At 73.4% G+C, this 57,050-nt stretch carries 48 protein-coding genes and 1 pseudogene; 22 read left to right on the forward strand and 27 right to left on the reverse strand.

Annotated features, from left to right (window positions below):
- Window positions 1-195 precede the first annotated feature (195 nt).
- From AB0I88_RS03940 to AB0I88_RS03985, 10 genes are all read right to left on the reverse strand, one after another.
- Entirely contained in the window at window positions 196-4,371 is a 4,176-nt protein-coding gene (locus AB0I88_RS03940; protein WP_361017988.1) for a beta-ketoacyl synthase N-terminal-like domain-containing protein, read from the reverse strand.
- A gap of 2 nt (window positions 4,372-4,373) precedes the next feature.
- The gene (locus AB0I88_RS03945) at window positions 4,374-10,652 is read right to left on the reverse strand and encodes an SDR family oxidoreductase (protein ID WP_361017990.1); all 6,279 of its coding nucleotides are present in this window, start codon (window positions 10,650-10,652) and stop codon (window positions 4,374-4,376) included.
- Window positions 10,653-10,883: 231 nt separating this feature from the next.
- A complete protein-coding gene (locus AB0I88_RS03950; protein ID WP_361017992.1) occupies window positions 10,884-12,065 on the reverse strand; it encodes an endonuclease in 1,182 nt (393 codons plus the stop codon).
- 206 nt (window positions 12,066-12,271) lie between these two features.
- Window positions 12,272-13,288 carry a HAMP domain-containing sensor histidine kinase gene (locus tag AB0I88_RS03955; RefSeq protein ID WP_361017994.1) on the reverse strand — a complete coding sequence of 339 codons (1,017 nt, stop codon included), beginning with the start codon at window positions 13,286-13,288 and terminating at the stop codon, window positions 12,272-12,274.
- Complete coding sequence (locus AB0I88_RS03960; protein ID WP_361017996.1) at window positions 13,281-13,976, reverse strand: response regulator transcription factor; 696 nt, start codon at window positions 13,974-13,976, stop codon at window positions 13,281-13,283. Before AB0I88_RS03960 ends, AB0I88_RS03955 begins: the two co-directional genes overlap by 8 nt.
- 97 nt (window positions 13,977-14,073) lie before the next feature.
- Complete coding sequence (locus AB0I88_RS03965) at window positions 14,074-14,508, reverse strand: hypothetical protein (protein WP_361017998.1); 435 nt, start codon at window positions 14,506-14,508, stop codon at window positions 14,074-14,076.
- Complete coding sequence (locus AB0I88_RS03970; RefSeq protein WP_361018000.1) at window positions 14,505-15,827, reverse strand: molybdopterin-dependent oxidoreductase; 1,323 nt, start codon at window positions 15,825-15,827, stop codon at window positions 14,505-14,507. Before AB0I88_RS03970 ends, AB0I88_RS03965 begins: the two co-directional genes overlap by 4 nt.
- On the reverse strand, window positions 15,800-16,477 hold the full coding sequence (locus AB0I88_RS03975; RefSeq protein WP_361018002.1) for a class I SAM-dependent methyltransferase: 678 nt from the start codon (window positions 16,475-16,477) through the stop codon (window positions 15,800-15,802). Before AB0I88_RS03975 ends, AB0I88_RS03970 begins: the two co-directional genes overlap by 28 nt.
- Window positions 16,474-17,151, reverse strand: coding sequence for a DUF2064 domain-containing protein (locus AB0I88_RS03980; RefSeq protein ID WP_361018004.1), 678 nt, complete (start codon window positions 17,149-17,151; stop codon window positions 16,474-16,476). Before AB0I88_RS03980 ends, AB0I88_RS03975 begins: the two co-directional genes overlap by 4 nt.
- The gene (locus tag AB0I88_RS03985; RefSeq protein ID WP_361018006.1) at window positions 17,148-17,807 is read right to left on the reverse strand and encodes a glycosyltransferase family 2 protein; all 660 of its coding nucleotides are present in this window, start codon (window positions 17,805-17,807) and stop codon (window positions 17,148-17,150) included. Before AB0I88_RS03985 ends, AB0I88_RS03980 begins: the two co-directional genes overlap by 4 nt.
- Before the next feature lie 132 nt (window positions 17,808-17,939).
- Between AB0I88_RS03985 and AB0I88_RS03990 the strand changes: the two genes are divergently transcribed.
- Window positions 17,940-18,977: an NAD-dependent epimerase/dehydratase family protein gene (locus tag AB0I88_RS03990; RefSeq protein WP_361018008.1), complete on the forward strand. Its 1,038-nt coding sequence runs from the start codon at window positions 17,940-17,942 to the stop codon at window positions 18,975-18,977.
- Window positions 18,956-20,410 (forward strand): hypothetical protein, encoded by a 1,455-nt coding sequence (locus AB0I88_RS03995; protein WP_361018010.1) that lies wholly within the window; start codon window positions 18,956-18,958, stop codon window positions 20,408-20,410. Before AB0I88_RS03990 ends, AB0I88_RS03995 begins: the two co-directional genes overlap by 22 nt.
- A gap of 292 nt (window positions 20,411-20,702) precedes the next feature.
- Here the strand turns inward: AB0I88_RS03995 and AB0I88_RS04000 are convergent, their stop codons facing one another.
- Window positions 20,703-21,368, reverse strand: coding sequence for a hypothetical protein (locus AB0I88_RS04000; RefSeq protein ID WP_361018012.1), 666 nt, complete (start codon window positions 21,366-21,368; stop codon window positions 20,703-20,705).
- Between the two features lie 198 nt (window positions 21,369-21,566).
- On the opposite strand from AB0I88_RS04000, the gene AB0I88_RS04005 reads away from it, so the two are divergent.
- From AB0I88_RS04005 to AB0I88_RS04040, 8 genes are all read left to right on the forward strand, one after another.
- Window positions 21,567-22,679 (forward strand): histidine kinase, encoded by a 1,113-nt coding sequence (locus tag AB0I88_RS04005; protein ID WP_361018015.1) that lies wholly within the window; start codon window positions 21,567-21,569, stop codon window positions 22,677-22,679.
- On the forward strand, window positions 22,670-23,314 hold the full coding sequence (locus AB0I88_RS04010) for a response regulator transcription factor (protein ID WP_361018017.1): 645 nt from the start codon (window positions 22,670-22,672) through the stop codon (window positions 23,312-23,314). Before AB0I88_RS04005 ends, AB0I88_RS04010 begins: the two co-directional genes overlap by 10 nt.
- A gap of 98 nt (window positions 23,315-23,412) precedes the next feature.
- Window positions 23,413-24,552 carry a histidine kinase gene (locus AB0I88_RS04015; protein WP_361018019.1) on the forward strand — a complete coding sequence of 380 codons (1,140 nt, stop codon included), beginning with the start codon at window positions 23,413-23,415 and terminating at the stop codon, window positions 24,550-24,552.
- Between the two features lie 20 nt (window positions 24,553-24,572).
- The gene (locus AB0I88_RS04020; RefSeq protein ID WP_361018021.1) at window positions 24,573-25,229 is read left to right on the forward strand and encodes a response regulator transcription factor; all 657 of its coding nucleotides are present in this window, start codon (window positions 24,573-24,575) and stop codon (window positions 25,227-25,229) included.
- Window positions 25,230-25,345: 116 nt separating this feature from the next.
- Window positions 25,346-25,906, forward strand: coding sequence for a hypothetical protein (locus AB0I88_RS04025; protein ID WP_361018023.1), 561 nt, complete (start codon window positions 25,346-25,348; stop codon window positions 25,904-25,906).
- A gap of 122 nt (window positions 25,907-26,028) precedes the next feature.
- On the forward strand, window positions 26,029-27,174 hold the full coding sequence (locus tag AB0I88_RS04030) for a TIGR04053 family radical SAM/SPASM domain-containing protein (protein ID WP_361018025.1): 1,146 nt from the start codon (window positions 26,029-26,031) through the stop codon (window positions 27,172-27,174).
- A 9-nt stretch (window positions 27,175-27,183) separates the two neighbouring features.
- A complete protein-coding gene (locus AB0I88_RS04035) occupies window positions 27,184-27,987 on the forward strand; it encodes an SAM-dependent methyltransferase (RefSeq protein WP_361018027.1) in 804 nt (267 codons plus the stop codon).
- A 221-nt stretch (window positions 27,988-28,208) separates the two neighbouring features.
- A complete protein-coding gene (locus AB0I88_RS04040; protein ID WP_361018029.1) occupies window positions 28,209-29,273 on the forward strand; it encodes a hypothetical protein in 1,065 nt (354 codons plus the stop codon).
- A 42-nt stretch (window positions 29,274-29,315) separates the two neighbouring features.
- On the opposite strand, the gene AB0I88_RS04045 is transcribed toward AB0I88_RS04040, so the two are convergent.
- The gene (locus AB0I88_RS04045) at window positions 29,316-29,918 is read right to left on the reverse strand and encodes a DivIVA domain-containing protein (protein WP_361018031.1); all 603 of its coding nucleotides are present in this window, start codon (window positions 29,916-29,918) and stop codon (window positions 29,316-29,318) included.
- 325 nt (window positions 29,919-30,243) lie between these two features.
- The gene (locus AB0I88_RS04050) at window positions 30,244-31,803 is read right to left on the reverse strand and encodes a methyl-accepting chemotaxis protein (RefSeq protein WP_361018033.1); all 1,560 of its coding nucleotides are present in this window, start codon (window positions 31,801-31,803) and stop codon (window positions 30,244-30,246) included.
- 424 nt (window positions 31,804-32,227) lie between these two features.
- Between AB0I88_RS04050 and AB0I88_RS04055 the strand changes: the two are divergent.
- From AB0I88_RS04055 to AB0I88_RS04070, 4 genes and pseudogenes are all read left to right on the forward strand, one after another.
- Window positions 32,228-32,737 (forward strand): annotated as a pseudogene (locus AB0I88_RS04055) (PAS domain S-box protein); the annotation flags it as partial.
- A 274-nt stretch (window positions 32,738-33,011) separates the two neighbouring features.
- Window positions 33,012-33,332: an ATP-binding protein gene (locus AB0I88_RS04060; RefSeq protein WP_361018398.1), complete on the forward strand. Its 321-nt coding sequence runs from the start codon at window positions 33,012-33,014 to the stop codon at window positions 33,330-33,332.
- Between the two features lie 22 nt (window positions 33,333-33,354).
- Window positions 33,355-33,780, forward strand: coding sequence for a phage holin family protein (locus tag AB0I88_RS04065; protein ID WP_361018035.1), 426 nt, complete (start codon window positions 33,355-33,357; stop codon window positions 33,778-33,780).
- Window positions 33,777-34,007: a DUF3618 domain-containing protein gene (locus AB0I88_RS04070; protein WP_361018037.1), complete on the forward strand. Its 231-nt coding sequence runs from the start codon at window positions 33,777-33,779 to the stop codon at window positions 34,005-34,007. The genes AB0I88_RS04065 and AB0I88_RS04070 overlap by 4 nt, the downstream gene beginning before the upstream one ends.
- 4 nt (window positions 34,008-34,011) lie before the next feature.
- Here the strand turns inward: AB0I88_RS04070 and AB0I88_RS04075 are convergent, their stop codons facing one another.
- Window positions 34,012-34,947 (reverse strand): LLM class F420-dependent oxidoreductase, encoded by a 936-nt coding sequence (locus tag AB0I88_RS04075; RefSeq protein WP_361018038.1) that lies wholly within the window; start codon window positions 34,945-34,947, stop codon window positions 34,012-34,014.
- A 64-nt stretch (window positions 34,948-35,011) separates the two neighbouring features.
- Between AB0I88_RS04075 and AB0I88_RS04080 the strand changes: the two genes are divergently transcribed.
- Both AB0I88_RS04080 and AB0I88_RS04085 read left to right on the forward strand, forming a co-directional pair.
- On the forward strand, window positions 35,012-35,641 hold the full coding sequence (locus tag AB0I88_RS04080; RefSeq protein ID WP_361018040.1) for a helix-turn-helix domain-containing protein: 630 nt from the start codon (window positions 35,012-35,014) through the stop codon (window positions 35,639-35,641).
- A 24-nt stretch (window positions 35,642-35,665) separates the two neighbouring features.
- Entirely contained in the window at window positions 35,666-38,863 is a 3,198-nt protein-coding gene (locus AB0I88_RS04085; protein ID WP_361018042.1) for a hypothetical protein, read from the forward strand.
- A gap of 25 nt (window positions 38,864-38,888) precedes the next feature.
- On the opposite strand, the gene AB0I88_RS04090 is transcribed toward AB0I88_RS04085, so the two are convergent.
- Window positions 38,889-39,317, reverse strand: a complete 429-nt coding sequence (locus AB0I88_RS04090; RefSeq protein WP_361018044.1) for a PPOX class F420-dependent oxidoreductase — start codon at window positions 39,315-39,317, stop codon at window positions 38,889-38,891.
- Window positions 39,318-39,377: 60 nt separating this feature from the next.
- The gene (locus tag AB0I88_RS04095; RefSeq protein ID WP_361018046.1) at window positions 39,378-40,568 is read right to left on the reverse strand and encodes an amidohydrolase family protein; all 1,191 of its coding nucleotides are present in this window, start codon (window positions 40,566-40,568) and stop codon (window positions 39,378-39,380) included.
- A 67-nt stretch (window positions 40,569-40,635) separates the two neighbouring features.
- Between AB0I88_RS04095 and AB0I88_RS04100 the strand changes: the two genes are divergently transcribed.
- Window positions 40,636-41,136, forward strand: coding sequence for a MarR family transcriptional regulator (locus tag AB0I88_RS04100; RefSeq protein WP_361018048.1), 501 nt, complete (start codon window positions 40,636-40,638; stop codon window positions 41,134-41,136).
- Between the two features lie 62 nt (window positions 41,137-41,198).
- Here the strand turns inward: AB0I88_RS04100 and AB0I88_RS04105 are convergent, their stop codons facing one another.
- Entirely contained in the window at window positions 41,199-42,095 is an 897-nt protein-coding gene (locus tag AB0I88_RS04105) for an LLM class flavin-dependent oxidoreductase (protein WP_361018050.1), read from the reverse strand.
- The gene (locus AB0I88_RS04110; RefSeq protein ID WP_361018052.1) at window positions 42,092-44,326 is read right to left on the reverse strand and encodes an FAD-binding protein; all 2,235 of its coding nucleotides are present in this window, start codon (window positions 44,324-44,326) and stop codon (window positions 42,092-42,094) included. The genes AB0I88_RS04105 and AB0I88_RS04110 overlap by 4 nt, the downstream gene beginning before the upstream one ends.
- 87 nt (window positions 44,327-44,413) lie before the next feature.
- Here AB0I88_RS04110 and AB0I88_RS04115 point away from each other — a divergent pair, with 87 nt between their 5' ends.
- Window positions 44,414-44,866 (forward strand): MarR family winged helix-turn-helix transcriptional regulator, encoded by a 453-nt coding sequence (locus tag AB0I88_RS04115; RefSeq protein ID WP_361018054.1) that lies wholly within the window; start codon window positions 44,414-44,416, stop codon window positions 44,864-44,866.
- A gap of 261 nt (window positions 44,867-45,127) precedes the next feature.
- Here AB0I88_RS04115 and AB0I88_RS04120 read toward each other — a convergent pair whose 3' ends face one another.
- The 8 genes from AB0I88_RS04120 to AB0I88_RS04155 are packed head-to-tail and all read right to left on the reverse strand — an operon-like array spanning window position 45,128 to window position 50,332.
- The gene (locus AB0I88_RS04120; protein ID WP_361018056.1) at window positions 45,128-45,613 is read right to left on the reverse strand and encodes an N-acetyltransferase family protein; all 486 of its coding nucleotides are present in this window, start codon (window positions 45,611-45,613) and stop codon (window positions 45,128-45,130) included.
- Window positions 45,614-45,625: 12 nt separating this feature from the next.
- Window positions 45,626-46,291 carry a cation transporter gene (locus AB0I88_RS04125; RefSeq protein WP_361018058.1) on the reverse strand — a complete coding sequence of 222 codons (666 nt, stop codon included), beginning with the start codon at window positions 46,289-46,291 and terminating at the stop codon, window positions 45,626-45,628.
- The gene (locus AB0I88_RS04130; RefSeq protein WP_361018059.1) at window positions 46,279-46,611 is read right to left on the reverse strand and encodes a metalloregulator ArsR/SmtB family transcription factor; all 333 of its coding nucleotides are present in this window, start codon (window positions 46,609-46,611) and stop codon (window positions 46,279-46,281) included. The genes AB0I88_RS04125 and AB0I88_RS04130 overlap by 13 nt, the downstream gene beginning before the upstream one ends.
- A gap of 36 nt (window positions 46,612-46,647) precedes the next feature.
- On the reverse strand, window positions 46,648-47,007 hold the full coding sequence (locus tag AB0I88_RS04135) for a hypothetical protein (RefSeq protein ID WP_361018061.1): 360 nt from the start codon (window positions 47,005-47,007) through the stop codon (window positions 46,648-46,650).
- Between the two features lie 26 nt (window positions 47,008-47,033).
- Window positions 47,034-47,207, reverse strand: coding sequence for a hypothetical protein (locus AB0I88_RS04140; RefSeq protein ID WP_361018063.1), 174 nt, complete (start codon window positions 47,205-47,207; stop codon window positions 47,034-47,036).
- Between the two features lie 42 nt (window positions 47,208-47,249).
- Window positions 47,250-49,073 carry an FtsX-like permease family protein gene (locus tag AB0I88_RS04145; RefSeq protein ID WP_361018065.1) on the reverse strand — a complete coding sequence of 608 codons (1,824 nt, stop codon included), beginning with the start codon at window positions 49,071-49,073 and terminating at the stop codon, window positions 47,250-47,252.
- A 3-nt stretch (window positions 49,074-49,076) separates the two neighbouring features.
- Entirely contained in the window at window positions 49,077-49,808 is a 732-nt protein-coding gene (locus AB0I88_RS04150; RefSeq protein WP_361018066.1) for an ABC transporter ATP-binding protein, read from the reverse strand.
- Window positions 49,805-50,332, reverse strand: a complete 528-nt coding sequence (locus tag AB0I88_RS04155) for a PadR family transcriptional regulator (protein WP_361018068.1) — start codon at window positions 50,330-50,332, stop codon at window positions 49,805-49,807. The genes AB0I88_RS04150 and AB0I88_RS04155 overlap by 4 nt, the downstream gene beginning before the upstream one ends.
- Before the next feature lie 78 nt (window positions 50,333-50,410).
- On the opposite strand from AB0I88_RS04155, the gene AB0I88_RS04160 reads away from it, so the two are divergent.
- The 3 genes from AB0I88_RS04160 to AB0I88_RS04170 all read left to right on the forward strand — a co-directional run bounded on the left by AB0I88_RS04160 (window position 50,411) and on the right by AB0I88_RS04170 (window position 54,928).
- A complete protein-coding gene (locus tag AB0I88_RS04160) occupies window positions 50,411-51,379 on the forward strand; it encodes a hypothetical protein (RefSeq protein ID WP_361018069.1) in 969 nt (322 codons plus the stop codon).
- A 47-nt stretch (window positions 51,380-51,426) separates the two neighbouring features.
- Window positions 51,427-52,518 carry an IS630 family transposase gene (locus tag AB0I88_RS04165; RefSeq protein ID WP_361018071.1) on the forward strand — a complete coding sequence of 364 codons (1,092 nt, stop codon included), beginning with the start codon at window positions 51,427-51,429 and terminating at the stop codon, window positions 52,516-52,518.
- A 151-nt stretch (window positions 52,519-52,669) separates the two neighbouring features.
- Window positions 52,670-54,928, forward strand: coding sequence for a hypothetical protein (locus AB0I88_RS04170; protein WP_361018073.1), 2,259 nt, complete (start codon window positions 52,670-52,672; stop codon window positions 54,926-54,928).
- Window positions 54,929-55,004: 76 nt separating this feature from the next.
- Here the strand turns inward: AB0I88_RS04170 and AB0I88_RS04175 are convergent, their stop codons facing one another.
- Window positions 55,005-56,027, reverse strand: a complete 1,023-nt coding sequence (locus tag AB0I88_RS04175; RefSeq protein WP_361018075.1) for a saccharopine dehydrogenase NADP-binding domain-containing protein — start codon at window positions 56,025-56,027, stop codon at window positions 55,005-55,007.
- Between the two features lie 71 nt (window positions 56,028-56,098).
- Here AB0I88_RS04175 and AB0I88_RS04180 point away from each other — a divergent pair, with 71 nt between their 5' ends.
- Window positions 56,099-57,046 carry a helix-turn-helix domain-containing protein gene (locus AB0I88_RS04180; protein ID WP_361018077.1) on the forward strand — a complete coding sequence of 316 codons (948 nt, stop codon included), beginning with the start codon at window positions 56,099-56,101 and terminating at the stop codon, window positions 57,044-57,046.
- Window positions 57,047-57,050: the final 4 nt, after the last annotated feature.

Here is a 57,050-nt window from a genome sequence, read left to right on the forward strand (position 1 = left end):
AAGAACATCCTTGCGGCTGGACGAGCCGTAGCCGGGCACAACCCCGGCGAAGCCTGTGGAGCTGATATGAGACAGCAAGGGTCCTCCCTTCTGCGATCGGCTGTGAAGCAGGAACCCCACACCGCGAGGCGCCCGGCGTAAACCGGTTCGGCCGCAAGGCCGAAGGGAATCCCGTCCTTCAGGGCGGGGAAGAAGTCAAGGCAACACCTCTCGGTCGGTGGTCCAGGCGACGACGTGCCGCCGCCCTTCGTGATGCAGATCGGTCAGGCGTACGCGGAAGTCGCCGGCCGTGGTCGCGACGGTGATCGCGGTGTCGCTCGCGGCGGTGACGCGCAGCGTGCGCGGGTCGCCGCCGAGGCCGGTGCCGAGCGCTTTGCCGGCGGCCTCCTTCGCGGCGAAGAACCGGGTGAACCAGGTGGCGCGGTCGGCGCCGAGCAGGTCGCGTTCGGCCGGGGCGAGTGCTGCGGCCACGGTGGCGTCGTCCCGGTCGGCGACCTCGAGGACGTCGATGCCGACCGGTCCGGCCGGCCGGGCCAGGGCGACACCGAGGGCGCCGTGGTGGGCGATCGACACGGCCAGCGGAGGCAGGTGGCGGCCGTGCCGTCCGGTGATCCACGGCCGTCCGGCGGTGTCGTTGCCGGTGTCGAGTTCGATCGGGAACACCTCGGGGTCGGGCAGCATGGTGCGGACCGCGTCCTTGAGGGCGATCCGGCCGAGCAGCCACGCGTCCCGGCCACGCGCGGGCCGGCGCTGGTAGAGGGCCCATTCGGCGGGGGTGAGGTAGGTGCGGGCCAGCAGGTCGCGGCTGGCCTGGTCGGTCCAGTGGGTGGTGACCCAGTGCCAGCCGGCTTCGTGGCGGCGGGCCAGCCGGGCGGTCCCGGGGGTCCGGTCCACGGCCCGGACCGCGTCGTCGCCGGCGAACCGGCGCAGCCGCCAGCCGCGCATCTCGGCTCGGACCGTGCCGTCGTGGACGAGCTGGAGGTCGGCGGTGACGGCGCCGGCGGTGACGTCACCGATCCGGACGTGGCAGGTGAGCCTCTCGCCGGGCGCCGGGTCGGGGCCGTAGAGGCGCAGTGCGGTCAGCGCGACCGGGAAGGCCCGGTTGTCGCCGTCCAGTTGTTCCGTCATCCAGTAGCCGACCAGTTGGGCGGCGCTGTCGAGCAGGGCGCCACCACCGGCCGGGGTGGTGAGGGTGCCGCGCACGTGCCGGGCGCCGATCTCGTCGATGCCGGTCACGCCCTGGTAGGCGGGTCCGTGGAACATCCAGCGGGCGGCGTACATCTGGGCGGCGGTCAGGCGCGGCGCCCAGCCGGTGTCGGTGGGCCGCGGCCACACCGGCGGCGCCGGCGGGTAGGCGCCGCCGAACTCGACGGTGGCTCGGGCGTACCCCCGTGCGGTGACGCGGCGCCGGGCGGGGGTGTCTGCGGCGATCTCGAAGGTGACGGTGACCGGCGGCGCGACGGCCAGCCAGCGGTCGAAACCGGCGTCGTGCACGGCGGTCACCACGCCGCTCGCGGTGGGCCGGGCCGCGTCGCAGAGCTGCCGGATCAGATCGGTGGCGGGGACCACCGGGAAGCCGTCGCCCGGTTCCGGCCAGCCGGCCGGCAGCTGCGCGAACGTGTGATCCCGCAGGTAGGGCAGCCGGTCCAGGGACAGATGGCGGCGCACGGTGGTGGTGGCGGGCGCGGCACGCCGCCGGCAGGCGGCGACGACCTCCTCCGCGGCCCGGGCGGTCTCCGCACCCAGCGCGCCGGTCAGGCTTTCCGAGACAGGCCCCGTCTCCGGTACGCCGGAGCGAGGCAGCAGCCCCGCCCCCGCCTCGCCGAGGGTGACCAGCGGCGCCCCGAGGTCCAGTCGCACCCGCCCGGCGGACGGCGGCCGTGGGTTGCGTGCGGGCAGCAGGTCCCCGCCGATCGCGGCGCCCTCCGCCCACAGCGCGGCGAGCACCCGGGTGAGCTGGCCGAGCCCGGTCTGCCGGGGGGTGGTGGCGGCGATCGCCAGGTGGTCGTGCCCGCGCAGGATGTCGTGCACGAGCGAGCCGAGCCCGCCCGGCCCGACCTGGACGAAGGCGCGGACCCCGGCGGCGTGCAGCCGTTCGATCAGCCCGCGGAAGCGGACCGGTTCGAGCAGGTGGCGGACGAACAGGTCCCGGATCCGGCCGTCGTCGTCCGGGTACGGCGCCAGGGTGGTGGCCGACCACAGCGGCGTCCGCCAGGGCCTGGTGTCGAGCAGTCCGGCGGCGGCGGTCAGGCGGTGCACGTACGGCCTCAGCAGTGGGGTGTGGAACCCGGACCGGAACGGCAGCGGCTGCCCGACGACACCGTTCTCGGCCAGCCCGGCGAGCAGCTTCTCGATCTCGCCGGACGGTCCGCAGACGACGCTCTGGTGTGGCGCGTTGTCGTGCGAGACGGTGACGGCGGTCCCGGTCAGGAACGGCGCGACGGTCTCGGCGGCGGCACCGACCGCGGCGAACACCACGTCGGGAACCTGCCGGACGGCGTCGGCGAACGCCTCCAGCACCCGCTCCAGTTCCTCGTCGTGGTAGCCGGCGGCCACCGCCATGGCGGTCCACTCCCCCAGTGAGTGCCCGGCCAGCACGTCGGGGCGTACTCCCTGGTCGCGGAGGGCGGTGTCGAGCAGCCGGCTGGTGCGGTAGACGGTGACGCCCTGCCGGTGCAGGCCGTCGGCGCCGGGCAGCGTCACGTCGCGGCCGATGCGGGCGGCGACGTCACCGGCGCGCGGCTCGCACTCGGCCTCCAGCCCCGGGTAGAGGAACGCGATCCGGCCGTCTCCGCCGGCCAGCAGCGGGCGCGGGCTGAACCAGATGTCCTGCCGGCCCCGCCACGGCCGGCCGGCGGCGACGACGCGGCGGGCGGCGGCCAGGGTGCGTTCGGTGGGCGCGACGACGGCGAGCCGCATCCGGCCGTGCCCGGACGGCACGGCCGGCGGCCGGTCCAGCAGCTCGGCGAGTTCGCCGGTGGTGTCGGCGGCCAGCCGCAGCACCGCGACCGGCTCCCGCACCCGGGCCGGCCGTCCGGCGGCGGGCGCCTGTTCGAGGACGGCGTGGGCGTTGACGCCGCCGAAGCCGAACGCGTTGACCGCGGCCCGCCGGGTCGCGCCGAACCAGGCGCGGGCCACCGGGATCGGCCGGAACCGGGTGGCGGCCAGGCCGGGGTGCGGGTCGTCGCAGGCGGGCATCGGCGGCAGCACGCCGTGGTGGACGGCGAGGGCGGCCTTGATGAGGCCGGCGATCCCGGCGGCCGGCATGGTGTGGCCGATCAGCGCCTTCACCGACCCCAGGACGGCCTGGCCTCCGGTGCCGAAGACGTCGTGCAGGGTGGCCAGCTCGCAGGCGTCGCCGGCCGCGGTGGCGGTGCCGTGCGCCTCGATCAGGCCGACCGCGTCCGGTGCGGTGGGGTCGAGCCCGGCCGACGACCAGGCCTGGCGCAGCGCGGCCGCCTGCCCGGCGGAGACCGGGTTCATCAGGCTGGCGGCGCCCGCGTCACCGGAGACGCCGGTGCCGCGGATCACGGCGTAGACGCGGTCGCCGTCGCGGCGGGCGTCGGTCAGGCGCTTGAGGACCACGATGCCGCTGCCCTCGCCGATGACCAGGCCGTCGGCGCCGCCGGTGAACGGGCGGCTGCGGCCGGTCGGGCTGACCGCGCCCAGCCCGGCGAAGACGCTCCACAGGGTGACGTCGTGGGCGTGGTGGACGCCGCCGGCCAGCACCACGTCGCAGCGGCCCCGGGCCAGTTCGGCGACGGCCTGGTCGACGGCGAGCAGCGACGAGGCGCAGGCCCCGTCGACGGTGTACGCGGGGCCGCCGAACCCGTGCCGGTGGGCGATCCGGGCCGCGGCCAGGTTCGGGACCAGGCCGATCTCGGCGCCGGGCGACACCGGGCCGAGACGGTCGGCGAACGCTTCCCGGATCCGGTCGGTGGCGGCCGCGCCGAGTTCGGGCAGCAGCTCGGTGAGGGTGTGGGTTAGCTGGTCGGCGCCGCGTACCCGCTGGCCGAAACGGGACAGGGCGGGCGTCAGGTAGCCGCCGCGGCCGAGGATCACCCCGACCCGCCCGGGGTCGGCCGTCCCGGCGCCGATGCCGGCGTCGGCGAGCGCGGCGGCGGCCACGTGCAGGGCGATCAGCTGGTCGGGTTCGGTCAGCGGCAGCGCGGCGGGCATCACCCCAAGCGCGGCCGGGTCGACGGTGGCCAGGTCGCCGAGGAAGCCGCCGCGGCTCTCGGGCGGCAGGCCGTACCCGGGTGGTGGGCCGGTGATGCTGTCGGCGCCGGTGACGATGTTGTGCCAGTAGGTGTCCAGGTCGGGGGCGCCGGGGAACAGCACCGCCATCCCGACGACGGCGACCGGTTCCATGCTCACCAGCCCGGGGCCGCGTAGACGACGCTGGTCAGCGCCGGGTCGCCGTGGGTCAGCTCGTCCAGCAGGGCGGCCGCACCGGCGGCCGGGTCGATCAGCTGGACGCCCTGTGCGGCGTACCGGCCGGCGAGTTCGGCGGTCACCATGCCGCCGTGCCGGCGGTCCGGCGCCCACGGCCCCCAGTGGACGGTGAGGCAGCGGCTTGCGGTGCGGGCGGCCCAGCGGCGGCCGATGCTGTCCACGGCGTCGTTGGCGGCGGCGTAGTCGCACTGGCCGCGGCTGCCGCGGATCGCCGCGATGCTGCCGAACAGGGTGACGAAGGCGGGCGGCGCGGGCAGGCCCTCGAGGGCGTCCAGGACGTTGCGGGCGCCCTCGGCCTTGGTGGCGAACACGGTCCGGAACGACTCGGCGGTCTTGTCGGCGAGCAGCCGGTCCTCGATCACCCCGGCCGCGAACACCACCCCGTCGAGACGCCCGTACGTGGTGTGGACGGTCTTCACGAGCCGGTGCACGGCGACGGCGTCGGTCACGTCGGCGGTGTGGTACTCGACGGACCGGGCGACCGACCGCAGCTCGGCGAGGGTGGCGGCGACCTCCCGGCGGGCGAGCACCGCCCTGGCCCGCCGGTCGACGCCGGCCGGATCGCGGCCCGCCAACAGCCGGCGCAGCGCGTTCAGGTCGGTGGCGGCGGCCAGTTCGGCGTCCTCCGGTTCGCCGTCCGGCGCGGTCCGCCCGGCCAGCACGATCCGGCAGCCGGTACGGGCGGCGAACTCGCCGGCCACCGTCGCGGTGATCCCGCGGGCGCCGCCGGCCAGCAGCACCACGGAGTCCCGGTTCAGTCCGGTGGACCGCCCGGCCGTCCGGGGCAGCGGTGCGGGCCGTAACGCCGGAACCAGCCGGGCCTCGCCGTGCCGGGTGACCGGCTCGTCGCCGCGGTCGCCGAGTTCGGCCGTCAGCAGCGCGGCGACCGTCGCCGGGGACGCCTGCGCGGGCACGGTGACCAGGCGGGTCAGCAGGCCGGGACGCTCCCGTCGCAGCGAGCGGACGAAGCCGGGCAGGCCGTCGGCGCGGGGATCGCCGGCGACGGCGGCGACCAGCAGCCCGGCGCCGGTGCCGGCGGCCGCCCGCAGCCTGTCGAACAGCAGCGGCAGCCACGGCTGCTCGTCGTCGCCGGCGGCCAGCGCGCCGAGCAGGACGAGATCGTCCGCGCCGTCCGGCACGACCGTGATGCCCCGCTCGCGCAGCGCCCGGACCAGCTCGTCCGGGCCGTCCACGGTCACCGTGCGGTCGGCCGGCACGACGTCGGCGCGGGCCGGCGCGGGCACCCAGTCGGCGGTGAACCGGTGCGGGGCGGTGGCCGGGGTGCCGCCGTCGAGCAGTCTCGCCATCTCGCCCGCGGTCCGGGCCCGGCCCAGCCGCTCCAGGGCCGGGCCGGCGCCGCCGGTGAGCTCGCCGACGATCTCGGTGCGTTTGATCGAGTCGATGGAGAGGTCGGCTTCCAGGTCGACGTCCGGGCCGATCAGGTCGACCGGGTAACCGGTGCGGGAACTGATCACCGCCCGTACCCGGTCCAGGGCGCCGGCCGGCTGCCGCGCCGTCTCGGTGGCCGGCTCGGCGAGCGGCGCGGCGACGGCGGGCGCCGGTGCCCGGGCCGGCTCGGTCGCGGCCGGTGGCGGCGCGCCCAGATAGGCGAGCATGACGTCGCGCTGGGTGGCGACGAACTCGCGGGTGGTGCGCAGATAGTCCTCGATGAGCCGGTCGGCGTCGGCGCCCGGCGTCCCGGCGGCCACCGGCACCGGCCGGGCGGCGGCGATGCCACCGGTCAGGTAGGCGCCGTCGGCGGTACGCACCGCGTGCCCGTCGACGGTCCAGCGGGGCGCGGGCGCCGGTGTGGCGCCGGTGAGATCGACGGCGTCCCGGCCGCGGAAGAGCGGGTCGAGGTGCACCGGCACGCCGGCCAGGGCCAGGTCGGCGACCGCGGTGAGGGCGCCGGGCAGGCCACCGCCGGACGCCTCGAAGCCGACCGTCCGGTGCGGCCGGCCGGCCAGGATCGCGCCGACCAGGTTGCTGAGGGTGACACCGGGGCCGCATTCGACGAAGACGCGGGCGCCGGCGGCGTACATCGCCTCGATCTGCTCGGCGAAGCGGACCGGCGCGCCGATCTGGTCGCCCAGCTCGGCGGCGATCAGGTCGGGCCGGTCCGGGTACGGCTGGGCGGTGCGGTTGGCGTACACCGGGATCCGTGGGGCGCGCAGCGGCAGCCCGGAGACCGCCGACGCGAACCCGGGTCCGGCCGCGGTCACCAGCGGGCTGTGGAAGGCGCAGGCCACGTCGAGGGGGGTGACGGTGTGGCCGAGCGCCCGCAGCCGGGCGGCGGCCAGCTCGACGGCGTCCGGCGTCCCGGCCAGGACGGTCTGCCGGGGGCTGTTGTGGTTGGCCAGGACCACCCCGGGTATGGCGGCGACCTCGGCGGCTACCTGGTCCGGCGGGCCGGTGACGGCGGCCATCGTGCCGGGCTCGGATCCGGCGGCGGCCAGGATCTCCTCGGCCCGGCGTTCGCTCAGCGCGGGCAGGACGGCGGCGGGCAGCGCGCCGGCGGCGGTGAGGGCGACCAGTTCGCCGTAGCTGTGGCCGCCGGCCATGTCGGCGGTGACGCCGAGCATGGTGAGGAAGCGGTGGGCGGCCAGGCCGGTGAGCCCGAGGGCCGGCTGGGCGTTGCGGGTGTCGCGTAGCCGGTCGCGCCACTGCCGGGCGGTGTCCGGGTCGAAGGCGGCGCCCGGGTAGAGGGCGCGCACCCAGTCGCCGCCGTGTTCGGCGGGTTCCCGCAGCTCGGGGAAGGCGACGAGCAGCCCCGCGAACATGTCGACGCGCTGGCTGCCCTGGCCCGGGAAGAGCAGCGCCAGTCCCGGCTTCCCGGTACGGCGTACCCCGTCGCTTCTCAGATCGTCGAGACGCGCCCGCAGATCGTCGACGCCGGTGGCGAGCACCGACAGGGTGGGCGCCGCGGCGGCGCGGGTCAGGCGGGCGGCCGCGGTCCGGGCGAGGTCGCGCAGCCGGGCCCGGGGGTGGGCGTCCAGCAGGCCGCGCAGCCAGGCGGCGTCGGCCGGCCCGGCGAACAGGAACAGCTCCGCCGGCCACCGGTCGAGGCCGTGCCGGGGTTCCGGCCCGCGATGTCCGGTGAGCACGGCGTGGAAGTTGGTGCCGCCGAAGCCGAAACCGCTGACCGCGCCGGCCCGCCGTTCCAGGGCGTCCGGCCAGGGACGTGCCACCCGGTCGAAGGAGAACGGGCTGTCGGTGGCCGACCATTCGGCGTGCGGCCGGGTGAGGTGGGTGGTCGGCGGGCGGATGCCGGTGTGGATGGCCAGGGCCGTCTTGATCAGCCCGGCCATGCCGGCGGCGCACTTGGTGTGGCCGATCTGCGACTTCACCGAGCCGAGGGCCGCCGTCGCGGGCCGGGCGCCGGCCTCGGTGTACACCCCGGTGAGGGTGATCAGCTCGGTACGGTCCCCGACCACCGTGCCGGTGCCGTGCGCCTCGACCAGTCCCACCTCCGCCGGCGACACCCCCGCCTGCCGGTACGCGCGAAGCAGCGCGGCACGCTGGCCCTCCGGGCGGGGCGCGGTCAGCCCGCGGGCGCGTCCGTCGCTGGCGCTGCCGACGCCACGGATCACCGCGTACACCCGGTCGCCGTCACGTTCGGCGTCGGCGAGCCGTTTGAGCACCAGGCAGCCGACGCCCTCGCCGAGCGCGATGCCGTCGGCGGCCGCGTCGAACGGGCGGGACCGGCCGGTCGGCGACAGCGCCCCGGCGGCCGCGAAGTGCCGGTAGTCGAGCAGGCTGTTGTGGGTGTCGGCGCCGCCGCACAGCACCAGGTCGGCGCTGCCGGTGACCAGTTCACGGCAGGCCGCGTCGACGGCGGCCAGCGAGGACGCGCAGGCCGCGTCGACGATGTAGTTGGCGCCGCCCAGGTCCATCCGGTTGGCGATCCGCCCGGTGATGACGTTGGCGAGCACCCCGGGGAAGGTGTCCTCGGTGAATTCGGGCAGCTGCGCGGCGAGGGCGGCGGGCACCTCGCTGAGGTAGGCGGGCAGCACGGCCCGCAGGGTCAGCGCGTGCGCCAGTTCGCCGCCGGACTCGGCGCCGAAGATCACCGCGGTCCGCGACCGGTCGAAGGGCCGTCCCTCGCGGTCCGGCAGCGGCTGGTATCCGGCGTCGGCGAGCGCCCGCCCGGCGGTCTCCAGGGCGAGCAGCTGCACCGGCTCGATGGCGGCGAGCGACGCCGGCGGGATGCCCCAGGCGACCGGGTCGACCGGCACCCGTGGCAGGAAGCCGCCCCACCGGGCCGGCACGTCGTGCCGGTCGGCGTCCCACCGGTCGGCCGGCACCTCGGTGATCGCGTCGGTGCCGGCCACCACGTTCGCCCAGAAGGCGGCGGTGTCCTCGGCGCCGGGGAAGATTCCGGCCAGGCCGATGATCGCCACGTCCAGCGGCGCGGCCACCGTCTCCGGCACGGGCGGCCCGTCCGCCCCGGCCACCGCGGGCACGGCCAGCCACGCGGCGGCGCCGGCGGTCACGTCGGCGTGCAGCCGGGCCACGCTGGTGACCTGGTCGCGCAGCACCGCCACCTGCCCGGCCATGAACAGTCCGCCGTCGAGTTGCGCCTGCTCGCCGACCGGCATCAGACCGGCATCGGTACGCCGAAGGCCCTTGCTGGCCAGGCGCAGCCGGCCCAGGTTGAGCCGCTCCAGTTCGGCCCAGATCTCCCGTTCCGGTGTCCCGGCGGCGCGCAGCCGTTCCCGGGCCGCGGTGAACTCGGCCGCGTACGGGCTGTCCACGCAGCGGGTCAGGTGGCCGGGCGCGGTCTCCAGGACGGTGGTGGCGCGGGCCCGCAGCACCTCGCGCTGGAACACCGGCCCGATCGCGCCGGTGCCGACCGCCTCCGTGGTGAACAGGTACGCCGTTCCCATCAGCAGGCCCACCCCGGCCCCACGGGCGGTCAGCGGCGCGGCGGCGGCGGTCACCATGGCCGCCGACCGGGCGTCGTGCACGCCTCCGGCGAACAGCACGTCGAGGCGGGTGTCCGGGTGCTCGTCCAGCCAGTCCAGCAGCACCGGGATCTGTGCCTGCCAGAGGGCGAAGCTGGTGGCCGGGCCGATGTGCCCGCCGCACTCGGCGCCCTCGAAGACGAACCGGTGGGCGCCGGCGCTGAGGAACTGCCGCAGCAGGCCGGGCGACGGCACGTGCAGGAACGCGGCGACGCCCGCCGCCTCCAGCCGGGCCGCCTGGTCCGGGCGGCCGCCCGCGACGATCACCGCGGCCGGGCGGGCCGCCAGGATGGCGTCGAGCTGGGCGGCCCGGGTCTCCTCCGGGGCGAACCCGAGGATGCCGGCCGCCCACGGCCGCCCGGCCACCGCCCGCGCCGTCTCGCGCAGCAGGTCCCGGCTGGTCTCGCCGTCGGCCAGGGACAGCGCGACGCACGGCAGACCGCCTCCGGCGGCGACCGCGGCCGCCAGCCCGGGACGATCGCTGACCCGGGTCATCGGCCCCTGCACGATCGGCAGGGCGATGCCGAGGCGCTGCGCCAGCGGGGCGCCCGGGCCGAGGGCGGCGGCGGTGCGGCCGGCGTCGACGGCCGTCCGGACCGCCCGGATCAGGCCGGGCACGTCCCGGTGCCGCCGGGCGAGGTCACCGGCGAGGTGGGCGTCCAGTCCGGCGCCGGCGGAGGGCCGGGTCAGCGCGGCGGCGAGCGCGGGCGGCGGAGAGGCTTCCGGCAGCAGCGCCAGCGCGGTGTCCAGGACGACACCGGCCGCTCCCCCGGCGACGGCGGCCGCGGCGGTGTGCGGGCCGATGCCACCCCACGCCCACACCGGCACCGGCAACTCGGCGAGCAGTTGCTGCAGCAGGACGAAGACGGACAGGCCGGCGTCCGGGTCGCGGGTCTCGCTGCCGCGGGCGAGCAGGCCGTCGGCGCCGGCGGCCATCGCGGCGCGGGCCTGGGCCAGGCTGGTCACCTCCGCGAGAACGGTCCGGCCGCCCCAGTTCAGGGCCCGGATCCCGGACGGCACGATCACGGTGTCGACCCGGTCCGGGAGGTCCGCCGCGGTCAGGGTGGCGCTCGCGCGTACGCCGAATCGGCCCGGCGCCCACCGCGCCGCCCGCCGCAGCTCGGCGGTGACCGGACCGTCATGTCCGCTGAGATCCAGCACGCCTCGTGCTCCGGCCCGGCAGCAGGCGGCCAGCAGTCGCCCGTCCGGGAGCCCGAAGGGGGTTACGGCCATGATCGATGCAGTGCTCACCTCGGTGCAGTCCCCCCGGCTCACCCGGCAGCGCCTCCGCGACCACCGGTACTGCACCCAACGATCACTACAACCGCCAGTTATGCCCTATTTTAGGCCTATTCTGGACAATGCATGATGGTCGGAGCATCCGGGTCGGCCGGCACCCGCCGCGCCACCGGATCGCCCGCCGGCGAGCCCCCTCCCCGGCACCGACGGGCGACCGTCAGGACGTCAGCCGAAGATCGAGGCCGCCCACTCGGGGTGATCGATGAACGGATTCCGGTTGCGCTGGTAGCTGCTGTAGATGACCTGGTTGCGGGTGCGCTCGGCCGCCGACGGCGGGTCCTGTGTGTGCCACGCCAGCAGGGTGGAGAGCTTCCCGAGGTACGGGTTGGAGCCGTTCGCGGTCGAGTTGTTGAGCTCCAGGTCCGCCCAGGAGTCGCCGCCCTCGTAACGCACCGCCATGTAGAACACCATCCGGGCCACGTCACCCTTGATCGCGGCGCGGGGCTCCCACGAGTCGGCGTCCGTGTAGTTGCCGGTGGCGCCGGAGACCGCGGTGCCGCCCGCGTCGAAGTCCTTGTTGCCGCGCAGCGCGTTGATCGTGACGTCCTCGGGCCGCAGGTGGTGCAGGTCGGTGCCGGGACCGTTGGCGGTGCCGAAGTCACCGTGCGACTGCGGCCACACGTGCTCGCGGTTCCAGTTGCCGGTGGCCCCGCCGTTGAGCGTCTTGGACCGGCTCACCCCGGAGTAGAGCAGGATGACGTTCGCCGAGTTCGCCGGGTCCTGGTCGGTGACCTTCAAGGCGTTCCAGACCGCGTCGTACGAGATCGTGGTGACCCCGGTCGAGACGATGGTGTGCAGCACCGACTTGAGACCCGGCCCGGACTTGCCGAGTGCCGCCGCGTAGTAGGCGTCGGTGCCGCTGGACGCCGTGGGAGTCGCGGTGGCCGTCGCGGTCGGACCGGTCGTGGCCGTGGCGCCGAAGGTCATCGCGGTCGGCGACTTGAGCCCGGCGTGCGAGAAGTAGGCGGTCAGCGTGCCGGTGACGGTGACCGTCCGGCCGACGTTCGACGGGTTGGTGGCCAGCCCGAACACCGGCCGGTACGAGCTGGTGACCTGGACGTACAGCATCCTGGCGGTGCTGGTCTCGTTCCTGCTGTCGGCGATGGCGAGCGCCGTGTCACCGGTGAAGGAGCTGAACCGGACCGTGTCGGTGGCGGTCGGTTCGCCGACGATGTAGCCGACGACGGTCCCGGTCCCGCTCTGGCCACTGATCGCCTGGGCGACCGTCAGCGGCGCGGCGGCCTCCGCGGAGGGCATGCGGAAGACGGTGACGGACGCGGCCAGCAGGCCCGCGAGGACCGGGATCAGCAGCGCGACGATGCGCCGGTGGAGGGTGGGAGCGGGCATGGAGGGCTCCGTTCGCCAGGCTGTATAGACAGCTTTCAGTCTGAGTCAGCGGACGGCCGGAGGGTTCATACCACTTCGGTCATCCTTCGCACGGAGATCATCCCGGGAAGGTTCCGGCCGCCACCTGAACACCGGTGGCATGTCGACGGAACGGGCCGTGAAAGCAGAATCTCCCACCGATGCCCTGGGTGCCGGCCCGCGGGCGCCTACGCCGCTGAGGAGCCCGGCAGGCGTACCTCGAAGCGGCATCCACCGGCGATGTTGCCGGCGCGCACCTCACCGCCGTGCGCCTCCACCAGTCCGCGCACGATCGCCAGGCCCAGCCCGCCGCCCGCGGCGCTCTCCGGGGTACGGGCACGGGTGCCCCGAAACGCCACGTCGAAGACCCGCGGCAGGTCGTCCTCCGGAATTCCGCCGCAACTGTCCGACACCGCGAACCACACCCGCCCCGCGTCCAGGCCCGCGTCGATCCGGATGATGCCGTGCGACGGCGTGTACCGCAGCGAGTTGGTGAGCAGGTTGTCGATGATCCGGTTCAGCTCGGCGGCGCCGGCCGTCACCACCGGCCAGGCCCCGCCGGCCGCCTCCACCCGGATCCCGCGGCTTCCGGCCAGCGGCGCGACGGCGGCCACCGCGTCCGAGACGACGTCGGCCAGCGGCAGCGGCGTCGGCGTCAGCCGCAGCGCCCCGGCATGGATCCGGGACAGCTCGAACAGGTCGTCGACGAGCCCGCTCATCCGGTCCGTCTCGGCCCGGATCCGCCGGTGGTACTCGGCCACCGTCTCCGGGTCGGCGACCACCCCGTCCTGCAGCGCCTCGGTCATGGCACGCAAGCCGGCCAGCGGGGTCCGCAGATCGTGCGACACCCACGCCACCAGATCCCGGCGCCCGGCCTCCATCCGCCGTTCCCGCTCACGGGCCTGCGCCGCCCACACCGCGGCCACCGCCAGACGCCGCCCGAAGATCGTCCCCACCGCCAGGCTGACCACCGCCGACGCGGCCACCGTGACCAGCACGACGAACATGTCGTGCCCCGACAGGAACATCGCCCGGGCGACCGTGACCACACCCGCCACCACGGCGCCGACGGTGATCGCCAGCAGCACGCACACATGCACGGTGATCGACCGGCCGCGCAGCAGCCGCAGCACTCCCGCCCCGGCCAGCCCGACCACGCTCCCGGCTGCCAGCGAGTACAGCCCGATCAGCAGTACGTCACGCATCGGCGGCCGGCTCGTACCGGTATCCGGCGCCCCACACGGTGACCAGCCGCGCCGGCGCCGCCGGATCCCGCTCGATCTTCTCCCGCAGCCGCCGGACGTGCACCGTCACGGTCGACTGGTCACCGAAGTTCCAGCCCCACACCCGTTCCAGAAGCTCGCCCCGCGACCACACCCGCACCGGGTTGCGCAGCAGGAACTCCAGCAGGTCGAACTCCCGCACGGTCAGCGCCAGCGCCCGCCCGCCGAGCGCCGCTGTGCGCCGCCCCGTGTCGGCCACCAGATCCCCGTCGCGCAGCAGAGCCGGCCGCGGGGTCGCTCCCGGGGCGGTCCGCCGCAACACCGACCGGACCCGGAGCACCAGCTCCCGAGGACTGAACGGCTTGGTCACATAGTCGTCCGCGCCGACCTCCAGCCCGAGCACCCGGTCGCTCTCCTCACCGAGCGCGGTCAGCATCACCACCGGCAGCCCCGGCTGCTCACGCTGCACCCGGCGGCACACCTCCAGCCCGTCCAGCCCGTCCAGCATCAGGTCGAGCACGATCAGATCGGGCCGCTCGGCGTCGACCGCCGCGAGCGCGGCCAGCCCGTCCGCGGCCAGCCGGACCCGGCAGCCGTCCTGCTCCAGGTAGCGCCGGACCACATCACTGACGGTCGGATCATCGTCCACGACCAGCACCTGGGGGGTCACGGTTCGGAGGCTACCCACCAGGCGGCGGTCCGCGCCGCTACGCCGACCTTTCGATTCCCTTACGGCCGGGCCCGGCTACCCGCCCGGCGCGTCACGATCAGCGCGGCCCCGGACCGGCCTCCGGCAGGCGAGGCCGGTCACGCCGCTCGGCGCGGGCCCGGAGCAGCCTCCCGCAGGCGAGGCCCGTCACGGTGAGCACAATCAAGATCCACATCAGATCGTACGGGCTGGGCGGCGCCGTGACCTCGGAAGAGGCGGTACCGCCGCCCAGGGTCAGCGGAAGGCCGACCACCGCCACCGCCACGGTGACGACCGCCGTCAGCCGCACGGTGGCCCGCCAGGCCGGTGGCGCGAAACGGCCGATGAGCGCCCCGGCCGCCAGCACCACCGGCAGGAACACGGCATCGTGCACCACCAGGACGACGACCAGGAACAGCAGGACACCCGGCAGACCGACCTGACCGTCGGTGGCGGCGCCGAGCACGGCGTACCCCATGAGCAGCACGCCGGAGACGATCAGCGCGCGCCTCATCGGGTTTCCCGCAGCGTGATCCGGGTGAGCCACTTCGTCTGCATCACGCCGGGCCGGTTCGGGGCGATCAACCGGGCCGGAAAGCCGTGGTCGAGGGCGAGCGCCTCCCCGCCGAGACGCAGCGCGACAAGGGTGAGCCGGTCCGCGACATGCGGCGGAGCCACCACCGAGGACCGGTTGCGTCCCGCCGCCTGCAACGATTCGACGACCGCCACGCAGGCGCCCGGATCACCGCCGACCAGCACGGCCAGGTCACGCAGCCGGACTCCGGACCACGTTCCGGTGGCGCTCCAGCCCTCGACACAGGCGATCGGCAGTCTCACGGTGTGCTGCCGCAACCCGGTCAGGTCCGCCAGGCTGAGGGAGACCTCCCGGCCGAATCCGGTCACCGTGAGCCGGTACCCGGGATCGAGCGCCGCGTCCCGCACCCCGGCGGCCGCGGCCGTCCGGTTCACCGGCAGACCCTGTGGCCCGTCGTCCGGCCGGCGCGGCGCCAGCAGTGAGATCCCCGCGAGCGGCCGCACCGTCTGCCCGGCGGTCGTCACCGTGATGACCGCGGCGGCGGCTCCGGCCGCGATCAGAAGCCGCCGCCGCGGCCCGTCCCCGGTCTCGCCCGGCGTCTCGGCACGGATCCCCGGGCCCCCGGAAGCCGCGACCGCCCCGGGCCGCGACACGGTGGCGCAACCGTGGGGTGGCCGGCGAAGAGCCGTACGGACCGTGGGCAACCGGGCACCGATGTGGATCAGGAGGGCGCCCATCGCCAGCCACGCGACCCAGTAGTGGGCGGCGGGGAAGTAGAAGGGCATCAGCGCGTACCTCCCGGTGATGTTGAGCAGGCCGGTGACCAGCTGGAACAGCGCCGCGGAGACCAGAGCGGCGACGGCCAGGCGCTCGGCGCCGTGCGCCGCGTGCCGCACCGGCGGCCAGGCGAACAACCGTGGAAAGACCGACCAGAGTTTCGCCCCCAGCAGCGGAAACGTCGCCAGCCCGGTGGCCACGTGCAGGCCCTGGGTGAAGCGGTAGAGCCCGCTCGGGCGCGACGGCCAGCGGAACCAGCCGGGCGGCTGCTGAATGAGGTGGCTGAGCACGCCGGTCACGAAGCAGACCCCGAAGGCGACACCGAGTGCGATGCCCAGCACGGCGGTCAGGCGCGCGGATCGCAGCGGCGACGGGAACGCGCCGGGACGCAACGGGCCGCGGCGCAGACGCTGCGGAGGCGGCGGAAGTGGCTCGTTCAGCCATCGCAGGACCCGCCGCGCCCGCGTGATGACGTGTTCCGTGGTGGTCCGGGTCATGCGGGCGTCAGGGTCGCGAACCATCGGTTCGCCTCCGTCCAGGTGGTGTGGATGATCAGACCGGCCGCCCGGGCCGGCGACGGAAGGTCGTCCGCCGCGACCTGGGCCCAGCGCAGCGGGGCGGGTGGGCCGTCACCGTCGTGCAGGGTGGCGGGGCCGGACCAGCTTCCGGCTCCGGGTGGTTCGAGTTCGGTGTGCAGGCGGCCGTCCGGGGCGAGCAGGTCACGGCAGCGGCGCAGCAGCCCGGCCGGATCGCCGCCGATCCCGATGTTGCCGTCGGCGAGAAGCAGGTGATCCCACCGTCCCTGGCCGGGCAGCGGGGCGAACACGTCGCGGCGCAGCGCGAGCGCCCCGCGAGCGCGGGTCAGCCGGACCGCGGCCGCGCTCACGTCGATCCCGAGGGCCGGCCGGCCGCGTCTCAGCAGCGCTTCGGTGAGCCGCCCGGGGCCGCAGCCGACATCGAGGGTGGCGCCCTCGCACCGGTCGAGCAGCCCGTCGTCGCCGGGCCGGCGTGGGCGGCACCACGCCGCGGCGTCGAACCGGCGTTCCCGGCCGTCGTTGCCGCGCAGGGTCAGTTCGGCCGTTCCGCCGCCGGCGGCCCGGTTCAGGGCCCGGTCGTAGACGTCCAGTGCCGCCTGCTGGTCCGGCGGGCACACGGCGAGCGCCGCGTTCACCGGACGTCCCGGCGCCGGTGACCGGCGGGACGCCGGCCGGGGCCTCCCACTCCGGGCAGGTGCCGGGTCACCGCCTTCGGGAACCGGCGGCCCGGCGGGCAGGCGGCGGCGACCGTGACGGCGTCGGCCGCCGTGTCGACGTCCCGCAGCCGCGGCAGCCGGGCGGGGCGCAGACCCCGGTTGCGCAGCGCCGCCCAGGTGCGGGCGCCCGTCTCGGCCGTGGACGTCGGGACGCCCGGCAGCACCGAGGCGTCGCCCGGCTCACGCAGGCCGAGCGCCCACCAGCCGCCGTCGTCCGCCGGGCCGAGGACCGTGCCGTGCCGTACGAGCAGGTCCGCGGCGTCCCGCAGCAACCCGGCGGTGACCTGCGGCGTGTCCATGCCGATGAGCAGCGACGGCACATCCGGCAGTGCCGTGTCGGCGAACGCGTGCGCCAGCCGCGCCGCCAGCCCGTCGCCGCGCTGGGGCACACCCACCCATCCGGGCGGCACGGCGTACGTCCCGTCGGCCACGAGAACCCGCCGGACCGCCGGCAGTGCCGTCCCCACCTCCAGGGTGTCGCAGAGGGCGGCCGCCGCGATCGCCGCCGCCCCGGCCGGGGTGCACGGCGGGCAGAGCCGTGTCTTGACCCGCCCCGGCACGGGCGCCTTAGCCATCACGAGCAGCTGGATCATCGGGCCAGCACCGCCCGCATGTCGTGGATGGTGCGCAGCGTGCCGCGTACCGTTCCGGTCACCTTCGACCGGGTTCCGGCCGCCCGCGGGTGGTAGGGCACGTCCAGCTCCCGCACCCGCCAGCCGGCGCGGGCAGCCGAGAGCAGCAGCTCAAGCGGATAGCCGAACCGCCGGTCCCGCAGGTCGAGGGCGAGCAGCGCCTCCCGGCGGAAGGCCCGGACCGGCGCGATGTCGTGCACCGGCAGCCCGGTGGCGCGGCGTACCCGGTGGGCCAGGATCGCGTTGCCGATCCGCGCGTGGGCCGGCCAGGCCCGCGCCGAGACGGGCCGGCGGCGGCCGCAGGCCAGATCCGCCTCTCCCGCCCGGACCGGGCCGGCCACCCGAGGCAGGTCGGCCGGGTCGAACGAGCCGTCCGCGTCCATCACGCACACCACACCGTCGACCGGCTCGGCGGCGAGGACTCCGGCGTGGACGGCTGCTCCGTACCCTCGCTGGGAGATCTGGACCACCCGGGCGCCGGACCGGCGCGCGACGGCCGGTGAGCCGTCGGTCGAGCCGTTGTCAGCGATGATCGGCCGGTAGCCGGCCGGCATCCGGGCGAGGAGGTCCGCAAGGGCCGCGGCCTCGTTCAGGCAGGGCAACACCACATCGGTCATACGCCGGAAGTTAGACCTGCTCAGAGCCACCGAATCTTACGAAACGGAGACGTCCGGCAGAGTCCTTACGAACCGCTGACGGATCGGCCCGGACCGCTGACGGAACCGCCGACCGGGCCTACGGTCGCCGGCATGACACACGTTCTCGTGACCGGCGGCGCCGGGTTCATCGGCTCGCACGTCACCTCGGCCCTACTGGCGGCGGGCCATGACGTGTCCGTCCTGGACGTCGGCCATCCGGCCGCGCACCGCGTCCCACCGGCGGCTCCGGACGGGGTCGCCCTGCACCGGGCCGACCTCCGTGACCGGACGGCGGTGGGAGCCGCGCTTCGCGGGGTCGGCGCGGTGGTCCATCAAGCGGCGCTCGTCGGCCTCGGCGCCGGGCCACAGGACCTTCCCGAGTACGTCGGATGCAACGACCTGGGAACCGCCGTGCTGCTGGCGGCCATGTCGGAGGCCGGGATCCGGCGGCTGGTGCTGGCGAGTTCCATGGTGGTGTACGGCGAAGGCGCCTACCGGTGCGGCACACACGGCCCGGTGCGGCCGGCGCCACGGGACGCGGACGACCTGGTGGCGGGCCGGTTCGAGCCGTGCTGCCCGGTGTGCGCGGCGACGTTGACGGCCGGACGGGTCGGCGAGGAGGCGCCCCTGGACCCGCGCAGCGTCTACGCGGCGACCAAGGTCGCCCAGGAGCATCTGTGCGCGATCTGGGCCCGCGAGTCCGGCGCCGCGGTGGCCGCGCTCCGCTACCACAACGTGTACGGGCCACGCATGCCACGGGACACGCCGTACAGCGGGGTGGCGGCGATCTTCCGGTCCGCGCTGGAGGCCGGCCGGGCGCCACGGGTGTTCGAGGACGGTGGCCAGCGGCGGGACTTCGTGCACGTGAGCGATGTGGCGGCGGCCAACGTGGCGGCGCTGGGCTCGGGGCCGGGCTTCCGGCCGTACAACATCGCCTCGGGCCGTCCGATCACCGTGGGTGAGATGGCCGGATTGCTGGCGGACGCCTTCGGCGGGCCGCGCCCGGAGGTGACCGGCGAGTTCCGGCTCGGCGATGTGCGGCACGTGGTCGCCGCGCCGGACCGGGCGGCCTCCGAACTCGGGTTCGAGGCCGTCGTGGCGCCGGCCGACGGGGTGCGGGAGTTCGCGTGCGCGCCGCTGCGTGGCTGAGGGCGCCGAACGGGCTTCCGCACGGATCGCGGCGGGCGTGGCCGTCCCCGCCCGCCGACCGGTGGACGCTGGCGGCCGTCTGCGGGCTGGTGGCCGCCGCGTCGCTGGCCGCGGCCGTGCTTCATCTCGTGGGCAGACCGGTGCACGCGCCGGCGGCGCCGTTGTTCGCCCGGTTCGCTCCGCACCTCGGCCCGGGCACCCCACTGGCTGCCGGGCTGGCGGTCGCCGTCGTCCGGTGGGGCCCGGGGCTCGCCGGACGTCTCCGCTGGCCGCGGCTGCTGTACCTGGCCTGGGTGGCGTCGGTGGCGTGGACGTTCTCGCTGGCGCTGGTGGACGGCTGGCAACGCGGTGTGGCGGGCCGGTTGACGACCCGGTTCGAATATCTCAGCGAGGTGCCGGGCGTGACCGACGTCCCGGCCATGCTGCGGGGCTTCACCGGGCGGATCGTCGACGGCACAGCCGACCCGTGGACCACCCACGTGGCCGGCCATCCGCCCGGCGCCCTGCTGGTGTTCGTCGGCCTGGACCGGCTCGGCCTGTCCGGCGGCGGGTGGGCCGCGGTGGTGTGCGTGCTGGCCGGATGTCTGGCGACGGTGGCGGTCGCGGTCACACTGCGGGCCCTCGGTGACGAGGCGGCGGCGCGGGCGGCGGTGCCGTTCCTCGTGCTGTTCCCCGGGGCGGTGTGGGTGGGCGTCTCCGCCGACGGCCTGTTCACCGGGGTGGCGGCGGTCGCGACAGCCCTGCTGGCGGTGGGGTTGACCCGGCCGTCGCGGTGGGCGGTCGTGGGCGGCGGCGCCGGGTTGGCCGGGTGCGCGTACCTCTCCTACGGATTGGTCCTGTTGGCCCTGCCCGCCCTGGCCGTGGTGGTGGGCGCCCGGTCGTCGCGGTCCCGGGCGGCCCTTTGCGGGCAGCTGGGGTGGGCCGTTCTCGGCGCGGCGATTGTGGCCGGCGGGTTCAGCCTGCTGGGTTTCGACTGGTGGGGCGGCTACCAGGCGGTCCAGCAGCGCTACTACCAGGGGGTGGCCGCCGAACGGCCGTACGCGTACTGGATCTGGGCGAACCTCGCCGCGCTGGCCTTGAGCGCCGGCCCGGCGGCCGCGGTGATGCTGCGGCACGCGGTGACGACCGTCTGGAGCGCGCGGCCGCCCGGCCTCCACCGTCTCCCTCGGCCGCCTGGACCCCGCCTCCTTTCGCGGCCGGCTCTGGTCCGGCACCCGCCCGCGGTGGTGATGTGCCTGGCCGCCGCGGCGGCGGTGATCGCCGCCGACCTGTCCGGGCTGAGCAAGGCCGAGGTGGAGCGGATCTGGCTGCCGTTCGCGATCTGGTTCCCGGCCGCCGCCGTCCTGCTGCCCGCACCGGACCGGCGCGGCTGGCTGTGCTTCCAGGCCGGGACCGCGTTGTTGGTCAACCACGTGGTGCTGACGGTCTGGTGAGGAACGTAGGCGACGTGAAAGCAGGCTGTAGCTTTCGGTATCACCGTTTGCCGATCCGCCATGGTGATCACGGATGGGGCTGCTACCCGGCATCCCGAACCGGAGATTCACACCCGTTGCGGGTGTCGATCGCGGAGTGGTGGTTCCGGTGTGGAGTTCGGGCACGAACTCCACACCGGGTTCTCACCACGCTGCCGGAAGACTGGGCGGGTCAGCGAAAAACCCCATCGGGCCTGTCCAGGACGCTGAAGCAGCCGTGAATCAGCGGTTGGCGGTCATCCGCGGCCGCGAGTCAGCGGTTGGTTGCCGTCCGGGCGACCGCGGGCGGGTTGGACGGTGCCGGCCGGGCGCCGCGCCAGCGCTGGCTGAGCCGGTAGGCGAAGGCACGGGTGGCGTGCAGCCGGCCGGTCGGGTACAGGTCCTCGGTGGTGTTGCGGATCGGGTCGAAGGCCAGTTCGGCATCCGCCGTCGCGGGCAGGAAGGCGCCGAGGGTGAGCTTGCCGAACGGCTGCCGCACGCCGTCCCTGACCGCGTAGAGGATCAGCCCGCCACCGGCATCGAGAGCGTCGAGGCTGCGGCCGATCGGCCGTCCGGTGCGGTCCGGCCCGGCCGCGAGATGGACCTTGCCGAGCCCGGCCCGGTACGGCGTGATCGTCCCGTAGTCGGCGTCGAAACTCCGCCGCGGCACCGGCACCCGGCCGAACAGCCCGACGGTGGACAGCAGCAGATCGTTGACGCCCTCCGGCCGCGCCACCCGGATCGCGACACCGCGCACATCGGGGCGGTCACCCCGGGTCCCGAGCCCTTTGGAGAGCCGGACGGTCACCCGGTGGAGTCCCGGCATGTCGAGAAGTGTGGAGCCGACCGGCCGCGGACATCCCCACACCCGCAGTTCGCCGGTCATCGAACGGCCGGCCGGGTGCAGGGCCCGCTGACGGCGTGGCGACATCAGTCTCATGGCGCGCGCATTCCCAGGAGTCATCGGGTCATGCGTCCTTCCAGGTGAGGATTCATGACATTCGCCGAGCCGGGGGGGCGGCGCCGACGTCCTGCCGTGAAAGGGGGAGCCGACTCTCGCCGGGTGGGGATTTCCCCACCTTCGGGAGAGGGGCCTGCCCGCTGTCCGCGGCCCGCGCCCGGCAGCACCATATAACCCATGAGCACATCGAGCACTCCGCGGGTGGCGCTGCACCTGCTCACCGGAGCGGGCCAGGGCGCGGTCGCCGCGCTGTGGCTGAGCGCCGTCGTCCTGGTGTGGGGTGCGGCGCTGCTGAGTCTCATCGCGGACCCGACCGGGGGCGGCGTGCTCGTCTGGCTCTATGCCGCCACTGTGCTCGGTGGGCCGTTCGCGCTGGTCGCGGCGACACGAGGGCTGGCCGACCGGCAACGGCACCGCTTCCGCAGGACGATGGGGATCGTCATCGAGGGGCCGGCCCGGTCGTCCCGTGACGGCTGGTGGGGTTTCGTCGATCCGTGGCGCACCCCGAGCACCTGGCGCCAGCTGCTGTTCCTGCTCTACGCGATCGCGGTGGACGTACCAGGAGTGCTCCTGATCGTGGCGCCGCCGGCCGCGCGCCGCCTCGCCGAGCTGGATGTGACGATGGCCGGCGCCCTGCTCGGGCCCGGCCGGACCGAGCGGCTCGCCGCCCGGGTGGAGTCGCTCGCCCGCAGCCGGGCCGAGGTCGTCGAGGCGGCCGACACCGAGCGCCGGCGCATCGAGCGGGATCTGCACGACGGTGTCCAGCAACGCCTCGTCTCGCTGGCGATGAATCTCGGGATGGCCCGGGCGGCGCTTCCGGCGTCACCGGAGCGCGAGGTGATCGAGGCCGCGCACGACGAGGCGGTGGCCGCCCTTCAGGAGCTGCGCGAGTTCGTGCGGGGCCTGCATCCCGCCGTGCTGGACAACCGTGGCCTCGACGCGGCTCTGTCGGGGATCGCCGCACGCGCTCCCGTTCCGGTGCGGGTCGAGGTCGACGTCCAGCCGCGCTGCTCGCCGGCGGTCGAGGCGATCGCGTTCTTCACCGTCTCGGAGGCTCTCACCAATGTGGCCAAGCACGCCGGCGCCTCACACGCCAGGGTGAGGGCGCACCGCGCCGGCGACCGGCTGCGCATCGAGGTCCACGACGACGGAGCCGGTGGCGCCGGCATCGCCGCCGGTGGCGGGCTGAGCGGGCTGGCGCAGCGGGCGGCCGCGGTGGACGGGACGATGTCGGTGCACAGCCCCGCCGGTGGGCCGACCGTCGTGACCGTGGAGTTGCCATGCGAGTAGTCCTGGCCGAGGACTCGGTGCTGTTGCGCGCCGGTCTGACCAAATTGCTGAATGACGGCGGCTTCGAGGTGGTGGCCGCCGTGGGCGACGGCGCGGCCCTGCTGGACGCCGTGTCCGAGCACCACCCGGACCTGGCGGTCATCGACGTACGGATGCCGCCGACCCACACCGACGAGGGCATCCGGGCGGCGCTGGCGATCCGCCGGCTGCACCCCGAGGTGGCGCTGCTGGTCCTCTCGCAGTATGTCGAGGAGCGGTATGCCGCCGAGCTGCTGTCCGGCTCGACCAGCGCGATCGGCTACCTGCTCAAGGATCGGGTGGCCCATGTCGGCGAGTTCCTCGACGCGTTGCGCCGGGTCGGGACGGGCGGCACCGCCCTGGATCCGGAGGTGGTGGCGCAACTACTGGTCAGACGCCATCGCGAGGATCCGCGGGAAAGCCTCACCCCGAGGGAGAACGAGGTGTTGCGCCTGATGGCCGAGGGCCGCTCCAATTCCGGGATCATGGAGACGCTCGGTGTCGGGCAGAGCGCCGTGGAGAAGTATGTGAGCAACATCTTCACCAAGCTCCGCCTTCCGCCCACCGACGGCGATCACCGGCGGGTGCTGGCCGTCCTCAAGTTCCTGGACGCCTGATGTCCGGCGGCCGGGGAGCCGGCGCGATCCCGGCGCCCGGCAGTCGTCTACCACGTTCGTGGTATGCGGTGGGCCGACGGCTTCCCTACCGTGGTGACATGCGGCGCTGGACACCGGTCGTCGGGCCGGCCGTGATCGCCATGTTGCTGGCCGTGACCCGGGTGGCGGTCGCGCCGGTGCTGCCGGCGGACCGCGCCCCCGACCCGCTGGGTTACGGCCTGGTGATCGCTATGGCGGCGGCCCTGCTGGCACGGCGCCGTCTGCCCGCGCTGACGCTCGCGGTCGTCGGCGCGCTGTTCTTCGCCTATCACATCCTGCGCTATCCGGGCGGCGCCCCGGCCGTGCCGGTGTGGGTGGCCCTCTACTCGGTGGCGGTGGCCCGGTCACGCCGTCGGGGTCTGGGCGTGGCCGCGGTCCTCATCCTCGTGGATGCGCGGAGCCGGATGGCGGTCGCCGGGGTCGGCCCGCTGGACGCCACTCTGGACGGTTCCACCGGAGTGTTCGTCGCGGCGCTGCTGCTCGGTGAGGTGGTCCGCGGACGCCGGGAGAGGCTGGCGCTGGCGGCCGCCGAGAGGGAGCAGCGCCTGACACAGGAGCGGATCCGGATCGCACGCGAGTTGCACGACATCACCGCGCACACCCTTGCGGTCGTCGCGGTGCAGGCCGGAGTGGCGGCGGAGGTGCAACGCGACGATCCGGACGGTGCCCGGGCCGCGCTGGACAGGGTGCGGCAGGCGGCGCGCGAGGCGATGACGGAGCTGCGGGCGGCGGTCGGCGTCCTCCGGGACGGCAGCCGGCCCACCTCACCCGATGAGGACCCGGCTCGTGCCGGGGACGGTTCGCGGGACGCTCCGGCGCGGCCCGCCCAGCCCGCGCCGCCGGCGCCGACTCTCGACCGGCTTCCCGCTCTGGTCCAGGGAATCGGGGCGGCGCTGTTGCAGGAGGGCACACCGCGGCCGTTGCCCCGCGCGGTCGAGTCGACCGCCTACCGGATCGTGCAGGAGGCGGTGGCCAACGCGGTGAAGCACTCCGGCGCCCGGCGCATCGAGGTCCGCGTCGGCTACCTCCCCGGTGGCCTGACGCTCGCTGTCGACGACGACGGGCGAGGCGGCGGCGGTGGCCCACCGGGCAACGGCGTGCGCGGCATGATCGAGCGAGCTCACGGCCTCGGCGGATGGGTGCGAGCCGGCCCGGGTCCCGAGGGCGGCTTCCAGGTCCGCGGATGGCTGCCCGCATGAGTGCGACGGCGGGAGTGGGGATGACTGTCCGGGTCCTGATCGCCGACGACGAGACTCTGGTCCGTGCCGGATTCCGGGTGCTGCTCGAGCGGGACGAACGCATCGAGGTGGTCGGCGAGGCCGCCGACGGTGACGAGGCGATCGCGCTGACACGTGCTCATCGCCCGGACGTGATCCTGATGGACGTCCGCATGCCCGGGACCGACGGTCTCACCGCCGCCCGGCGGATCCTCGGTGACGACCGGCTGCCCGGGGTCAAAGTGATCATGCTGACGACCTTCGAGCTGGACGAGTACGTGTACACCGCGCTGCGGAGCGGGGCCGTCGGGTTCCTGCTCAAGGACGTCAGCCCCGATGAGCTGCGGCATGCCGTCCGGGTGGTCGCCGCCGGGCAGGCCCTGCTCGCGCCCGCGGTGACCCGTCGCCTGATCGACGCGTTCGCCGGCGGCACGCCACCGCCGCCGGGTGTCGCCGCCCTCACCGGGCGGGAGCGGGAGGTGGTGGCGATGGTGGCGGACGGTCTCTCCACCGCCGAGATCGCCGGCCGTCTGCGGATGAGCCCGGCCACCGCGAAGACCCACACCAACCGGGCCATGACCAAACTCGGGGCCCGGGACCGGGCGCAGCTCGTGGTGTTCGCCTATCGCTGGGGACTGGCCCGGCCACCCGGACGATGACCGGCTCGCGCGGGCGGCCCGGCGGTGTGGCTCCGCCGGCGCATACCGCCGGGGGCCGGGGTCGCTACCACGTCGGTGGGATTCGGCGCGCTCTCATCGTTCCTAACGTCGCCGGCATGTTTCTCTTTCTTGGTGCGGCGCTCAACGCCGCCGCGGGGTTCTACTGGAAGGGCGACGGCCCGGACGCCACCGGTGCGACGCTGGGGGTGCTGGGGCTCGCCTGCTGGTTGATCGGGTTCGCCGATCTCTACCAACGGCTGCGGCCCGAGTCACCACGGGTCACCGCCGTGCTGTTTCCGGTCACCGTGTTCGGCGTGACCGGAGGGATGGCGTTCGGTGTTCAGTCGATTCATGAGGTGCTCTTCGGCGCCTCCCACGCGCGGACGGTCGAGCTCCTCGACACCGAGCCCCTCGCCGCGACCGTCCTGTACTGGATCTGCGGGCCGCTCTTCCCGCTGTCGCTGGTGGCCCTCGGTGTCTTCCTGCTGCGCCGCAGGATCGTTCCGGCTCTGATCGGAGTGCTTCTCGCGGCCGGTGGGCTGGCGTTCCCGCTGAGCCGGATCACCCGCGAGGAGATTCTCATCCACGCGGTCGATCTGCTTCTGCTGGTGCCGTTCGCCTATCTGGGGGCGTGGACCCGCCGGCGCGGGGACGTCCCGGCCGTCGGCAGGACGTGACCTGTGGCCCCTGTTCCGGTGCCGTCGGCCCTGGCCGGGCCGGCGGCGCCCGATGGAGAGTGCTCTTGTTCCGGCCACGAGCCGGCAACGAGCGCAGGCGGCAGGCAGGGTAAGGAGATTTGGTGCGGGCGGGCACGGTGACCGGAGTTCGGACACCCCGGCAGGACAGCGCCGCGCGCCCGTTCATCGTGATCTGGGAGGCCACCCAAGCCTGCCCCCTTGCCTGCCGCCACTGCCGGGCGGAAGCCCGCCCGCGCAGGGACTCCGCCGAGCTCTCCACCGCCGAGGCCGTCGAGCTGATGGGCCAGGTCGCCGCGTTCGGCCGCCCGGCGCCGCTGTTCGTGATCACCGGCGGTGACCCTTTCCAGCGCCCCGACCTGAACACCCTGGTCCGCGAGGGCGCCGGTCTCGGTCTGGCCATGTCGGTGTCGCCGTCCGGCACGCCGACGCTGACCCGTGAGGCGCTGCACGGCCTCAGGGAGGCCGGCGCCCGGGCGATCTCGCTGAGCGTCGACGCCGCCGGCCCCACCACTCATGACGGGTTCCGGGGCGTGAGCGGCGTTTTCGCCGCGACGCTGCGGGCGTGGCGGGAGGCCCGGGAGCTGGGCCTGAAGGTGCAGATCAACACCACGGTGACCGCGGACACGGTCGACGAGCTGCCGCGCATCGCCGCTCTGGTTCGCGACCACGGCGCCCTGCTCTGGAGCGTCTTCTTCCTGGTGCAGACCGGCCGGGGTTCCGCCCTGTCGGCCTTGGGCGCCGAGGACACCGAGGACGTCCTGCACGTCCTCTACGACGTGGGCGAGACGATCCCGGTCAAGACCACCGAGGCACATCAGTTTCGCCGCGTCTGCGTTCAGCGCAGCGCCGGTCTGAGCCCGGCCGGCCGCGGTCCCCTCTATCACCGGCTGCGCCGCGAACTGGACGCGCTGGGTCTGCTGGACGGCGGACGCCGCGCCCGGCGCGCACCCCTTCGGGTCAGCGCCGCCAACGGTTTCGTCTTCGTCTCCCACCGCGGTGACGTGTTCCCGAGCGGCTTCCTTCCGCTGGCCGCCGGCAATGTGCGCGAGCAGCCGCTGACCGACATCTACCGCTCGTCCCCGCTGTTCACCGAGCTGCGTGACCCGGATCGTCTGGGCGGCCGGTGCGGCGTGTGCGAATTCCGCACGATCTGCGGCGGCTCCCGGGCCCGGGCGTACGCGACGACCGGTGACGTGCTCGCCGAGGAACCCACCTGCCCGTACATTCCCGGGGCCCTGCCATCATAAGAACCTTCGATGACCACTGTGGACGCATGGAGGCGGCTCGTGGACACCAGCACCCCACATTCGGCGCGTTTGTGGAACTACTGGCTCGGCGGCAAGGACAATTTCAAGCCGGACCGGGAGGCCGGTGACGCGATCGCCGGGATGCTGCCGTCGATCGTCGCGCTGGCCAGGGAGGACCGCAAATTCCTGCGCCGTTCGGTGGAGCACATGGTCCGCGACGGTGGCATCCGCCAGATCCTGGACATCGGCACGGGCCTGCCGACCGCCGACAACACGCACCAGGTGGCGCAGCAGGTGGCCCCGGAGACGAAGGTGGTCTACGTCGACAACGATCCGCTGGTGCTGGTGCACGCCCGGGCGCTGTTGGCCGGCACCCCGGAGGGTGTGACCAACTACGTCGAGGCGGATCTGAACGACCCCGACACGATTCTGCGGGCCGCCGCGGACACCCTGGACTTCTCCCAGCCGATCGCGCTGACCCTGCTCGGGATCGTGCACTTCCTGCGGGACGACGAGTCGGCGTACGCGGTGGTCCGCCGCCTCGTCGACGCGCTGCCGCCGGGCAGCTATCTGGCGATCGCGCACGGCTGCCACGACATCAACACGGCCGAGGCGCACCGCATCGTCGACTTCTGGAACGAACGCGGCACCCCGAAGATCAAGTACCGCAGCTCCCAGGAGATCACCGCGTTCTTCGACGGCCTGCGCCTGCTCGAGCCCGGCGTCGTGCCGTGCAACCAGTGGCGCCCGGACGCGAACACCGGCGACGTCGACGTCAACCAGTACTGCGGCGTGGCCATCAAGGAGGCGTGACCGGCGTCGCTGGGCCGGCGGCCCAGCGAGAGCACCCAGCCGCTGGACGGTGGTGGCCGAGGATCCGGCCACCACACCGCCACCCGGCCCCGGCCCGAGCCACCGGCCCGCGCTCTGCCGGGTCGCGTAGGGCCGGGTCGCCGCCCGCCCAGGTCGGGACGTCGCGGCAGCCTGAGATCCCGATCGATCACCGCCGCGGCGTGCCGGTTACGCTGCCCGCCATGTTCTCCGACGATGTCGATGCCGATCTGCGCCGACTGGCCGGCGACAGCGGGTTCGAGCACCGGGACGCGGCCCGGCACGCTCTCGCTTTCCGCGAGGGCGGGGACGTCGCCGACCTGGTCGCGGTCTACGACGATCCGCACGCCTGCGGAATGACCGAGATCCTGTACGCGATGGCGTGTTCCCGGCGGCCGTGGCTGAACTGGGTGCCGATGCCCAGCGAGGCGATCTCCAACATCGCCACCGACGTCGGTCAGCGCATCGCCAAGGGTGAGCGGCTGGAGCTGAGCGGCCTGGGCCTGTCGGCGGCCGAGGCGCCCAGTGCCATCCACGCCTTCCAGCGGATCTGCGGCCCGGCCGAGATCCAGATCGCGGAGTTCCCGGAGCCGGACATCCGCACGCCGCTGCGCCCCGGCCGGTACGCGGTGTGGCGCTACGACGGGGAGCTGCCCGTCCCGAACGTACCGGCCCCCTCGCGGGCCGCCGTCGAGCTGCTGCACGAGGTGGGCGGCGAGCCGTGGCCGTCACCGGTGTCCGGCTGTCTGAAGGCGGAGCCGCTGGGCGCGTGCCCGATCGAGGACCTGCTGGGTCTGCTCGTGCACCAGCCGGCCCCGCCGGACACGCCGCGCTGGGAGTTCCTGAGCCGGGACAATCCGCCGTACTGGTTCCGGTTCCTGCAGCCGTGGGTGTGCCTGGGCATCCTCCAGCACGCCCGCCACGAGCCGTGGGCCACGTCGACGCGCCGCGCGGTGCTGCTGGATCTGGCGTTCGGCGCCGAGGACTGGGTGACCGACGCGGCGCTGTTCGCCCTGGTGACGGCCGCCTACCGGGAGCCGGAGCTGCGGGACGAGGTGCGTGGTGCGGTGCGCGCCCGGCTGGAGGCGGCGGCACGGGCGCCCCGTGTGGTGACGATCGAGGAGTCCCTGGCCAACCTGATGCTGGTGACGCCGGGCCGTACGGACGACGACCGTCGGCTGGCGACCCTGGTCCTGTCCCGGCACAGCGAGCCGGAACCGGAACCGGAGCCGTCCGGCAAGCGCCGCTGGTGGTCCTGGCGACGGTGACCCGGCCGGCGGCGGCGTCACCGGGCCGGTGGTTCCGGCGTCTCAGCGGGTCCCTTCCATACGCCCCAGCCGGTAGGTGACGTCGTCGGCGAGATCCGCACGCCGCCGTCGTGCCTCCGCGAGGAGGTCCTCGATCCGGGCCAGCGCGTCGGCCCGCTTGCCGGCGAGGCCGGTGATCCGTTCGGCGTGGGCGTGCCGGGCGTCCGCCACGATCGTGGAGGCCCGCAACTCGGCGTCGCTGATCAGCAGGCTCGCCTCGGTGCCCGCTTTGTCGAGCAGGTCGGCGGCCTCGCGCCGGGCTTCGGCCACGTGCTCGTCGGCGGTGCGCTCGGCGAGCCGCAGCAGGTGCGGGGCGGTAGGCGAGGCGACGGCCCGCGACTTGTCCAGCTCGGCGTCCAGTTCGGCCCGGAGCGCGGCGGCCCGCTCGCGGGCGCGGGCGCATTGCCGTTCCAGTTTGCGCAGGTGACCGACCAGGTCGTCGTGTTGGAGGCGTTCCGCGAGGGCCTGATTCTCGGCGGCGAGCCGCCGCATCTCGCCGGCCACGTCCTCGAGGAAGCTGTCGACCTCACCCTCGTGGTAACCGCGCACCCCGGCCGGTGGCTCCCGGAACGCGATCTTGCCGACATCGGCGGAAGTGAGCGACACGGCGATGTCCACCTTTCTGGCCGGAAGCACACGGGACGACATCCAGGGAAGGACCGTGCACGTTCCCACATCGATCTCAGCAGACCGCCAGGCGGCTTCTGGATCGCACGCACACCGGACTCCGATGGTCGTCGAGGTGTCCGAGCGACGCGCAGTGACGAAGCCCACCAAACGCGTCGTCACGAAGTAGACGCGACTCCACCGATCAATGTCAACACCACGTGTCCGGATGGGCGCCGCATAGTGACCACGTGCCGGCCGGCGCCCCGCCGGCCCCGGGTCGCCGGTCTCGGCCGCTTGCCGGGCCTTCGCCGGCGAGGGCCTGCTAGTCGATGGTGAAGGCGCCGACCAGAACGCGCAGTTCCTCGGCCGTGCGGGCCACTTCGGCGCTGGCCTGATTCGTCTGGCTGATGCCGTCCACCGAGATTGCGCTGGCCCTGGCGACCTCGGCGATGCTGATCGCGATCCGGCCGCTGCCACCCGCCACCTCGCCGATGCTGCGGCTCATCTCGGCGGTGGTGGCGGTCTGCTCCTCCACGGCGCTGGCGATGGTGGTCTGGTAGTCGTTGATCCGGGCGATCACGTCGCTGATCCGGCTGATCGCCTCGACCACGCCACCGGTCTCCTGCTGGATGGCGGCGACCCGGCCGCTGATGTCCTCGGTGGCCCGGGCCGTCTCCTGGGCCAGGTCCTTCACCTCGCTGGCCACCACGGCGAACCCCTTGCCCATCTCGCCGGCGCGGGCCGCCTCGATGGTCGCGTTCAGCGCCAGCAGGTTCGTCTGCTCCGCGATCGACGTGATCAGGTTGACCACGTTGCCGATCTCCACCGAGGAAGCGCCGAGCTGTTCGATGCGCTGGGTGGCGTTTGCCGCCTCGGACACCGCCTCACCGGCGATCCGCACGGCCCGGTTCGTGTTCTCGGAGATCTCCCGGATCGACACGCCCATCTCCTCGCCACCGGCGGCGACGGTCTGCACGTTGCGGGAGATCTCCTCCGCCTCGTTGGAGGCGGCCGACGTCTGCTCGTCCGTCCGGTACGCCGCCCCGGCGATCTCCTGGCTGGTCGCCGCCAACTCGGTGGCGGCGCCGGCCAGCGTGTCGGCGTTCTCGGCCATCCGCCGCATCGTCGTGCGGATGCCCTCCAGCGCGCCGTCCAGGGCGGCGGCCATCATGCCGAGTTCGTCGCGGGCTGTGATCCCGGTGCGGCGGGTCAGGTCACCGTGCGCGAGAGCGGTCACCACCTCGCCGACCATGCGCACCGGGCGCAGAATCGACCGGGCCAGTGGCACCGACAGCAGCACCAGCAGGAGCAGGCCACCGCCGGCCACCCCGAGCATCCACCACCGGGCCGCGTCCTTCGTCGACGCCATCGCCTTCTGGTTCTCGACGATCTCGGCGTCGACCACCTCGTGGATGGCGCTGATCTGGTCGTCGACGAGGCCGTTCTGCTCGGCGATCGACGCGTACCGGTCGGTCACGCTGCGTGGGTCGGCGACCGCGTCGGCGACGAATTCGGTGACGAACGCGCTGAACGCCGCCACGTTGTCGCCCAGCCCGCTGATCGATTCGCTGACGGCGCCCAACTGGTACTCGCTGGCCGCCGCCAGGGCCTCGTTCGCCGAGACCACGTCGTCGGCGGCGTCGGTGGTCACGTCGTCGCCGTGGGCCGCCCGGTAGGCGTCCACCTTCAACTCGGCTTCCCTGGTGTCCAGGTGGTTGAGGGCGGCCTTGGTGGCGGTGTAGGCGTTGAGGATCGTCTGCTGCCGTGAGATCTGCGCCTGCGACCAGAGGCCGATGCCGGTGAGAGCGAAGGCCACGAGCAGTCCCGCCACCACGATGGAGGACAGCCTTCGGGCCACGCTGAGGTCGGCGAGCCTGGGCATGAGTCCTCCATCGGGGGGCGGCGACGTCCGGTCGCTTACCGCATCGGCGGCCCTCGACCGGACCTGAGGGCGCCGCCCGCCCGGCTCCGCGGCCCTGGCTGCTCGCCTCGGCCGCTCTGCGCGCTCGCTAAACGAAGCCGGGTCCCGCCGGCTCACGTCAGGAACGCGTACCCGATCCGGTCTTCTCGCGCGGTCCGGGCCGGCGGCATGGTGATCCGGCGCGACCGGGCGGTCAGCCGGGCATGGTCATCCGCCGGAAGCGTGTGGTTTCGAGTGTGTTCCGCACCCGGGACCCACACGCTTCCGGCGTTGCCGGCGGTTCCGCTTTGACAAGATTGTCCTGGGCATTCAGGTGGAACCGTGAGTGCCGAAACGACAGGAGTGAGCTGCGGTGGCGGACCGGAACGACGCTCTCCCCCCGCTCGTGCCCCTGGACGGCGCCGCCCTGCTGGACAGCGTCCAGGAGGCGTTCCTCGCCGTCGATCCGCAGGGGGTGGTCCGCGGTTTCAACCGGGCCGCCGAGGAGCTGCTCGGGATGACCGCGGCCGAGGTGTGCGGGCGTCACCTCGACGACACCGGGTTCCGTCCGGAATACGAGGACCAGCCGATCGGCGCCGCCCTGGGCCGTCTCTTCGCGGCCCGGCCGTCCGGTCCGATCGTTCGCGTGCTGACCGTCCGGCGCCGGGACGGGCACCGTCTGGGCACGCGGGCCGCGATCTCCGTGGTGCACGGCTCGGCCGGGCCACTGGCCTGCGTGTTCCTGACCGACCTGTCCTCTCAGACGGCCGCCGAGGACGCCGCGGAACGGCACGCCGCGTTTCTGAGCGCGCTCCTCGACAGTCTCTCGGTGGGGGTGGTCGCCTGCGACGACAGCGGCCGGGTCATTCTGATCAACAGGGCGCTGCGCCGGGTGCACGGCGAGCCCGAGGACGGCCCGGTGCCGGCGGATCTGGTCCTCACCCATCCGCGGCACCTGTTCGACGCCGACGGGAATCCGCTCGACTGGGAGCGGACCCCGCTCATGCGGGCATGGCGTGGTGAGCACCTCGCCGCCGAGGACATCGTCATCCGGGTGCCGGAACGCCGTACCCGGATCTTCGCCACCACCGCGCAGCAGATCACCGGCCGGGGCGGGCAGCGGCTCGGTGCGGTCGCCGTCGCCCACGAGGTGACCGTGCAGCGGCATACCGAACGGTTCCGGGCCTGCCATCGCGAGGTGGGACAGGCGCTGCGGGTCTCGGCGTCGATCGTCGAGCAGCGGCACCCCGGACTCCGACCGGGACCGGGTCTTCGACCGCTTCTACCGGGCAGGCAACGTCCGCCATCAGGGCATCCCGGGCAGCGGGCTGGGCCTCAGCCGGGCCCGGACCATCGTCCGGCTGCACGGCGGCGAGATCAGCCTGCGCCAGCGGCGGCCCTCCGGCACGATCGTCTGCGTACGCCTCCCCGCGCGCGTTCCCGGACCGGCACCTGGCGGTCACCCGCCCGGGTCCGCCGCGTTTCGGCGCGGCAGCGATGGGCAGTGCTGATGGGGAGCGAGGAGGTAGGAAGGTGACCACGAACGCGAACCCCGGCGCCAACGGCGGCGCATCCACCGCGGACCTGGTGAATCAGGCCGCGGCTCAGATCTCGGCCCTGGTCCGCGACGAGCTGGCCCTGGCGAAACTGGAGTTGGCCGAGAAGGGCAAGCGCGCCGGTGTCGGCGGCGGCCTGCTCGGCGGCGCGGCCACCCTCGCGCTGTACGGCCTGGGCCTGCTGCTGGCGCTGATCGTGGTCGCCCTCGACCTGGTCTGGCCGTTGTGGCTGTCCCTGCTGGTGGTGATGGCGGTCGTCTTCGCCGCCGCCGGCGTGGCCGCGCTGGCCGGCCGGAACAAGTTGCGGGCCGCGGCCCCGCCGCTGCCGCGTGCCGCGATGGACAGTGTGGAGGCGGACGTGCGGACGGTGAAGGCCGCGGCCAGGGAGGGACGGCAGTCATGACGAATCCCGAGCAGTTGCGCACCGAGATCGAGCGGACCCGCGCCGGCCTCGGCGGCACGGTCGAGGCCCTGGCCGCGAAGACCGACGTGCGGACCAGGGCCCGCCGCGCCGCGGTGGATCTGCGGGAGCGGGCGCGGCGGAGCCCGTCGGTGCGCCGTTACGGCCTGCCCGCCGCGGCCGCCGTGCTTCTGGCCGCGCTGGCCGTCGTGATCGTCAGGCGGCGGTGACCGGTTACCCGGCCAGTGGTGTGAGAGCCGCCCCGACCTGGGCCACCACGCCGGGGCGGTGACCGTTGCGGATCAGGTTGATGGTGATGCCGTCGATGCCGGCGCCCAGCACCTTCTCGTGCAGTTGCTCGGCGACCTGGTCCGGCGTACCCAGGAAGGCCCGGTTGCGGCGATCGTCGGGGATGCTCTCGCCGAGCTCCTTGGCCTCCTGCTCGGTCTCGCCGACCATGCCCATCACCAGGTAGCTGGTGGCCAGCGTGGCCGGGTCGCGGCCGATCTCCTCGCACCTCTGGCGCAGGACCGCGAGTTTGTGCGGCAGGTCGGCGACGTCGCAGATGATGTTCATGTGGTCGGCGAAGCGCGCCGCCAGGCGGAACGTCTTGCGCTCGCCGCTGCCGCCGAGCATGACCGGGATGTGCGGGCGGACCCGTGGGTTGTTCATCGCGCCCCGGGCCGTGTACCACTTACCGTCGAGGGTGGCGGGCTCGCCCCTCAGCATCGGCGTGACGATCTGCAACGCCTCCTCGAGCCGCTCGAACCGCTCGCCGAAGGTGCCGAACTCGAAGCCGTAGTCGTGGTGTTCACGCTCGAACCACCCGGCGCCGATGCCGAGGACGGCGCGGCCCTTGGACACCACGTCGAGGGTCGTGACGGTTTTCGCGAGAAGTGCGGGATTACGGTACGTGTTGCCGGTGACCAGCGCGGAGAGTTGCACCGTCGAGGTGGCCGTGGCCAGTGCGCCGAGGGTCGTGTAGGCCTCCAGCATCGCGTTCTCCGCGGGGCCGATGCCCGGAAGCTGGTAGAGGTGGTCCATCACCAGCACCGTGTCGAAGCCGGACGCCTCCGCCTCCCGGGCCTGCGCCACGACCGTGTCGAAGAGCTCGCCGACCGGGCCGGGATAGGTGAAGTTGGGGATCTGGTAGCCGAGCCGGATGGTCACGCCGTCTCCAATGTAAGAGGTATCTTACTTGCTAATGTAAGAGCCTACTCACATGGAGGCAAGGGTGTCGGCGAATCGCGGTTACCACCACGGCGATCTCCGCGCCGCCCTGATCTCGGCCAGCTTCGAGGTGCTCGCCGAGTGCGGCCTCCAGCGCTTCTCCGTCGCCGCCGTGGCCCGCCGCCTCGGCGTGAGCTCGGCCGCGCCGTACCGGCACTTCCCCGACCGGAGCCACCTGCTCAGCGCGGTCTCCGCCGCCGCGGCGCGCGACCTGCGTGCCGCCGTCATCGCCGCCGCCGACGAGGCCGGCGGCGATCCGGCCGACCGGCTGGCCGCCGCGGCCGGCGCCTATGTCCGGCACGTGGCCCGCACCGGCGCCGGCCTCCAGGTGATCTACGCGCCCGAGCTGTACACGCTGGCCGACGACGCCCGCCGCGAGCACACCCGCGCCCTGATGACCACCCTGCTCGACCTGGCCACCGCCACCGGCCCGGCCTCCTACCAGGACGCGGTCCTGCTGGTGGAGGCGACGATCGCGGTGGCGCAGGGCTACACCACGCTGTGGTCGGACGGTTTCTTCTCCCGCAACGACAGCAGCGCCGACGACGTCGCGGCCCGCGCCGTCCAGGCCGCCCGGATGGTGTTGACCCCACCGGAGACCGGGTGTTCGAATCAGACGGTCCGGATCGACTGATCTCACTGCTGCGGACGGGGTCGGATGGCTGCCTCCCCCTACAGTCTGGAAGGCGCGCGTACGATCCTGACCGGCCCGGACGACGGCTGGGTCGGCACTCTCGGCACGCTGCTCGGCGTCGGGATCCTCGCCTCCGGCCCGGCCGGGCTCGCCGCCTGGGGCTGGGTGGACCAGAAGAACGAGATGGTGGGCCTGCTCGGCAGACTGGTCGCGGCAGGCCGTGAACGGCTGCGGGGCGGCCGGGTCGCGGAACGCGCCGACGTCCTGGCCGCCACCCACACCGCCCTGGTCCACGGAGCGTTCTTCGCCGCGATCCGGGAAACCCTCGGGCCGGTGTACGACCGCATCGGGCTCACCGAGCAGGACAGGCAGCGGCTCACCGAACGGGCCGCCGCCGCCGGCCCCGCCCAGGAACAGCTGACCCGGACGGTCGTCGCCACGCCGGTGCCGCTGCCGTGGGCCGGGTGCGGATTCCACGCCACCCGGGACACCGTGATCACCCCGCGATACCGGGAACTGGCCGTACTGTGCGTCCGGTTCTTCCAGAACTTCGCCGTCTGGGAGCGCGCCGAGGTGCTGAGCCCGGTCCAGCCGCTGATCGAGGACATGGTCGGCCGGGCGGTCCGCCGGTACGACGCCGAGTACAAACTGCTGGCCGCCGACGTCCGCGAGTTCGAGATCTGGGCGATGCTCGGCGAGCACCAGGCCACCCAGGCCACCGCGGGACAGGCCGTCGAGTCGCTGGCCCGGCTGGAGAAGCTGATGGCCTCGCTGACCGGCGCGGCCCGGGGGCAGGCCGGCCAGGTGCGCCGGTTCGTCGCCGAGTTCAACCGGGCGGCGCTGCTGGAGCCGCTGGTCGCCGCCGGAGTCTCCGACGATCTTCCGGCCCTGCGGGTGCCGGCCATCGAGGAGGGGTATCTGAGCCCGGCGTACCGGTGGATGGTGATGAGCGACGCGGCGGCCCCGGCCGACGAGTCGTGGTGGGAGAAACGCACCCCGCTCGGCGGTGACCTGGACAACTTCCTGGCGGCGTACTTCTCCTCCCCGCGCAGCCACGACCGGCCGCTCGTGGTGCTCGGCCACCCCGGCTCGGGCAAGAGCATGTTCACCAAGGTGTGCGCGGCCCGGCTGTCCGGCAGCGACGCCTTCTCCGCCGCCCGGATCCCGCTGCGCCAGGTGCCGGACCCGAGCGCCCCGGTCTATCAGCAGGTCGCCGCGGTGCTCGGCAAGGCCACCAACGGGCGGGTCTCCTGGTCGGACCTGAGCGACGCGTCCGCCGACGCGACCCGGGTGCTGTTCATCGACGGGCTCGACGAGTTCATGCAGGCGTCCGGCACCGCCGAGTCGAACTATCTGCAGAACGTGGTCGAGTTCCAGCGGATCGAACGGCTGGCGTCCCGGCCCGTCGCGGTCATCGTCACCTCCCGCACCCTGGTCGCCGACCTGGCCCGCATCCCGGAGGGCTGCCTGGTCATCAAACTGGAGGACTTCAGCACCGAGCAGGTCGGCGCGTGGCTGGACATCTGGGAACGGGCCAACCCGTACCTGCGGCACGGCGGGCTGGCCGGCATCCCGTCGGCCGCGTCGGTGCTCTCCTACGGCGACATCGCCCGCCAGCCGCTGCTGTTGCTGCTGCTGGTGCTGCACGGCGCCGCCAACGGGCTGCCGCCGGTGCGGGAGGACTCCACCCCGGCGCAGATCTACGGCGCCATCCTGCGCCGGTTCATCGAGCGGGAGCTCAACAAACCGGACGACGCCACGTCGGCCGGCGACGAGGCCGCGATCCAGGCCGAACTGTGGCGGCTCGGGATCGCGGCGTTCGGCATGTTCAACCGGGGCAAGCACTACATCGAGGAGCAGACCCTCCTCGACGACCTCCAGATCCTCGACCCGGGCCCCCGGCAGCGGCAGAACACCCGGCGCGGCGGCGCCCTCAGCGCGGCCCGGCGGGTCCTCGGCAGGTTCTTCTTCATCCACGCCTCCGAGGTCGACGAGGGTGTGGAGGGCCGCAGCTACGAGTTCCTGCACACCACCTTCGGCGAGTACCTGATCGCGTACTTCGTGATGACCGAGCTCGCCGAGCTGTGGCGGGCCCGGGACCGGCCCTCCTCGCAGAACTGGGACGACGACCGCCTGTACGCGCTGCTGTCGCACCAGACCCTCAACTCCGGCGGCTCGTCGGTGCTGCCGTTCATCGAACAGCTGCACGCCGGCCCGGACGGCTCCCGGCGTGCCGGTGACATCCTGCGGGTACTGCTGCGCGAGGCCGAGGACCGCTGGGACCGCGGCCGCTACGGCGCCTACTCACCGTCCGCCGGCACCTACATGGAGCGGTACGCGATCTACACGGCCAACCTGCTGCTGCTCCTGCTGCACGTGGAGAGCGACCCGGTGACGCTGGCCTCGATCGTGCCGCCGCCGGACGACAGCAACGACTGGTGGACCCGGCTGGTCCGGCTCTGGCAGGGCTATCTGGCCGTCGACTTCCTGGACACCATCTCCCCCGAGGGCGAGCCGGACTGGGCGATCACCCGCAGCGGCTCCTCGGCCGCCCAGCCCGCGGTGCACACCGAGTGGCTCGCCCTGTCCCGCATCGACGCCGTGGTCCTCAACGCCGGGCACGGCGCCGTCGGCAACGAGTACGCGATCACCAGCTCGGACCGTGAGATCGAAGCCCTCGGGCAGGCCGCCCGCGCGTACGTCGACCCGGAGGCGTTCTGGGACGGCCACCGGACCGTCACCGACCTCCTCCACGCCGACGAGACCGGCCGCGCCCACCACTACAGCCGGGCCCTGCTGGCGGCGCACATGGCGCACAGCCCGGAACTGTTCGCGGTCGCCGACGTGACGGCGCTGGCCCCGTTCGTCCGGGAGGCCCGGGTGTCACCGGACTGGTGGCCACGGTCGCTGCTGGCCGCCCAGTACCCGGAGCTCGCCGCACGGGCGGACACCAGGGCGTACCTCGCCCAGGTCCCGCCGGAGAGCCCCGGCTTCGCGGCGCTGCTGGCCGGCGCGCTGATCTGGGGCGACCGCTGGCCGCCCGGCGCCGAGATCCTGGCCCGCACCCCGGAGGTGCTGCGCGACGTGGCCGCCGGGCTGCGGCCGTGGATCGACGGGATGGCCGGGCTCGCCGACGAACGGCGGCAGGTCCTGGTCATCGCCGGTCACCTGGTCGTGGTGATCCAGCGGCTGCTGATCGAGGACGACCGGCCCGGCGCCTGACCTCGGCGGGCACCCGGCCGGCGTCTCAGTCGGCGACGCCGCCGAAAGCCACCACGTGCTCGATACGCAGGCGGACCAGCAGCTCACCCTCGACGGCGTTGCGGGCGCCGTACCGGTCGGCCAGGCCGGCGCCCATGTACCGGTGGGCGATCCGGGTCGACCACACGCGCATGTCCTCCAGGTCGGTGCTGAGGGAGACGCGGCCACGGACGGTGACGAACGCGTACGGCGGGGTCTCCTCGTCCACGCTCAGCGAGGCCCGCGGGTCCCGGGCCAGATTCCGCCCCTTCACCGACGAGGCGCCGGTGTTGAACACCAGGTCGTCGCCGTCCACCACGAACCACACCGGCACCACGTGCGGTGACCCGTCGGCCCGTACCGTCGCCAGCTTTCCGGTCCGCGTCCCCGCGCCGAGGAACTCCCGCCACTCCGGCTCACTCATCGTCTGCGCCATATCCGGCATTCTGCCCCGATGATCGCCCTGGCGGGGTCTTGGACGCGATCCACATCGACCTCAACGTGTCGGCGGGCCCGATCCGGCCTGCCGGAGGCGGTGCGGGTCGAGATGGACGAGTTCGCCGTCGCGTTTCAGAATCCGGCCGTCCACGACGACGGTGTGGACGTCGCGCGGTCCGAGGACGGTGACCACCGCGCTGGCCAGCCCCGGCCCGTCCGGCAGGTGGGCCAGGCCGTCGAGCAGGATCAGGTCGGCTCGGCGGCCCGGGGAGATCGTTCCGATCCGGTCGGCGAGCCCGATCGCGGCGGCGCTGTCGGAGGTGGCCGCGGCCAGGATGCCGGCGGCAGGATGCATCGTGCCGGTAGCTGCGCGGTGGGAGCGGAGGGTGTCGCGGAGCGCCTCGAACAGGTCGGCGGGGGCGTTGACCGTCACGTCGACGCCCAGTCCGGCCCGGCCTCCGGCTGCCGCGAACGTGCTGTACGCCGAGACACCGTGCCCCATGGTGGCTTCCACGATCGGCGTGACGGTGACGCCGGTTCCGGTTTCGGCGAGCAGTTTCGCCTCCTCGCCGGACAGGCCGTTGACGTGGACCATGTGCAGGTGCGGCCCGAGCAGGCCCTCGTCGTACAGCCGGCGCAGCGGTGAGCCGGGGCCGCCGCCCGCGTGCATGGTGACCAGCAGGCCCAGCTCACGGCCCAGCTCTATCTCGCGGACCGTGCCGGCCCAGTCGCCGAATCCGGGGCCGTTGATCGCCAGCGCGCCGGTGATCCGCCCGCGCAGTCCGGCCATCCGCCGGACGTCGGCCGCGTCGGCCGGGTTGTTGTGCCCGACGACGGCCCGGATGCCGGCCGTCCGGTACGCCGCCAGGACCGCGTCGGTGTGCTCGGGTGTGCGGGTGACGTTGCAGAAGTCGAGGACCGTGGTGATGCCCGCATCCAGGGCTTCGGCCGCGCCGAGCAGGGTGGCGTGGTGGGCGTCCTCCGGCTCGTACGCCGGAAGGAGCCGGCCGAGGACGGTGGTGATGTAGTCGGTGAGCGTCATGTCGGCGCCGATGCCGCGCAGCGGCGCCTGGCCGACGTGCCGGTGGCTGTCGACCAGCCCGGGCGCGACGATCAGCCCGGCGGCGTCGATCACCTCGTCCGCCCGGGCGCCCGGAAACAGGCCGACCGCCAAGATCCGGCCACCGTCCACGAGTACGTCGGCGCGCCCGCCGGAGACGAGGCGGCCACCGCTGATCAGAAGATCCATAACTCCTCCAAGAAAGCTTTTCCGAAAGGTATTCGGAAAGCTTTGTTGGCGCAAGTAGGATGGCACGGTGGCCAGGGACGTGGTGGACGACATCTCCGAGGCGTGGACCGCCGAGCTGCCCGGCGTGGTGGGTGCCGAGCTGGAGATCAGCAAACGGGCCGCCCGGCTGTCCGCCCTGCTCAACGCCCCTGTCGAGGCCAAACTCGCACGGCTCGGCCTGACCAAGGCGGAGTACGACATCCTCGCCGTGCTGCGTGCCGCCGGCGACCCCTACCGGCTGCGGCCGTCCGCCCTCACCCAGCGGCTCGCCCTCACCTCCGGCGGCACCAGCAACGTGCTGCGCCGCCTCACGCTCGCCGGCCTCGTCGAGCGCGACCCCGACCCGTCCGACGCCCGTAGCTCGTGGGTCCGGCTCTCCCCCGCCGGCGTCACCAAGGCCGAGGAGGCGGTCCGTGCCGCGAGCGCCGCCCAGGCGGCCCGCCTGCGCGACGTGCCCCCGGAAACCACCCGGGCCGCCATCGACGCCCTGCGCACGATCCTGATCGCCCTCGGCGACACGACCGACTAGATCAGCGCCGCCTCCACAGCGGAGCGGACATCCTCGTGACCCGCGAGATCTCGGGTGAAGGTTCAGCAACGTTCCGCGGCGACCAGCTCACGGGCCGCCGGCGCCACCTCCGCGGCGTAGGTGGCGATGACGGCGGGATCGTCGGTGGCCAGGATGAACGTGCTGATCCCGTGTTCCAGGGTCATTCCGGCCAGTTCCTCGGCCCACTGCTCGGGCGGTCCGTCGAGGAGGCCGGACCCGGTGGGCGCGAACGTGCCGTTGATGTTGAGCAGGCGCCGTACGGCGGCCGGGTCGCGGCCCGCGGCGGTCGCGGCGCCGTCGATGTGCCGGTTGATCTGCGCATAGTCGTCGACGCCGCCCGGCAGGTAGGACAGCGACGGCAGCACACCGTCGGCGGCGCGGCCGACCAGGCGCAGCATCCGCGGCTTGTAGGCGCCGACCCAGATCTTCATGTCGTGGGCCGGGGCGGGACCGCGTTTGGCGCCGTCCGCCCGGTAGTAGGTCCCGTCGAAGCGGACGCCGCCGGGCCGGCCGGCGTCCCACACCGCCCGGATCACCTGGATCGCCTCGTCGAGGGCGTCCACGGCCTGGCCGGGGGTGAGGCGGCGCTGGCCCATGCCCTCGATGCCGTCCCAGAACGCGCCGGCGCCGAGGCCGAGCTCGACGCGGCCGCCGGTGAGCCGGTCCAGGGCCGCGTGCGAGCGGGCCAGCACGGCGGGCGGCCGCATCGGCAGGCTCATGACGTTGCCGCTGATCCGGATCCTCTCGGTACGGGCGGCCACATACGACATGAGCGTCCACGTGTCGGCGAACCGCGCCACGTACGGATGGTCCTGGAAGGTGACCAGGTCGAGTCCGGCCCGGTCGGCGGCGACGGCGGCGTCGACGGCCTGCCGGGCCGGCTCAGCGGTGGGCGTGACGAAGACGCCGAAGAGCAGATCGTGACCGTAGTCGGTCATCGCGTACCCCCAGGTTCGATGTTGAAGTTGTCCCGGAACAGGTTGCCGGGGTCGTAGCGGCGCTTGAGCTCCCGCAGCCGGGCCAGCGTCGCGGGCGGGAAGGCGTCGTTCAGGTACGCCGCACCCCGCCCGGTCTCGAAGTTGAGATACAGGCCGTCGAAGTGGTCGCGCAGTCCGGCCCAGGCGGCGTCGAGGCGGCGCTCGTCGGCGCCCATCACGACGATCGAGAAGTTGGCGGACCGGTGGGCGTAGGCGGTCGCGTCGGCCGGCACGTCGGCGACCGCGCCGCCCACCGTACGGATCTGGAACCAGTGGATCGCGCCGCTGTCCAGCAGCCGGGCGGCCGCCTCGGCGAACTCCGGCGTCAGGTGCTCGACCAGCGCGGACCGGGAGACCGGCTCGCCGTGGCCGTCGTGGTCGGCCGGGGACGCGTTGGCCATGATCCCGGCGTACGGGGTGAGCACCACGTTCTGGTCGTAGAGCGGCCCCACCCCGGCGATCGGTTGCAGCCGGTCCACGACGGTCCGCGGATCGCCGGCGTCGACCACCGCCACGAGCTGGGCGATGTTCGGCTGCCCGCGGCGCGGCCGTCCGAGAATCAGCTGCCCGGACAGGTCGCGGGGCGCCTCCTCGATCGCCCTCCCCCAGCGGACCAGCAGCGCGGCCGGATCGTCGGCGCCGACCGCGAACCGCGCGAACCCGACATCGCCCACCTCGTCGGCCTCGAACTCGAAGGACGTGACGATGCCGAAGTTGGCGCCCGCGCCGCGGACCGCCCAGAACAGGTCGGGGTTCTCGGTGGCGGAGACGCGGACCGTACTGCCGTCGGCCAGCACCATCTCCGCGGCGACCAGCTTGTCGATGGTCAGACCGTGTTCGCGGGCCAGCCAGCCGATGCCGCCCGCGGTGGCCAGACCGCCGACCCCCACGCCGCCGTAGTCGCCGGAGGTGATCGCCCATCCGTACGGGGCCAGCGCCTGGGCGACGTCCGTCCAGCGGGCGCCGGGGCCGATCCGGACCAGGCGGCGGGACTCGTCCAGGATCTCGATGCCGTCCAGGGCGGCGACGCTCACGACCAGGCCGCCGTCGTTGGTGGAGCGGCCGCTGATGCCGTGGCCGCGGCTGCGCACACCGAACGGCAGGTGCGGGTGGGCGCGGGCGAACGCGAGGGCGTCGGCCACCTCGGTCACCGTGCGCGGGCGCAGGACCAGGCCGGGGGCGCCGCCGCGCAGGTAGGTGGACCGGACCCGCCGGTAGCCGGGGTCGCCGGGCTCGATCGCGGTCTCGGCGAGGGAGCCGGGGATCGCGTCGTACTTGATGCCGGGGTGGCGTTTCGCGCGTACCGATGCGGGTTTGAAAACGGCCGGCACCGGATGTGGCCGCAGCCGGGCGACCGCGTCGCGAAGCTCGCCCGGCGCGAAGCGGCCGAGATCGGCCGCTTCCACGACCGGGATCAGGAGGGTGTCGACGCCGTGCTCCATGACGAGTTCGAGCAGATCACCCTGGCCGAGATCCGGGGGTACGACGAGAAGGCGCCGGATCTCGCCGGGTTCCCGGCCGGCGGCGACAGCGGCGTCGTCGAGCGCCTTGCCGTGGTCGCGCAGTTCACCGGGCGTCGTGGCGAGCCATCCGTCGGCCACCGCGATCAGGCCGTCGGAGAGCGGGCCCATGATCGCGACGGGGATGCGGTGGGCGGGCTCGGGGCCGCGCTGGGTGCCCGGGATACGGAAGCGCGGGCCGGGGTGGCGCAACGGGCCTGGTCGCGCGGTGTCGTGCAGCCCGCGGATGATCTCGATCGCCTCGGTGAGGACGCCCGGCTCGCCGGTCAGGGCGATCTCCAGGCGTCCGCCGGAGAGCAGATCGAGCGAGGCGGCCGAACGGGCGAGCATCGCGGGGTCCTGTCCGAGCGCGGCGAGACCGGCAGGATCGTGGCCGAGCGCGGCAAGACCGGCGAGACCGGCAGGATCGTGGCCGAGCGCGGCAAGACCGGCGAGACCGGCAGGATCGTGGCCGAGCGCGGCAAGACCGGCGGCGTTGTGGCCGGGCACGGTGAGGCCCGCGGCCAGCAGGCGGATGCCGGTGGTGCGGCCGGCGATCCAGCTCAGCGTGGTCCACGCGTCCGGGCCGGTCGCCGCGATCAGGTCGTAGCCGGCGGCTTCGGCGTGCGGCGCGACGTCGGCGGCGTCGTGGGTGACTAGCGCGCCGATCCGGAGGCGGTGCCTCAGATTCATCGCGGGCCCCTTCGGGACAGGAGTTGACGTGTCAACTAGTTGATACATCAACATCGGCTCGGATGCCAACCGCCGTATGATTCGAGCGTGACCGCCCCCACCGACGTCTCCGCCGCCTGGCTGGCGTGGCAGCGCATGCGCACCCAGCTCAACGGCCGGATAAACCGCGAGCTGAGCAGGGACACCGGCCTGTCCGAGGCGGACTTCGACATCCTGTTCTTCCTGTCACAGGCCGGCGAGGAGAGCGTCCGGTCGGTGGCGCTGCGCTGCGGCCTCGAGTGGGAGAAGTCGCGGTTGTCGCATCAGCTGCGACGGATGGAGGAGCGCGGCCTGATCGCCAAGGAGCCGGGCGCGATGATCCGCGTCACCGGCCGGGGCCGCGAGCAGATCGCCGCGGCCCGGGCCTGTCACGAGGCGGCCGTCGCCCGCTACTTCGGCGACGTGCTGACCGCCGACCAACTGGCCACGCTCGCCGAGATCTCCGACCGCGTGGTGGCCCGCCTCGCCGAGACGAAACAGCACACCGCCCCGTCCGGGTGAGCGCCGTGCCGCGAACCGTGCCGACACGGCGCGGTGAGGCCCGAGACACGGACTGACGCAGCCGCCGAGACGCGGTGAGGCCCGCGACACGGACTCACGCAGCCACCGAGACACGGTGAGGCCCAAGACACGGACTCACGCAGCCACCGAGGCACGGTGAGGCCCGAGAGGCGGGACCGACGCGAACCGCGCCGGCACAACCGGGTGAGGCTCGCAACGCGCGACCATGCAGGTGCGGCCGGGCCCGCCGCGGCCGGTGCGTCAGTCGATGTGCGGGCTGCGCCGTTCGAGCAGCACGACGTCGCGCCAGCGGTCGCCGTGCCGGGCCACCCGCTCGCGGACGCCGACCGTCCGGAACCCGCACCCGTGGTGGAGTCTCAGACTCGCGGTGTTCTCCGGGAACACACCGGACTGGATGGTCCAGATGCCGGCGGCCTCGGTGGAGGCGACCAGGGCGAGCAGCAGCTGCCGCCCGGCGCCGCGCCCCCGAGCCGCGGGATCGACGTAGATCGAGTGCTCGACCACGCCCGCGTAGACGGCCCGCGCGGACACCGGCGACACCGCCACCCAGCCGAGCAGCGTGTCACCGTCGACGGCGACGATCCGGTGGCCGGGCAGTCTCGCCTTGTCGAAGACGTCCCAGGTGGGGGCGGTCCGCTCGAAGCTGGCGTTCCCACCGTCCAGTCCGGCCTGGTAAATCCGCAGCACCGCGCCGGCGTCGTCGGCGCGCATCGGTCGGATGATCACGGTGCGGGCCTCTCAGCAGCAGTCACAATCCGGTCCGCAGCCGTCGTCCGCGGACGCCGGGACGCTACAGCACGTGTCGCCGCGCCAGGCCTCGCGGCCCTCCCGCACCGCGACGGCCGCGATCACCAGGGCCGCGACCGGGTCGGCCCAGGACCATCCGAACAGGCTGTTCAACCCCAGGCCCACCAGCAGCACACCCGAGAGGTACGTGCAGAGCAGCGTCTGCTTGGAGTCGGCGACCGCGGACCGGGAACCCAGCTCCCGCCCGGCCCGGCGCTGCGCGTAGGACAGGCCCGGCATCACCGCCAGGGACAGTGCCGCCAGCGCCAGCCCGACGGTCGAGTGCCCGGCCTCGGCGCCTCCGGCCAGCGCCCGCACCGACTCGACGGTCACGTAGGCGGCCAGGGCGTAGAACGACACCGCGATGATCCGCAGCGCCGTCCGCTCCCGCGCCTCCGGGTCGCGCCCGGCGAACTGCCAGGCCACCGCGGCGGCCGAGGACACCTCGATGACCGAGTCCAGCCCGAAGCCGATGAGCGCGGTTGACGACGCGATCGTCCCCGCGGTGATCGCCACGACCGCCTCGACCACGTTGTACGCGATGGTGGCCGCGACCAGCAGCCGCACCCGGCGTCGCAGCAGCTCCCGCCGTTGCATGGTGACGGTCATCGGCAGCATCCGTTCTCCGCGCAGTCCGGGCAGGTCGCCGGGTCGACGGCGAGCACCACGCCGAGCAGGTCGCCGAGCGCGTGGGCGAGCCGTGGATCGGCCAGCTCGTAGCGGACCCGGCGTCCCTCGGGCACGGCCACCACGAGGCCGCAGCCGCGCAGGCAGGTGAGGTGGTTGGACAGGTTCTGCCGGGTGGTGCCGAGCAGCTCGGCCAGCTGGGCCGGGTAGCCGGGACCGTCCCGCAGCGCGAGCAGCAGCCGGGCCCGGGTCGCATCCGACAGCGCGTGCCCGAACCGGGCCAGCACCGCGGCGTGAGTCAGGATCTCCACGGCGGAAACAGTACACCCGTCGCTGTACTGTCGTGCTCAGCCCTCCGGCACCGGCCTGAGCCAGAACGGGGCCGCGGCGCCGCATTCCATCGCGACGACGTCCTCCAGCATCCCGGCGAGCCGGGCCGGCGTGATGTCGGCTTCCCGGCCGGAGTAGACGCCGTCCTCCTTGGCGGAGAACCACACCACGGTCACCTCGACGCGCGGGCCGTGAAAGAGGACGATCACGGCTTCGAGATGCTCGCCGGAGATGGTCAGAATCCAGGTGGGCTCCAGCTCGCCCGCGCCGAACGGTCCGTCGAGCCGGGTCTGGAGCAGCCCCTCTCGCGTCTGGGCCCAGGAGCGCATGGCGGCCCCGAGTTCGAGGTCGCGGCTTTCCCGGGATCCGTCTGGCATGAGCGGAAAGGTAGCGCCTTCGCCGCTCAAACGGACCTCCCCACCGGCGTGTCGTGATCATCCGGCGCGAGAATCCGGTGACGTCGGCCGGTGCGCGACATCCACCAGTGGGCCTCGGACAGCGGCCACAGCACTCCGCCGGTGAACAGCACCGTGAGCAGAACTCGGTAGCCCAGCGTGCGGGGATCCTCACCGGCCATGCCCGACACAGTAGCCGGACATGGCCAGTGGTCGATTCCTGGTCAGTCCTGGAGGCTCGCGGTGACCGGCCGCCGCGCGCCGAGCCGGGCCGGGACGGCGGTGAGCGCGCCCACCACCAGCACCGTCACCAGCACCACGGTGGCGAGCTGCCCGATCGACGGCTGGGTGGCCCGGTCCCCGTCCCCGCCGGTGGCGGCCATGACCGCGGCGAAGACCAGGTACCCGCACGGGAAGACGCCGAGGATCGCGCCGCCCAGGGCGGGCAGCACCTGCGCCGCGCCGAGCGCCATGCTCACCTCACCGGGGGTGGCGCCGAGCGCGCGGGCCAGCGCCGACGAGCGCCGGTTGTCGAGCACGGTCGCCCACGTGATGACGACGGCGTTGACCGCGGTCAGGCAGAGCAGGATCACCGTCCACACCAGCAGCACCCGGCGCAGCGCCGCCACCTGGTGCGCGGTGTAGCCGGCGGCCATCGGCTCCCCGGTGAGGAATCCGTCCAGGATCAGCGCGACGTAGACGCCGCTCACGGTGACGGCGACGGCGGCGACGGCCAGCAGCGCCCGTCGCGGCCGCCGGCTGGCCACCCGCAGGGCGAGAAGCAGGGGTACGGGCATGCGCCCGGACAGCCCGATCACCCAGCCGACCCGGCGCGGTGGCCGCGGGGTGTCCGCGAGCGCGCCGACCGTGCTGGTGCGTGCCGCCCGCACCGCCGGGACGAGGGTGGCCAGAACCGCCACGGTCAGCGCCACCCCGGTCACCACGGCGGCCGTGGTCAGGGTGAGCGGCCGTGTGCCGGGCGTGCCGAGCAGGCCGGCGCCCGGTTCGACCAGCAGCGGCGCGGACAGTGTGCCGATCGCCAGTCCGGCCGCGGCCGCGATCAGGGCGATCAGCAGGTATTCGGCCAGCAGCACGGCGGCGACCAGACCCGGGGTGCCGCCGACCGCCTTGAGCAGACCGACCCGCCGGGTCTGGTCGGCCATCCGCCCACCGACCAGCACGGCGAGGCTGGCAGTGGCGAGCAGGCCGAGCAGCCAGGCGCCGATCATCAGCAGGATCTGCGAGTCCCGGGCCAGCTCGGTGGCCTCGGCGCGGATCTCCTGCCAGGAGGCCATGCCGACCGGGATCTCGGCGCCGGTGGCGAGGTGCCGGTCGAGGAACTCCCGGGTCTGTTCCGGGTCGGACAGTCGCGCGCTCAGCACGTACCGGGAGGGTTGTGAGGTGGCGGTGAGCCCGCGCGCGTCCGCCTGGGTGACCCAGACGAGGCCGGGATTGTGCAGCAGTCCCTCCGGCAGCGGCCGGTCCCGCGGAACGGCGCCGTGCAGGCAGCCGGCATCGACCATGCAGGTGGAGGCGGGAAACGGCGCGGTGGCGGCGGTGACGGCGGTTCCGGCGACGCGGAACGGCCGGCCGCCGAGGGTGATCTCGTCGCCGGGGCGCACGCCGAGGGCTTCGGCGAAGGCCGCCTCGAGGACGGCGCCGCCGTCGTTCACCCAGACGCCGGCCACGACGGCGGGCTGATCGACTGCCGCGGCCTCGGCGTCGCGCCCGACGACCTGCACATCAGAGGTACGCCCGGAGGCGTCCAGTCGTGACGCGACGACCGGGTGGGGACCGCTTGTCGCCACGATCGCCGGGTCGGCGGACAGCTCGGTGAGGGCGTCGAGACCGGCGAAGGCGATCACGTCCGGTCCACGGGTCACCTCCCGGGTGTTCAGATAGGGGTCGCCGGCAGCGTCGCGCAGCACCAGACCGAGGGTGAGTGTGCTGGTGGCGGCGAGGACGGCGATCAGCAGGAGCACGGCTTCGGCGGGGCGGCGGCGCAGGTCCCGGACGGCGAGGCGGGTGACGAGAAGCAGGCGGCCCACGGCTCAGTCCTCCAGTCCGACGAGGCTGCCGAGCCGTCCACCGGTGCCGCCGGTGAGCCGGGTCTCATCGATGAGGACGCCGTCGCGCATCGAGACGAGCCGGTCCGCGGTGGCCGCGATCCGCGCGTCGTGGGTGACGATGACCAGCGTCTGCCCGCTGTCGTGCAGACTGTCGAAGAGCTTGAGCACGTCGAGGGTGGCGGCGCTGTCAAGATTGCCGGTGGGTTCGTCGGCGAGGATGACGGCGGGCTCGTTGGACAGCGCCCGGGCGACCGCGACCCGCTGCCGTTGACCGCCGGAGAGCTGGGACGGCAGCGCCCCGGCCCGGTCGGCGAGAGCGACCCGGTCCAGCAGCTCGACGGCGCGACGGCGGGCGGCCCGCGGGGAGCGGCCGGCCAGCAGGGCGGGCATCTCCACGTTCTCCACCGCGGTCAGCTCCTCCATCAGGTGGAAGGACTGGAACACGAAGCCGACGCCGGTGCGCCGCAGCCGGGCCAGCGCCTTCTCGCCGAGGTCGTCGATCCGGCGGCCGTGCAGGGTGATCTGCCCGCCGGAGGGCCGGTCCAGGCCGCCGAGCAGGTGCAGCAGGGTGGACTTGCCGCAGCCGCTGGGCCCCATGACCGCCACCGTCTCGCCGGCCATGACGTCCAGATCCACCCCGTCCACCGCCCGGACGAGGCCTTCCCTGCTGCCGAAGTCGCGGCGCACACCACGGGCACTCAATATGACGGTCATGACTCGCTCCTTCGGTGGGTCCAGGTCCGTTCGCACGCTTCCAGCCAGCGCAGGTCCGCCTGCAGCCGCAGCACGATGCCCTCGATGAGCAGGGCGGCGGCCGAGTGTTCCGGCTCGGCCATGGCGGCGCGCTGGGCGTCCCGTAGCCGGCGCAGCAGCTCGCGGCGCTGGGTGTCGACGATGGCCAGCGGGTCGGCCAGCCCGGCGGCCGCGGCCGCGATCAGTTTCAGATGGAACTCGGCCAGGTCGGGTTTCGGCCAGCTCGTCTCGGCGATCCACGCGGCCACCCGCTGCTGGCCGCCGGGGGTCAGCGCATACACCTTGCGGTCCGCCCGGTCGGCGCCGTCGGCGGACCGCTCGACCGTGAGGAGCCCGGCCTTCTCCAGCCGGGTCAGGGTGACGTAGACGTGCCCGGCGTTCATCGCCTCGCCGAGCGGCCCGAGCGCGTCGCGCAGCCGGGCGCGCAGCTCGTAGCCGTGGGAGGGCTCCTTGGCGAGCATCGCCAGGACCACTTCCTGTTGCATGCCACCCCCAATGGATAACGGTTATCCATAGTGTCTAACGGTTATCCCTGGGGTTCGTCAATACGTTAGGCTCGCCGTGTGTCGCATGTGGAGACATTGGGCGTGCTCGCACACCGCGGCGGCCTGATCGTCGAACGTCCCGAACTGAGCATCGGCGTGGTGCTCGCCGTCTCCCGGCCGACCGGCCTGGAGCTGGACCTGCTGGCACGCCGCCCCCTCGACCGGCGCAGCGCCCCCGAACGGCAGGCCGACATCAGAGCCGGGCGGTTCACCCCGCCCGCGCCACGCCGGCTGCTTCCCGAACACGACGAGGGCATGGACCTGCGGATCGCCTGGCTGGACCCGGACGGCCGGGCCCGCTGGCAGTACGGCGGATCCCGGACCTCCTGGAGCGGCGACCACTACGAGGGCGTCGAAGGCCCCAGCCTGCGCGCCGGCCTCGAGTTGCCGCCGTCGTTCGACCGGGCGTCGATGGTGTTCGCGTGGCCGGAGATCGGATTCCCGGAGACCGTCGTCGCGCTGCCGCTGCCCGACCGGGTGGCCGCCGAGCGCGGCGAGATCTCCGTCTGGGACGCGCCGGTCGACGTGCGGCCGCCTCCCGGGGCGCTGCACACCCGGGCGCACGAGTCCATCTTCGGCACCGCGCACGTCGAGACCGGGTGGATCGTCGCCGGGCCGCGCGTCCTGCACCGGGCCGGACAGGCCGTCGTCGTGCTTCGCCGCCTCACCGCGATCGGCGGGATCCTGTCGATGGAGATCCTCAGCGTCGCCCGCGGGACGGCGGCACGGGCCGCCCACGCGGACGCCGTTCCGCGCCGGCGCCCACCGTTCGAACCGGGACCGTCGATCGCGGCCGTGCACGGCTCCGAGGCGATCCGGCTGACCATGTGGACCGGGTCGATCGCGGGCGGCGACGCGGATTTCCGGTGCACCGCCGAGTTCCTCTTCGACCGGCCCGACAGCGACGTCGTCACCGTGCTGGTCGAATGGCCGGCGGCGGGCCTGCCCGGCGCATGTGTGGACATCCCCCTCGACCAGGCTCGCTAGTGTTCTGCGCCAGAAATTCGGCTTATAAGTGGGTGTAGCGTGGCGGGATGCCGAGAACTGGGCGTCCCACCGCGCCGTTGACTTTGTCCGACGAGGAACGCGCGACGTTGTTGCGCTGGTCGCGGCGGGCGAAGTCGGCGCAGGTCCTGGCGATGCGGGCGAAGATCATCCTGGCCTGTGCCGAGGGCGACTCGAACGTCGAGGTGGCCGGCAGGCTGGGCGTACACCTGTCCACCGTGGGCAAATGGCGGCGCCGGTTCCTCACCGAACGCCTCGACGGGCTGATCGATGAGCAACGGCCGGGCCGGCCGCCGTCGATCACTCTGGACCAGGTCGAACGGGTTGTGGTCGACACCCTGGAACAGACCCCGCGCAACGCCACCCACTGGTCGCGGGCATCGATGGCGAACAAGTCCGGGCTGTCGAAGTCCACGATCGGCCGGATCTGGCGCGACTTCGGCCTCAAACCACACCGGGCGGAGGCGTTCAAACTGTCCACCGACCCGCAGTTCGTGGAGAAGGTCGTCGACGTGGTCGGCCTCTACCACCACCCGCCCGAACGCGCCGTGGTGCTGTGCGTGGACGAGAAATCCCAGATCCAAGCCCTGGACCGGTCCCAGCCGGTGCTACCGATGATGCCCGGCATGCCGGAACGGCGCACCCACGACTACCACCGCAACGGGATCACCAGCCTGTTCGCCGCGTTCGACATCAGCGACGGCACCGTGATCAGCGAACTGCACCGCCAACACCGGGCCACCGAGTTCAAGAAGTTCCTGCTCACCATCGACAAGACCGTCCCAGCCGACCTGGACATCCACCTGATCTGCGACAACTACGGCACCCACAAGACCCCGGCGATCCGCGCCTGGCTGGCCCGGCACCCACGCTTCCACATGCACTTCACCCCGACCGGCTCGTCCTGGATCAACCAGGTCGAACGCTGGTTCGGCTACCTCACCGACCAGAAGATCCGCCGAGGCGCCCACAAGAGCATCCAAGCCCTGGAAGCCGACATCCGAGCGTGGATCGCCGAATGGAACAGCAACCCACGCCCGTTCATCTGGACCAAGACCGCCGACGAAATCCTCGAGTCACTCGCCCGATTTTGTAGCCGAATTTCTGGCTCAGGACACTAGTGCGCTGACCGCGAACGACCCGCCGGCCGCTCGGGGGTTCAGTCCGAGAAGGACCCGGCATCCCGCCGACAAGCGCCGACGGCACCGGGCAACGGTGTATCGGCGTACCCCACATCGCTTGAAGCCTGTATATGATCTTGCATTCATGTGGATGAGTCGATCCCGGGCGGGCCGCTTGCTGGCCGCCGCCCTCCTGCCCGTCATGGCGCTGACCGGCGTCACTCCCACGCCGGCCCAGGCCGCGACAACCACCGTCGTCACCGTGGACGGTGGCTCCGACCTCGGTGCCCTCAACAACCCGGCCGACTACCTCAACGCCGCCAAGCTCGGCCCGAACGCCCTGGCCAAGCTGGACGAGATCGGGCCGAAGGTGAGCCGGGTCTGGATCAAGCCGGAGTGGTACTACAACACCGGCACGGGCGCCTACACCTGGAACGACGCCACGACGGACGAGGTGAAGACCTACTCCGACCGCACCCTGATCAACCTCGGCCAGTGCGACTCGTCTCTCATGACCCTTGAGGACCCCGCCGAGTGCCGCGCGGTCCTCAAGGCCGGCCTCAAGCATCACAAGCTCAGGCATCCCGAGGTGCAGTACGTCGAGTTCTTCAACGAGCCGGACAAGACCTGGCCGGTCCAGAAAGGCGAGGACGGGCACTACGACGTCGACGTCTACTACCAGTGGTACCGGATCGGGTACTCGATCATCAATGAGCTCAACGCGGAACTCTATCCGGTCGTGCCGCTGCGTATCGGCGGGCCGGCCATGTACCGGTTCGACGGCACCTACCTGAAGCGGTTCCTCGCGCTGTACGCCGCCGACACCGACACCACCAAGCGGCTGGACTTCATCTCGTACCACGAGTATCACAACGCGGCGACGCCCGCGAAGGTCAAGAAGCAGAAGCAGGACGTCCAGAGCTGGCTCGGCACGGCGGGCGTGACCACCACGACCCCGGTGTTCGTCACCGAGTACGGCGTCTTCCCCGGCAGCAACACCGCCTCCGATCTCGCCACCGACCGGCTCACCCAGGCCGCGGCCGTAGCGACGCTCGGCATGCACTACGTCGAGGGCGGCATGGACATGCCGATGCACTGGTCGACCTCGCTCGGCGACACCAGCCGCAAGTCGATGCTCGCCATCGGCCCGGCCGAGGCCGGCGATCCGGACACCGAGGAGCCGGAGGGTACGCCGTACCCGTACTACAACGTCGTCAAGATGCAGAGCATGCTGAAAACCCGCCGGATCAGCTCCACATCCAGCGGCGTGACCACCGACGGGATCGGCGTCAACGCACTCGCCACCCGCGACGACACCGGCATCGCCGTGCTCGCCACCAACTACCAGTGGTCGACCGGCACGGCCGGCCACGACGTCACCCTTGCCGTCAACAACCGGCCGGCGTCGTTCACCGGACGGCAGATCCGGGTCCAGCGATACCTGGTCGACGCCACGACCAGCAACGTCCACGCCGACCCGGCGAAGGCCGGACTCGCCCAGGTCGAGGATTACGTGCTCGCTCCGGGCGGAACCCCGAAGACGTTCACCCTCACCCCCAACGCCGTCACACTCGTCGTGCTCACCCCGGTCACCCACGCCGAAGCCGAAGCACTCACCCCGGCCACCCTCGGCGGAAACGCGGACCTGGTCGACGCCCCGGACGCCAGCGCCGGAAGACTGCGCGTCTTCCAGCCCTCGGCAGCCGGTCACCACGTGACGTACACCCTGACGGTTCCGCAATCCGGCCCGTACCGCATCGTCCCGCGCCTCCGGTACGGACCCACCCGTGGAGTCGCGCAGGCATCCGTGAACGGCGTCGCGATCGGCGCACCGATCGATCTCTCCGCGGCCGGCGAAGGATTCGGATTCAAGGAGCTCGACCTCGGCACCCGGTTCCTGACCGCCGGCACCGCCACGATCACATTCACCATGACCGCCGCCGGCACAGCAGGCGGCTACAGCTTCGGCGTGGACAGCCTGACTCTGCTTCCCGCGCCGAGCTTCCAGATCGAGGTGGAGGACCGGCTGCCGACCAGCCCCACCGGCAATCAGGTGCTCCTGCTCACCGAAGGTGCGATCGGGTACGCCGCGGCCGGCACCACCGCGGTCGGGCAGAAAGTCCAGTACACGTTCCGCGCCCCGTACAGTGGCACCTTCAAAATGATCACCGGCATCAAGACGTTCCCGACCCGGGGCACCTGCCAGTACGCGGTGGACGACCAGAACGTCGGCGCACCCCAGGACCAGTACTCGACCACCATCACCTACCTGTCGAAAGACGTCGGCGTGGTCACCATCGGCGAAGCCGGCTGGGCCTCCGTCACCTGCACCATCACCGGAAAGAACAGTGCGAGCACGGGCTACGGGCACGCCCTGAACCACCTCCGTTTCGAACCCGCGCAGGACTGACCGACGGCACCCGGATGCCGCCACGGTGGCATCCGGGTGCCGGCTGCCGCGGAGGTCCTTCCCGGGCGGCCGGATCTCAGGCCGCGGTGCGCAAGGTCAGATGACCGGTCAGGGCGCCGAGGAAGTCGCGGGCGTCGAAGGCCGCGCCCGCCGAGACCACACCGACGGCCTTCGACCGGCCGGTGAGCAGACGATCGACGGCCTCGACCGCGAGCGGTGCGGTGATCGCGTAGATGTCCTGCCCCGTGGCGGACATCCGGCGCTGCTCGCCACCGGACCGGACGACCACGTCGACGACGAACGTCTGCGCCGAACGGCCCCTGTCGTCGACGGCCACCGGCGCCGAGGCGGCCGCGGCCAGGTCGGCGGCCGCCACCGCGGACATGTAGGTACGCACCTCGGGAACATCGAGATGGCTGGGCACGGTGACCACGTCGGCCATGGTGAACTCGCCGATCACCGGCTGCGTGCCGAGCGGCCCCGGGAAGTCCCACTCCACGGTGGGCAGCGCGTCGTCGTGGTACCGCAGCCGCCCGCCGGAGAACCGCACCCGGCGGCCACCCCGGCGCCGCCCGGAGACGACCCCCGACGCCAGCGTCCCGGGGGTGGGATGCCAGCTGCTCAGCCCGTAGGCGACATGCACCTCATCGGCGGCGGCCCAATCCCCCATCGCGGCGGTGGCCAGCAGGTCACCCAGCCCGCCGTAGAAGGCCATGGCCGGAACCACCGCGACGCCCGCCGCCCGGGCACGATCCGCGAACCGGGCGAAGGTGTCGGCGTTCGCCTCGATCTCGGCGGCCACGTCGACGTACGGGATCCCCGCCCGCAGAGCCGCCTCCACCAGCGGCGCGGCCGTCTCCGCGAACGGGCCGGCGCAGTTGACGACGGCGGCGGCACCGGCCAGCGCCCGGTCCAGCGAGCCCGGATCGCCGACCGTCGCCTGCCGCACCTCGCCCTGCTCCAGGGCTCGCAGCCGGTCCAGGTCACGGCCGGCCGGCACCGGCACGTAACCCCGGTCCCGCAGCTCCGCCACCACGAACCGCCCGGTGTGCCCGTACGCCCCGAAAACCGCCACGCTCGCGTTCGTCTCGTTCGCCATGACCACGATCCTGTCGCGGCCGGAAGAAACAGGACAGTGTCCGGAACGACGTGGCCCGTACAATTTCCGACATGAACTCTGTCGCGGTCGCCGCCACCGACGGCATGCTGCATTTCGAGCTGGCGCTGGCATATGAGGTCTTCGGCTCGAAACCGGACGCCCTCCCCGGCCCGTGGTATGACGTGTCCGTCTGCGGCGCCCATCCGGTCCGGGCCGGCCGCTTCCTGGTCGAGCCGGATCACGGCCTGGACCGTCTGGCCCACGCCGGCACGGTGATCGTCCCCGCCCTCGCCGATGTCGAGGTGGACCCGCCTGCCGACCTGGTGCAGGCGGTCCGCGCGGCACACGAGGCCGGCGCCCGGGTGGTCTCCCTGTGCACCGGCGCGTTCGCGCTGGCCGCCGCCGGGCTGCTCGACGGTCTGCGCGCCACCACCCACTGGGCGCACACCAGCCAGTTGGCCGCCCGCTATCCGCTGATCGAGGTGGATCCTGATGTCCTCTACGTCGACAACGGCCGGGTCCTGACCTCGGCCGGCAAGGCCGCCGCCATGGACCTGTGCCTGCACCTGGTCCGCCGCGACCACGGCCCGGCGGTCGCCAACGTCGTGGCCAGACGCCTGGTCGTGCCACCGCACCGGGCCGGCGGCCAGGCCCAGTTCGTCTCCACTCCCGTGCCCGCCCAGGACGGCCACCCACTCACCGACCTGTTGGAGTGGGTGATGGAACGCCTGGACCAGCCACTGACCGTCGAGGACCTGGCCCGGCGGGCGAACCTGAGCTCCCGGCATCTGGCCCGCCACTTCCACGCGATCACCGGCACCACGCCGTTGCAGTGGCTGCACACTCAGCGCATCCGCCGAGCCCAGGAGCTGCTGGAAGCCACCGGCGACAGTATCGAGTCGATCGCCGTGGCGGCCGGCATGGGCACGGCCACCACCCTGCGCCGGCACTTCCACCGGACGATCGGTGTCCCACCGGAGGTCTACCGGCGCACCTTCCGCACCCCGCCTTCGGCCTGATCCC

Origin of the sequence: Actinoplanes sp. NPDC049802, assembly GCF_040656595.1 — a bacterium.
GTDB lineage: Bacteria > Actinomycetota > Actinomycetes > Mycobacteriales > Micromonosporaceae > Actinoplanes.

What these genes read in the sequence shown, in the direction of transcription:
- AB0I88_RS03940 (WP_361017988.1), bottom strand. Translation starts at nt 4,371, where the DNA reads ATGGAACCGGTCGCCGTCGTCGGGATGGCGGTGCTGTTCCCCGGCGCC.
- AB0I88_RS03945 (WP_361017990.1), bottom strand. Translation starts at nt 10,652, where the DNA reads ATGGCCGTAACCCCCTTCGGGCTCCCGGACGGGCGACTGCTGGCCGCC.
- AB0I88_RS03950 (WP_361017992.1), bottom strand. Translation starts at nt 12,065, where the DNA reads ATGCCCGCTCCCACCCTCCACCGGCGCATCGTCGCGCTGCTGATCCCG.
- AB0I88_RS03955 (WP_361017994.1), bottom strand. Translation starts at nt 13,288, where the DNA reads ATGCGTGACGTACTGCTGATCGGGCTGTACTCGCTGGCAGCCGGGAGC.
- AB0I88_RS03965 (WP_361017998.1), bottom strand. Translation starts at nt 14,508, where the DNA reads ATGAGGCGCGCGCTGATCGTCTCCGGCGTGCTGCTCATGGGGTACGCC.
- AB0I88_RS03970 (WP_361018000.1), bottom strand. Translation starts at nt 15,827, where the DNA reads ATGGTTCGCGACCCTGACGCCCGCATGACCCGGACCACCACGGAACAC.
- AB0I88_RS03980 (WP_361018004.1), bottom strand. Translation starts at nt 17,151, where the DNA reads ATGATCCAGCTGCTCGTGATGGCTAAGGCGCCCGTGCCGGGGCGGGTC.
- AB0I88_RS03985 (WP_361018006.1), bottom strand. Translation starts at nt 17,807, where the DNA reads ATGACCGATGTGGTGTTGCCCTGCCTGAACGAGGCCGCGGCCCTTGCG.
- AB0I88_RS03990 (WP_361018008.1), top strand. Translation starts at nt 17,940, where the DNA reads ATGACACACGTTCTCGTGACCGGCGGCGCCGGGTTCATCGGCTCGCAC.
- AB0I88_RS04000 (WP_361018012.1), bottom strand. Translation starts at nt 21,368, where the DNA reads ATGAGACTGATGTCGCCACGCCGTCAGCGGGCCCTGCACCCGGCCGGC.
- AB0I88_RS04005 (WP_361018015.1), top strand. Translation starts at nt 21,567, where the DNA reads ATGAGCACATCGAGCACTCCGCGGGTGGCGCTGCACCTGCTCACCGGA.
- AB0I88_RS04010 (WP_361018017.1), top strand. Translation starts at nt 22,670, where the DNA reads ATGCGAGTAGTCCTGGCCGAGGACTCGGTGCTGTTGCGCGCCGGTCTG.
- AB0I88_RS04015 (WP_361018019.1), top strand. Translation starts at nt 23,413, where the DNA reads ATGCGGCGCTGGACACCGGTCGTCGGGCCGGCCGTGATCGCCATGTTG.
- AB0I88_RS04020 (WP_361018021.1), top strand. Translation starts at nt 24,573, where the DNA reads ATGACTGTCCGGGTCCTGATCGCCGACGACGAGACTCTGGTCCGTGCC.
- AB0I88_RS04025 (WP_361018023.1), top strand. Translation starts at nt 25,346, where the DNA reads ATGTTTCTCTTTCTTGGTGCGGCGCTCAACGCCGCCGCGGGGTTCTAC.
- AB0I88_RS04035 (WP_361018027.1), top strand. Translation starts at nt 27,184, where the DNA reads ATGACCACTGTGGACGCATGGAGGCGGCTCGTGGACACCAGCACCCCA.
- AB0I88_RS04040 (WP_361018029.1), top strand. Translation starts at nt 28,209, where the DNA reads ATGTTCTCCGACGATGTCGATGCCGATCTGCGCCGACTGGCCGGCGAC.
- AB0I88_RS04050 (WP_361018033.1), bottom strand. Translation starts at nt 31,803, where the DNA reads ATGCCCAGGCTCGCCGACCTCAGCGTGGCCCGAAGGCTGTCCTCCATC.
- AB0I88_RS04070 (WP_361018037.1), top strand. Translation starts at nt 33,777, where the DNA reads ATGACGAATCCCGAGCAGTTGCGCACCGAGATCGAGCGGACCCGCGCC.
- AB0I88_RS04085 (WP_361018042.1), top strand. Translation starts at nt 35,666, where the DNA reads ATGGCTGCCTCCCCCTACAGTCTGGAAGGCGCGCGTACGATCCTGACC.
- AB0I88_RS04090 (WP_361018044.1), bottom strand. Translation starts at nt 39,317, where the DNA reads ATGGCGCAGACGATGAGTGAGCCGGAGTGGCGGGAGTTCCTCGGCGCG.
- AB0I88_RS04095 (WP_361018046.1), bottom strand. Translation starts at nt 40,568, where the DNA reads ATGGATCTTCTGATCAGCGGTGGCCGCCTCGTCTCCGGCGGGCGCGCC.
- AB0I88_RS04105 (WP_361018050.1), bottom strand. Translation starts at nt 42,095, where the DNA reads ATGACCGACTACGGTCACGATCTGCTCTTCGGCGTCTTCGTCACGCCC.
- AB0I88_RS04110 (WP_361018052.1), bottom strand. Translation starts at nt 44,326, where the DNA reads ATGAATCTGAGGCACCGCCTCCGGATCGGCGCGCTAGTCACCCACGAC.
- AB0I88_RS04125 (WP_361018058.1), bottom strand. Translation starts at nt 46,291, where the DNA reads ATGCTGCCGATGACCGTCACCATGCAACGGCGGGAGCTGCTGCGACGC.
- AB0I88_RS04135 (WP_361018061.1), bottom strand. Translation starts at nt 47,007, where the DNA reads ATGCCAGACGGATCCCGGGAAAGCCGCGACCTCGAACTCGGGGCCGCC.
- AB0I88_RS04140 (WP_361018063.1), bottom strand. Translation starts at nt 47,207, where the DNA reads ATGGCCGGTGAGGATCCCCGCACGCTGGGCTACCGAGTTCTGCTCACG.
- AB0I88_RS04150 (WP_361018066.1), bottom strand. Translation starts at nt 49,808, where the DNA reads ATGACCGTCATATTGAGTGCCCGTGGTGTGCGCCGCGACTTCGGCAGC.
- AB0I88_RS04155 (WP_361018068.1), bottom strand. Translation starts at nt 50,332, where the DNA reads ATGCAACAGGAAGTGGTCCTGGCGATGCTCGCCAAGGAGCCCTCCCAC.
- AB0I88_RS04165 (WP_361018071.1), top strand. Translation starts at nt 51,427, where the DNA reads ATGCCGAGAACTGGGCGTCCCACCGCGCCGTTGACTTTGTCCGACGAG.
- AB0I88_RS04170 (WP_361018073.1), top strand. Translation starts at nt 52,670, where the DNA reads ATGAGTCGATCCCGGGCGGGCCGCTTGCTGGCCGCCGCCCTCCTGCCC.
- AB0I88_RS04175 (WP_361018075.1), bottom strand. Translation starts at nt 56,027, where the DNA reads ATGGCGAACGAGACGAACGCGAGCGTGGCGGTTTTCGGGGCGTACGGG.
- AB0I88_RS04180 (WP_361018077.1), top strand. Translation starts at nt 56,099, where the DNA reads ATGAACTCTGTCGCGGTCGCCGCCACCGACGGCATGCTGCATTTCGAG.